Here is a 47774-nt window from a genome sequence, read left to right on the forward strand (position 1 = left end):
CTCTCTTCGGGTTTTCGGTCTGTACTGAAATCAAGGTATTATTGGGAATCCCAGCTTAAATCATAGATACCGTAAGGGATTTTATTCTTTATTTAAAACTTTGCAACAGAACCGTTTTGATCATTGGTTCGGGACCGATTGGCATCATGCATGCGATGCTGGCACTTGCAAGAGGGGCTAGTAAAGTCATGATGAATGATTTATCAGAAGCTCGTTTGGAGGATGCTAAGGAAATAATTCCCGACTTGGTTCCATTGACCTCTGATGGATTGCAGGAAAAAGTTTTTGCTGAAACCAATGGTCAAGGGGTAGACCTGTGTATTATTGCCGCGCCGGCACCACAGGCACAAGAAGCAAGTTTCAGTTATATGGCGACAAACGGTCGCTGTCTCTTCTTTGGCGGCTTGCCAAAGGAGAAAGAGGAAGTCAAATTGAACACGAACATTCTTCATTACAAACAATTACGCGTTTTTGGTTGTACTCGTGCCAGCTTGGCAGGCTATCGAACATCCGCACAGCTAGTTGCTAGTGGCAGAATTCCGTTGAAAAAATTGATTACAAAATGTTACACAATCAATGAGTTTCCTCAGGCGCTTGAAAATGCTGTCAATGCAGTAGGTTTGAAAAATGTCATTGTCTTTGACGAATCATTTTAGTTTGATTGCTTCCATTTTCAGTTTCTTTTATAATGAAACAAAACACAAAAAGGTGATAGAAGATGGATGATCAATTGTACGCAGAGGAAAGAAAACAATCAATCGTTAAAATAGTCAATGAGAAAAACCGGATGCAAGTTGCTGAGTTGGCGGAACTTTTCAATGTGACGGGTTCAACGATCCGCAATGATTTGCGAGAACTTGAGAATGAGGGGTTAGTCACTCGAACCCACGGTGGCGTGATTAAACGTGAATTTCAACGAAGTGTTGAGACGATCCCCAAAAATCGGGCCTTTACCAATGAAAAATACCGCATCGCTGAACGTGCGGTCCGATTGATCGAAGAAAATGATATTTTGGCGATTGATACAGGAACATCTTGCCGTGCGTTTGCAGAAAAATTGATCAACAGTCCACTGAAGCATTTGACGATTTTGACCTATGATTTGGAGATTGCCTTATTGATAAGTGAGAAAACCAATTATCAAGTGCAAGTCATTGGCGGTACCATTCGAAATGGCTATCCCTATGTTTCAGGCAGTTCTGTGGCATTGGGATTAGCGGGTTTTTCCGTGGATAAAGTGATTCTAGGCACCACTTCTTTTGACAAGAATTATGGGCATTCAACTCCTAATTATGAAACGGCTGAAATGAAGAAAAGCTTGACCAATATTAGTCGGATCAAAATTGTTCTATGTGAATCCAGCAAGATCAATCAGCGGAGCTTCAAGCAATTTGCTGCACCAGATGAATGTGATTATTTGATTACAGATTCTCATATCACACAAGAGCAGAAAGCTGAACTGGATGGCTTGCGTGTCAACTTGTTGATTGCTTAGGAAAACATATCTAGATATCTGGGTAACGAATTTTGTGAAAGAGCCATCTAAGAGACAGGCCTGAAAGGGAACGAAACATTCCGCTATTCCCTTGAGAGCACGTTTATGTCTTAGTGGCCTTTCCAAACAATTCGATGATTCATTCCAGCAAAAACCACGTCCGAGTGTTTCTAGGACGTGGTTTTCTTTTGATCGGATAATTTTTCTAAAATTGTTTCGGCAACGGCTTGCGGAATGCCCGCTTGCTGGATCTCTGCCACGGAAGCTGCTTGAATGTTTTTCAGCGATTTGAAGGTTTTCATTAGCTGTTGCTTACGTTTTGGTCCTAAACCAGGAATTTCATCCAATCTTGAAGAGAAACTGTTCTTGCTGCGCAATTGTCTGTGGAAAGTAATGGCAAACCGATGAACTTCATCTTGGATTCTTTGCAGCAAAAAGAATTCGACTGAATTTCGTTCGAGCTGAATCGGCTGCAGATCATCGCCAAACAGTAACTCACTGGTTTTATGTTTATTGTTTTTGACAAGACCAGCTACTGGAATATCTAATCCTAACTGGTTATGCAAGACATCTTGTGCGGCGCCTACTTGACCTTTCCCACCATCGATGACGATCAAGTCAGGAAATGGCAATTTCTCTTTCAAAACTCGCGAGTAGCGCCGGTAGATCACTTCCTGCATCGAACCATAATCATCACCGCCTTGTGCGGTTTTGATTTTGTATTTTCGGTAATCATCTTTTGAAGGCTTGCCGTCCACAAAGACGACCATTGCAGAAACTGGATCGGTTCCCATAATGTGAGAGTTGTCAAACGCCTCGATGCGATAAGGGGCCGAAATGCCCATGGCTTCACCTAATTTTTCCACCGCACCGATGGTCCGTTCTTCTGTCCGCTCGATGAGAGCAAACTTCTGATCCAATGCGATTTGCGCGTTTTTATTGGCTAAGTCGACCAATTTTTTCTTGTCACCTCGTTGTGGCTGCAAGACTTTCGTTTTTAGCAGCACTTCTAGAGGTTCCCGTTCAATCGTTTGGGGGACAAAAATTTCTTTTGGGATGAAGTGCTCGTTCTTTTGGTAGAATTGACCGATGAATGTCAAAAAGTCTTCTTCCGCTTCGTTGTAAAAAGGAAACAAGGAGACTTCCCGCTCAATCAATTTTCCTTGGCGGATAAAGAACACTTGGACACACATCCAGCCTTTGTCCACACTGTAACCGAAGACGTCGCGATCAAGCAGATCGGTCAAAGTCATCTTTTGACGCGTCATAACGGTATCGATGGCTTGGATTTGATCGCGCAGTTCCGCAGCACGTTCAAATTCAAGGGATTCAATCGCTTCGCCCATTTTTTCCTTTAGTTCTTTTTGGATCTCAACATGGCCACCGTGGAAAAAGTGTTTGACTTGATCAACGATTTTTCGGTATTCCTTGGGATCCATGTGATGAACGTAAGGACAGACGCACTGTCCCAAATGATAGTAGAGACAAGGGCGTTTTTGCGATGCACCACATTTGCGTAATGGAAACAAGCGGTCCAAGATCCGTTTTGTTTCATTCGCTGCTCGGGCATCCGGATAAGGGCCAAAGTAAAGCGCACCATCTTTCAACACTTTGCGGGTGATGATCAATTTAGGATAGCGTTCATTCGTAACTTTGATAAATGGATAGGACTTGTCGTCCTTCAACATAATATTGTATTTTGGTTTGTTTTTTTGAATGAGATTGATTTCTAACAAAAGCGCTTCAGTATTGGATTCAGTGACGACATATTCAAAGTCGGCGATCTCCTGAACTAAGCGTTCCGTTTTCGTGTCATGACTTCCTGTAAAATAGGAACGTACACGATTTTTTAAAATCTTCGCCTTACCTACATAGATGATCGTACCATTTTTGTCTTTCATCAAGTAACAACCAGGTTGATCGGGTAAGAGAGCTAATTTGTTTTTGATCTGTTCCTTCATTTCAGGGTCCTTTCTAGGTGGTCGTTCACATCTGTTTTACTTTATAGGGGAACGCCAGAGCCCCTATTATTCTATCACAAAATAATTAAGAAACAATGAATGAGTTTTTTTACCAAAAAAATCAGTTCAATCGTAAGAAAAGATTAAGAAGTTGCCTGATGGCATCAAGAGATACCGATTATTCCTCCTGCCATTGTCGGATAAAAGAAGCGCAAGCAGCAAATTCTTTATAGGAATCGCGGGTCCGTTTGATCAAATAAAATTGGCGGCGATAACGCTCGCCTAAATCTTCATGGGGGACATCTCTAGCAGCTCGTGCAGAAATGATTGAACAGCCGAAGCCTTTCTTCAACAATGCAACGATCATCTCATTATTGGCGATTTGTAAAATAGGCGTCTGGATATTTTGCTCTTCTAGATAGCGTTTCATATAATAATAAACCCCAGAACTTTGTTCTCGCACGAGCCACGGTCCGACTGCCGGATCGCCAGCCAATACTAGCTGGTCACTCATCAATGGGTATCGCTCCACGGTAGCAGCGGATAAGGGCTTTTCAATGATCCCTAGGTCAAGCTCGTGTTGCTCTACCGCATGCAGGACAGCGGCAGAGTTCATCATCTCTACTTGAAATTGGATGTGGGGAAAGCGAGTGTATAAGCGCATCAGCAAATCCGGCAGCAAATAGATCGCAAAAGTATGGGAAACACCGATCCGGCATGGAACCAACTGTTGCGTACCTTGTTGGATCTCTTGATAGAGATGCTGCCAATCGTCCAATAAATTCAGCCCTCTTTGATAAAGCAGGTGAGCTTGTGGGGTTGCTGAAATGTTCATGCGGCCATTTCGAATGAAAAGTTGGGTGCTCAATTCTTCTTCTAATTGTTTGATATGGGCGGAGACGGTAGGTTGAGACACGAACAGCAACTCAGCGGCTTTCGAGAAATTCTGTGTTTCGTAAACGATTTTGAACGTTTCTAGTTTTTCCAGCAGTGTAATCACTTCCATTATAAAATCCTATTAAAACTATTATATCAATAAATGTTATAGATGAAAAATGCTGTGTATAATATAAGGCAGTATGAAAGGATGGACAAGAATGAATGTTGAAAAAATCAAACCCGTCAATCTGCAGCCATTTTTACCTGGCTTGTTGTTATCATTTATTGTAGCGGCTGTAGCGAAAGTCTTGGCTCTTTGGCTGCCGCAATTAGGAGGAGCGACTTTGGCGATTTTATTAGGGATCGTTCTAGGCAATACGTTCTTCAATCAAAAACAGTATGCGCAAGGAACGAAATTTGCAGAAAGTCGGCTTTTAGAATATTCGGTTGTATTGCTAGGATTTACGGTTACCTTTCAAACGATCAGTGAGATGGGGATTCGTGGTTTTGTTTTCATCGTATTGATGATGACGATCGTTATTACTGCGGCTTACTTGATTGGCAAGAAGTTGGGATTCAATCAAAAAATGAGTTTGATGATGGCAGGAGGCAATGCGGTCTGCGGTTCTTCTGCGATTGGCGCGATTGCACCAGCCATCCAAGCCGATGATGAAGAAAAAGGGCAGATCATCACACTCGTCAATTTGTTAGGAACAGTGATGATGTTGACATTGCCGTTTCTTGGTCTGGCGTTGTTTGGTTCGGATGTTTTACAAAAAAGCGCACTGTTGGGAGGAACGCTACAATCCGTAGGGCAAGTCGTAGCGGGTGCCAGCTTACTTGATGCAGAGATTGTCAAATATGCCATGCTGTTTAAGATCGCTCGGATCATTTTATTGGTCGTGGTGGTTTTGATTTTCGAACGAATGGTGTCGCAACAAAATCAATCCGCATCCGTCGTAAAACAAAAACGATCGTTGCGTATTCCTTGGTATGTTTTAGGTTTTTTGCTGATTTGTATCTTGAACAGCTTTGTTGCATTGCCAAGTTGGTTGAATGATGCTGCACATTTCATCAGTACCTGGTTTGAGACCATCGCCCTTGCAGCGATCGGCTTGCGCTTAGACTTCCGTAAATTCATGAAAGAAGGACCTAAGTTCCTTTTCTATGGACTTTCAGTCGGTTTGGTTCAAACAATTGCAGCGCTCAGCTTGATCTGGTTGCTGAAAATCTAATACAGGATAAGAAAGAGGCTGGGACAGAAGTGTTAAACTCCGAGAAATAAGGAGGAATACACGGAAATTACTTTTCAAATTTGGGGGTATTTCGACTTATTTCCGAAGGAGTTGCTTCGCCTCTCACCGTTTAGACGTGTTTAGAGCGTGGAACAAAAGTGTTTTTTACTTTTGTTCCACGCTCTATTTTTGTTGAACGCTCTAAAGCATGGCTTGCAAACTTTTTTCAGCGATTTGTTCAATCGGTAGTAGACCGTACTCTTGGCTACTAAGCAAAAGAATCGGGGTGTGTGGTACGGCTTCTTGTAGTTCTTTTAATGCAAATTGAGCTTCAGGAGTCAGGAGGATCAAATCAGCAGCTGGCGCTTTTTCTGCGACTTTTGACAAGCTGTACATCTCTACCGCAATCGGCTGCCTTTGAACAGTAAAATATTTCTGTAATTTTAACTGCAGACGTTGTGTTTGCAGTTCTCCCTCGGTTATCCAGCTGCTGACACTAAAAATCATGATCTGTTTCTCAGATGAGGACAGCTTGTCTGTTTGGATAGTGGACGGAGTTGCTGGTACTTTTTCCATCGTTTTCCCTCTTTTCTTTTTTGAGAATAAGGAAGCAAAAAAAGTTGGTTTTGTATTGCCTAAAAGAGCATCGGTTGAAATATGGAACAACTGACTTAGCTTGACTAACATATCCAAATCCGGATAACTGATATTTCGCTCCCATTTAGAAATCGTTTGCGGCGTGACATTCAATTGATTAGCCACCTCTTTTTGGGTCATCCTTTTTGCTTTGCGCAACTTTTTGATATTTTCTCCAATCTCTACCATCAGAGTAGCCTCCTTTGATTGCTAGGTGCAAGAAATGAATCGTTGAATCAGGAAATAAAGAACGCAACGATTCGTTGAATTGCTGATATATTCGCATTTTTCGTCATTTGTAAGGGGAACTAGCTGATTAAAATGACATGAAAAATTTGTAGTCTAAACCGCTTTCTTCTGCTATGATAATCGAAAAAAGGAGAAAAGGAAATGGTGAGTTCTTGGGTTGAAGGCAAAGAAGGAGTAGCGGAGCATCTAGTCTATCTAAACAAAGAAGGCAAAGAGCTGCAGAAATTGTTGGCGGGAGAAAAGAACGCCATCATCCGTGGGGCAGCAGGGGGCAAATCTCCGTTAGGTGGACGCGCAAAAGTTGGCGACCGTGTCTACTTCGTGGAAACAGGTGGCGATCTTTTAGTTACTCATCGTGGCATGATTGAGAACGTGATTGAAACGGAGAAAATGACACCTGAAGAATCACAACAATTTGTTGAGCAGCACCAATCAGAATTAAATTTATCCAAAAAACAAATGGAGCGTTGGGCAGGAAAGAAATTTTTGGCCATTTATCGAATTGCTGAACTGGAAGCGATTGAACCTTTTACGTATCAACGAGGGAAGAACATGGATGACTGGGTAATCACTTCTAGTATAGAGGAAATCAAATAAGAAACCTTAATAAAGCGACCACCTGAAAGAACAGTCTTTTAGGTAATCGCTTTTACTTTTGGGATAGTAGCAAGACTTCTGTTAAAGTTCTTCACCGTTCGTAGCGATGACCCGTTGATACCAAGCAAAGGAATCTTTTTTCAAGCGTTGCAGACTTCCGTTGCCAGCATTGTCTTTATCAACATAGATCATGCCGTAGCGTTTCTCCATTTCTCCGCTGCCGAAACTGACGATATCGATGATTCCCCAAGGAGTATAACCTAAGACGGGTACACCATCTTCTATTACTGCTTTCTCCAGTTGTTCGATGTGCTGACGTAAATAAGAGATACGATAGGGATCATGGATCGTGTTTTCTTCTGTTAATTGATCATAGGCACCAAAGCCATTCTCTACGATAAAGAGCGGCAAGTCATAACGTTGATAGATCGTGTTTAAAACATAGCGAAGTCCTACGGGATCAATTGGCCATCCCCAATCCGTCGCGGTGATATAGGGATTACGGACGATTTTTGCGTGAGGGATATCGTCGGTCGGTTGGCCTTCGACAGTTTCCAATGTCGTGATCGTTCCTGACATATAATAGCTGAAACCAATATAATCAACAGTCCCTGCCTTTAGTAAAGCCTTCTCTTCCTCACTGATTTGGATTTTGATCCCTTTTTGCTGCCAGTAAGTTTGTGCATAGGTCGGAATCTTTCCTCTGACGTGGATGTCACTATAGAAGTAACGACGTTCATTGGCTTTGACCGAAGCCATCAAATCTTCTGGTGCACAGGAATAAGGATAGATTGGGACATAAGCCATCATACAGCCGATTTGAAAGTCTGGATTGATTTTTTTCCCCTCAATGACTGCCGCCGCACTAGCGATCAGTTCGTTGACACCCGCTTGAAAGACCAGTTCTTCTTTCTTGCTTTCTTCTTCGATGATCATGGCGGAGTTTGTCCAGACATGTAATGGTTCCTGTCCGTCTGCTTGATTATTGATTTCATTGAATGTCATCCAGTAGGTGACTTTATCTTTGTAGCGTTCAAAAACGCAGGTTGCGAATTTAACGAAGAGGGGAATCACGGCTTTATTGACAAAGCCACCGTAGGTTTCATAAATCGCATAAGGCATTTCAAAATGAGACAGTGTAATGATTGGTTCGATCCCATTGTTTAATAGTTCGTCAAAAAGGTCATCATAATATTGCAGGCCTGCTTCATTGGGCTCGTCCTCTTGGCCGGTTGGAAAAATACGGCTCCAGGAGATCGATGTACGCAGACACTTTAAGCCTAACGCTTTGAATAATTGAATATCTTCTTTGTAGCGGTGATAAAAGTCGATCGCTTCGTGATTAGGATAATACACATCTTCTTTGATGCCTCTCGTGATTTCACGAGGAATCCCGTTTCCTCCAGCAGTCATCACATCAGCAATACTCATGCCGCGTCCTGCGACATTCCAAGCCCCTTCTGCTTGATGGGCAGCAATTGCGCCACCCCATAGAAAATCTTTTGGCATTTTGCTGCTCATAATTCTTTCCTCCTAAAAAAGTTACGCTTCGATTTTTTGTGAACGGTTTGAAGCAATCACGAATGGCAAGTAGATCAATACGGAAATCGCCAGACAGACCACACCAACGATTGCAGCTACTGCATTTCCGCCAGTTCCTAGGAACAAGTTGATGATTCCCGGTGTGGTCCAAGGCACACCGATTGCTGGTGTCGGCATGATCGGCCAAATGACTGTTACAAAATAACCAACTAGAATATTGACCATTGGAGTCAATATAAAGGGAATGATCATAATCGGATTCAAGACGATCGGTAACCCGAAGATAATCGGTTCGTTGATCTGAAAGATTCCTGGAACAAGTGACATCTTAGCGATCTCCCGTTGTTCTGGTCGCTTCGAGGCGATGAAAATGGCAATGATCAGCCCTAACGTCATTCCCGTTCCGCCCATATTAGCAAACATGTCGTTCAAAACGCCCCACGTTTCTTTGTAAGGTACATCCCACAAGGAACCGCCTTGATTGATGAAATCCAAGTTGGCTAAATCTTGTTCTGTAAAAATTGCTGAACGAACGGCATTCAATGTATTTGGTCCGTGAATCCCGATGGAGAAGAGCAGTGTTTGTAAGAAAGCTAAAATCAAGACACCAACGACATTTCCTCCTAAATCACGCAACGGACTTTGGATCCCTTTGTAGATCAATTCATTGATGCCCTCTGGCGCAATCATCAGTACTAGGAAATTGATCAATGCGGTAACTGCTACGATGATCACGATAGGAATCATTCCAGAAAACGAACGGGAAACTGCCGGCGGTACCATATCGGGCATTTTGATCTGTAATCGTTTGACTTTGAATAGTTTCGGCAAGAATTCTCCTACCAGACAAGCAACGATCATGGCGACGAATAAGCCTTGTGCGCCTAAATATTGGGTGGAGATGGCATTGACACCGTCAACTGAGAAAGAAGTCGGATATAAAATCATAAACGCAGCTACACTTGTCAAACCAACTAGTGTCGCATCTGCATCAAAGTGTTTTGCTAGCAGTTGGGCAACCAGATAAGCAATGAATACGCTCATGATATTGATGGTTCCGTTAGCAACAGATGCCAGTACTTGCTGGGCACTTTCTAAATTGGGAAAGATTTTTGAGAGTTGAAATAATTGCACGATAAAACTATCGTTGGAAAATAAGATATTGTTGACCAAAATAACTAATGAAGAAGAAATCGTCAACGGGAAAATCAACATAAATGCATCACGAATCGCTGCGACGTGTCGCTGGTTATTCAATCTGGTGGCAATTGGTACCAAGGACCGGTCTAGTAGATCATTAAATTTTTGCATAACAGTAACACCTTTCTCTATTTGATGGACTTATTATAGCGAAAGGTTGCCTGAAAAAGTAAACGCATTCGTTTTTAGAATCAAATTCTGTGAGGAAGAAATTTATTCCACAGTCGGAACAAGTGGTTACAAAAAACAGAAAGCAGCAAGACAAACGCTTGATTGCAGCCACTAGTCAGAAAACTGCTGCTGTAAAGCGAGTGTTCTGGCTAGGGCGTTCTTCGTTGTCTGGTACTTTCTGTGCTCGTTCATCATTGAGGGGTAGGTTCATCTTGTAAATAACCAATCAGTGTTTCCACGATGGCGATGGCTGGAAGCTGGCTAGTCAGATCGAGGAAGATGTCTTTGCGCTCTTCTTTGACTGCGTATTCGATCGAGTAGTCACATAAATGGGCAAGAGAACTCTCTTTATTTCTCGTAATACAATATTTTTGGGCAATCGCTTTATTAGCTAATCCAGTAATGACTTCGATCAATTCTTTTGTTTCACCAGAAACACTCAAGAAAACCAGAACGTTTTTTTGATCGGCTCGTAAGAAGCTGCGGATCGGGTAAGTCAATTCATCGATGCTGATGCAGAAGTAGCCGATATTTGCGAGCTTGCGGGCGACATACTGTGCAATTGCGCCAGACGCCCCCATCCCCATAAATAAAATACAGTCCGCATCTCGCAGTGTTTGCGCCATCTTCTTGATTTGGTATTCGACATCGGGATGGAAAATCGTCATGTTCAATCCACGGATGCGTTCTTCAAGGGATAACTGTTTTTGATGTTCTTCATAATGGACTTTTTCTAAATGGGTCTTGATATAAAAGCGAAATTCAGGAAAGGAATCGAATCCCACTTTTTGAACAAAACGAAAGACAGAAGTGGAAGAAACATGGGCATCATCTGCAATATCCCGTACTCGCATATAAGGGATTTTTTCTAAATTATTGACAACAAAGCGATAGATCTCTTGTTCGACTGAAGACAATTTGTTTAAGTTCAAATGCTGAAAAACGGCCATAAATGTTCCTCGCTATCCCATAAGAGTATATGACGAGTATACCATGATTTAGCGAGTGAGTTGCTGATGAATCTGATAAACTGCACCAATTAATCCGGCGTCATTTTGCAATTTGGCAGGCAGCACAGGAGCAATCGTTTTTCCCCGCAAATAGTTGATGGCAGCGTGTTGTGTTTCGACAGTTGTTAATGTCTGTTGCAGTCGTTCAAAGAAATATGGGTTGGCACTGATACCACCGCCAATCAGAATGGCTTCTGGATCGAAACAGCTGATCAAATTGATCAACCCGACGGACAAATCTGTCAGGAACTGTTGGGTCACTGTTTCTGCTAATGTTTCTCCCATCTGTGCGCGCTGAAAAATTTCTCGAGCATCTGTCGTCGCTTGAAATCCTGCCAGCTGACCGCCTTTTTGATTGTAGATCCGAACGAGCCCATCAACGACAGCAGCTTTACGATTGATCGAAACTTCCTCACTATTACCTGTAGAAGGCAAGGCGTCTATCACCATCCAGCCAAATTCTCCTGCCATGCCGTGGGCACCGCGATACACTTGATCATTGATTACGATCCCTCCGCCTACACCAGTTCCTAAGACGAGGCAAAGGTAATTGGAGAAGGATTGGGCATTGCCGATCCATTTCTCTGCGATGGCGGCTGCATTGGCATCATTCTCGACAGAAACTGTTAAACCACAGCATTCTTCTAATGTGGTTTTGAAATTCTCGCCGTACAATGGTTTGATGGCGCCAGCTGTCAGCATCAAACCGTCTTTTTGCACGATGCCCGGCGCACTGATCCCAATCCCGGCGATCGGATAGCGACTTTTAGCTTCATTAATAATTGTGATTAAATTTTGATAGAAAGACTGGGGATCGTAGTTTGTCGGAAGCATATTTTTTTCCAGAATTGCTCCTGTTTCATCAAGAACCCCGTATTTGATCGTTGTGCCGCCAATATCAAATCCTACATACATCGTTATTCCTACTTTCTTCTTTTAATCAGTGTCTTTTCTGCATTGTAGCATGGCACTTGTTGGAATATTTTTCTTTTCGACGGCCAGAAACAAGGGTGGCGTTTGCGTGCTAAGAAAACTGTCAATCAATGATTTCGGCTTTTCCATCTTCTGTTAGTTGCTGCAGGTGGGATAACATCTGTTGAATCACTTCTTCCGAATGCCGTTCCCATGCCCCTAATTCTGCGACGACTTTCAGCGGAGAGGCAGAACGGTAGGAACGGGTCGGATTACCAGGGAATCGCTTATCGGTCAAGTTCGGGTCATTTTCAAAAGGCCCAGTCGGTTCAACCAAATAAATTCTTTCTTGCCCAGTTCCTTTGGCTAATTCGGCTCCCCATTGGCTGCATCCAATGTTGCGGTGAAGTAAATGTAGTTTGAGATCCGACCGGCTTCAAAGTTGGATTCTTTTTTTGGTTCCAGTAATTCGCCTAATTGTAATGATGCTTTTGTTCCGTGGAAAAAAGGTCCTCGGTCTAATGAATCGTTTGTGTGCTCCATTTGGTTCATCCTTTCTATCATTCATTGTTTTACTTAGCATACAAGAATCCCTCCAGATTGAAAAGCTGTTTGTCTAGTGGTGGAATGGTCACTATGTGATACAATTACCAGATTAATGTGGTAATCAGATATTATTTACTATTATGCGCTGATTCCCTAATATATAGTTAAGGAAGCGCTTCCTGGAGGTGGTCAAATGGATTTGAGTAAAAGAGAGAAAGTGTTGTTGCAATTGCTGCTGACACAAAAAGAGTTCAGACCAGCCGCTTTTTTTCAAGAACAGCTCTATGTTTCTTTAAAAACAGTCTATACAGATTTGGCGAGTCTGGAAGAAAAAATCAAGCCTTACGGGTTGACCATTGCTCGTTTGCCTAGAAGAGGGGTCAAGCTTGAAGGGAATCCCACTGCAAGGGAAAAAGGCTACAAACTCATCGTTACTGAAGGTAAAATCGTTGACGAATATTCTCCTGAATATCGTAAATTGTTTATCTTTGCAAATTATTTCTTCTCGAAAAAGCCAATGCATTACCAAGGATTTGCAGAATATTTCTACGTTAGTTATCAGTCGATCAAAAAAGATGTAGATGAATTATTCGCTTTTTGTCAGAAGAAAAAAGTTCGTGCGTCAATGTCTGCAAAAGGGTTGAAGCTAGAGGAGGAAGAATCTGTTCAACAAGCAACTTTCAAATCTTTTCTTGAAAAACATACAGATTCTGCAAGATTGGATCACTCTGCCATTCAGACATTGTTTGATCCGAAGATCGTTACCTTGACTACAGCACTGATTTCAGAAATATCCTTAACACTTGGTCGCCAACTCAATAGTTATTTTGTGGAATCCTTGACGGTATCGTTGGAAATTTTTCTTTCACGGATTTGTCTAGGAAGACATTTGGAACAGCAAGAGAATTTGGGATTTGAGAAATTAAAACAGATGAAACTGTATATGGTTGCTGTTTCCTTTGCAGAACGGATTGAAAGTGAACTAGCTGTTTCCCTAGCAGAGACAGATATCCAATACATTTGTTCATTGCTTTTAGCTCATGGAATTGAGCCGTATATGCAGATTACGGAAAAAAGAGAAGCCAACGTGATCGAAACAACGGAAGAAATGATCGAGAAGATGTCCCGTTTGCTAGATACTGATTTGACACAAGATAACTTATTGTTGCAAGCACTGCTTTCGCATATTGTCCCTATGATCCATCGTCTGAAAAATGGCATGTTAGTCAAAAATCCTTTGTTGCGATTGATCAAGAAGCAATACTCGACCATGTTTACATTAACGAAATATGCGATTGGCGGACTAGAAAAAAACTTTGCACTCTTCTTGACAGAAGATGAAGTGTCATTTCTAACGATTCATTTTCAACTCGCTTTTGAAAAAATCAAAGTCACAAAGCATGTGCTGATCGTTTGCAGCTCTGGATTAGCCACTTCTGAGCTGATCTTTAACCGGATCAAACAAACGATTTCTGCTACGACAGTTTTAGAGATCATCAGTGCAGAGAAATTAGCCAGTACATCACTAGAATTAGTGGATTTGATCATTTCAACTGTTCCGTTGGAGGAAGTGTCACCCCCTGTTCTCTATGTTTCACCATTACCGACAACTGAAGAAATTGCCATGATTTCGGCAAATCTTTCAAACCTGAATGAAAATGAAAAGAAACTGCATTCATCCAAATACCAATCATCAGAGCTATTGCAGAAATATCTAGATCCGGCATTTTTGTACATTAACCAACCGTTTAACACCAAAAAAGACGTCTTAGATTTTCTTGCAGAGAGTTATTTGAGCCATCATTTAGTCACCAACGATTTTAAGCAGTCACTTTATGCACGAGAAGAATTAGGCAGTACCGGATTAAAGACAGGCGTAGCGATTCCGCATGCCGATCCGCAGACTGTCAAAACAACAAAACTAGCATTTGTTACACTACCTAAAGCCATAAAATGGGGAGATACGGAAGTTCAATTAGTCGTTCTCTTGGCAATCGCTGAAAAAAATATGTCAGAAGCAAAAGAATTGATTGCATCTATTTACGATTTATTCAACTCTCCTGAAGAAATACGATGGGTGGTTAGCAGTAAAAATCGAGAAGAACTTTATCGTAAACTTGTAAAAGGAGGGACCCCGAATGTTTTTTGACCAGCAAATTGCTTTATTAAACAAAGAAGTAGAATCTAAAGAAGCAGCATTTCGGCTACTTACAGAGGAATTTTTAAAGAATGAATGTGTGACAGAGGCGTATCTTGACAACGTGATTAAAAGAGAGGCGGTTTTTCCAACCGGTCTGATGATCAATGGGATTGGCGTGGCGATTCCTCATACAGATAGTCAGTATGTCAAGAGATCGCAAGTTGGCTTTCTTTCATTGACAGATCCATTGCCATTCATTGAAATGGGAACAAGGGACAAAGAAATTTCAGTTTCATTAATCTTTATGTTGGCATTAAAGGAGCCGCACGAACAATTACAAATGCTGCAAAACTTGATCGAAATGTTTCAAAAAAATGGTGTGTTGGAAAAGTTAAGAGACATCCATGATGTTGAGGAATATCGGATGATTTTGCAACAGTATGGATTGGAATAAGGAGGGAATATCATGTTAAATGCGTTACAGTGGTTTGTTGATTTAGGGTCAATCGTTGTACTCCCGATTTTGATATTTATTTTTGGTCTTATTCTGGGAACGAAACCAGGCAAGGCTTTCACATCTGCTTTAACAGTTGGTGTCGGTTTTGTGGGCTTGAATCTAGTGATCGACCTGTTAAGCAATAGCTTAGGACCAGCAGCGCAACAGATGGTTGAGCGATTTGGCTTGAATCTGACGACGATTGATGTTGGCTGGCCGGCAGCAGCTGCGATTTCCTATGGGACGATTCTAGGAAGTCTGGCAATTCCGATCGGTGTTGTGTTAAATGTTGTTTTGATTATTTTTGGCCTGACGAAAACATTGAATGTCGATATCTGGAATATTTGGCATGCGGCGTTCATTTCTTCGTTGGTCTATGCTTTGACTGGCAACTTTGCCATGGGGATCGCTGCAACCGTCATCTATCTAATGATGATTCTTTTGATGGGAGATATTTTAGGACCGATCATTAATAAATTCTATGGTTTCCCGAATATCACTTTCCCACACGGGACCGCTGCTCCAGGATTTGTTTTCGCTTTACCGATGAACTGGTTATTCGATCGTATTCCGGGATTGCGAGACTGGAAAGCTGACCCGGAATCGATTCAAAAACGTTTTGGTGTCTTTGGGGACTCGACAGTTATGGGCTTTCTGATTGGTTTGATCATCGGAATTCTCGCTGGCTATGATGTGGCAGGCACTGGCCAATTAGCAGTTAAAACCGGCGCAGTGATGGTCATTATGCCAAAAATGGTTGCTCTATTAATGGAAGGGCTTACACCTATATCTGAGTCTGCCAATGACTTTGTGAAGAAACGTTTCCCTGGAAGAGAGCTTTACATTGGGATGGATGCGGCGCTTTCTGTCGGACATCCAGCAGTATTGTCTTCGTCATTATTACTCGTACCAATTACGATACTTTTAGCGGTTGTTTTGCCAGGAAATACGACATTGCCTTTTGGAGATTTAGCAACGATTCCGTTTCTTGTCTGTTTGATGGCAGCAGTATTTGGCGGAAATATTATCCGGACGGTTATCGCAGGGACAATTTATATGACCAGTATTTTGTATATCACTTCTTGGGTCGCACCATTAGTAACAACAGCTGCTAAGTCTGCCAATTTTGACTTACAAGGAAATTCAACGATCACAGCTCTAGCTGAAGGCGGACTATGGACTACCTGGCTTTATGTCGGTTTGACAAAAGTATTGAGCTGGGGCGGATTAGCGATCATCGGTGCGATTGTTGTCATCGGTTTGATCTATGTTAACAAGGTGTTACCTAAAAAACAAAGCGTCATGTAGGAGGAAGAACAATGAAAAAATTATTGATCATGTGTGGAACCGGAGTAGCGACATCAACGATCGTAACCAATAAAGTCAAAGAATGGCTAAAAGAAAAAGAACTGACGAATGAAGTCAAATTGTATCAATCCAAAGTCGCGGATGAAATGAACAAGATCGACGATTACGACATTGTTGTGAGTACCACGGTAGTCCCTGATTCCATCAAAGACAAAGTCATCATGGGATTGCCTTTATTGACAGGGATCGGTACCGAAGAAATGTATGCAGAAATCGAAAAGAAAATCAGAGAATAAAGGAGTCTTGCAAAATGCTTGTTACCACAAAAGAAATGTTTGACCATGCAGAGGAATTCAACTATGCCATTCCCGCAGCCAACTTTTTTGATCTAGACAGTGCCCGCACCTATGTTGAAACGGCTGCTAGGCTAGGGTGTCCATTGATCTTGGCTTTTGCCCAATCACATATGGATATGCTGAGTTTGGAAGAAGCAGCCCTGATTGGGAAGTATTTGGCTGAAAAAAGCGCCTTCCCCGTAGCGTTGCATTTGGATCATGGTCAAGATGAGGAAGTCATCAAGGAAGCGATTCGTTTAGGCTTCACTTCTGTCATGATCGATGCGTCAGAAGACCCGCTTGAAGAAAATATCCGCCGCTCCAAAGCGATCGCCGATTATGCCCATCAATATGGGGTGGTCGTAGAGGCAGAAATTGGGCATGTCGGCTCTGGCGGCAGTTTGGAAGCAACGGGGCTTTCTGATTCGATTTATACCGACTTCCATGAAGCAGTAAGATTTGCTGAACAAACGAATGTTGATTCGTTAGCCGTTTCGATCGGCACAGCCCATGGGCATTACCGAGGAACGCCTAAAATCAACTTTGATGTACTAAGTGAGATCCATCAAGCCATTACTATTCCGTTAGTCTTACATGGCGGTTCTTCTTCTGGTGATGAAAATCTTGAAAAATGTGCACAAGGCGGGATCCGAAAAATCAACATCTTTACAGATTTCGTTACAGCCGCAATGACCAAGATTCAAGAACAGCAGCCTGCTGACTACTTTGAACTAAAGAAAGCAGCGAATCAAGGAATGGCAGATACGCTAGCACATTACTATCACGTTTTTCATACAAAAACTTGTTAGGAGGATAAGCATGAGGAAAAAGCAGTTACGAGCACCCTTTTTTGTAGTCAATCCCAAAGCCTATTTATACGGAAAAGAATCCTTGGCACTGGCAAAAGCCGCCGATCAATTAGCGGAAAAATATGACGTTGATATCTTGTTCACGGTGCAGCACGCAGATGCCGCAACGATCAAACAAGCTACGAATCATTTGTTCATTACGGTTCAACACATCGATGGCATGACTGTTGGACGGGGAATGGGCTACGTCTTACCTGAATCAGTAGCAAATGTCGGCGTAGCAGCGACATTTCTCAATCATGCAGAACACCCAATGACATTAGATGAACTCGCAAAAGCGATTAATCGGGCAGATGAGTTGGGGCTCATCACGATTGCTTGCGCGAATTCACTGCAAGAAGCTAAAGCAGTGGCAGCTCTGCAGCCTGACATTATGGTTTGTGAACCAACTGAATTGATTGGTACCGGTCAAACGAGTGACGTTTCTTATATGGAAGAAACCAATCAAGCCATCCGTGCCATCAACAAAGAAATCAAGATTTTACAAGCGGCTGGTATTTCGACCGCAGACGATGTGGCAAAAGCACTGCAATCAGGAGCCGACGGAACGGGTGGCACCAGTGGTATCGTCTGCGCGCCAGATCCGCAGAACGTTTTGACAGAAATGATCAAAAAAGTTGCTGAGCTAAGAGATGAGGGGATTAAAAGATGAAATTCGCGAAAGAACAGCTAACATTGACATCAAATGGCAATCGGGTATCTTATCATAATATTACGCAAGAAGTGAAGGACTTTGTAGAGAGAAGCCAAATCAAAAACGGCATCTGTTTAGTCCAATCCCCACACACAACTTGTTCCGTCATTTTCGAGGAATTCATGCATGATACGGATTTTAATGGGGATGAATTTTTACAAGTTGATCTGAATCGCATTTTGGATAAACTAGTGCCTAGAGAACTCTCGGAAAATACAAATTATCGTTACCCTGGACCGAAACATTTGGAATTTCTGATGAGCCTAGATGATCCTAACTATCCGACAGATCCAGCAACGATTTTAAATGGCGATGCCCATATCCGTTCTTCGTTTTTCGGGGCGAGTGAAAGTTTTATTTTACATGAAGGAAAGCTTGAAATTGGTTCTGTAGGGTATATTTATTTCGTGGATTTTGACCAAAACCGAGTTAGGAATCGAACCTGCCATCTTATGTTGATGGGTGAATAAAGCAACTGCTAGTGGCAACTGGGGCAGCAGTATTCTGCAAGGACATGGGAAAAGTCGAACGCTTGAGCCGAAATGCGTTATAATCAATGAGACAATGAAATTTATGGAGGGATCAATTTGATTATTCGCCCAATGACAGCTAGTGATTGTCGATCAATCGATCAAGCGTTTCTTGCACAACAATGGCCTAGTCGTCAAGCTACATTAGAGAGATATCTTCAAGAACAGAGCCGCGGACTGCGACAGGTCTTTGTCGCGGAAGACTCGGGACAGATTGCAGGCTATGCGACATTGATTCCCCACGCAAAAGCCGGTCCTTTTAAAAAGAATGGCTATCCGGAGATCACCGATCTAAATGTCTTTCAAAACTTTCAGCGGCAAGGAATCGGCGCTAAGCTGCTCCAAGCTGCAGAAGAACAAGCCAAAACATTTTCGTCTGTGATCACCATTGGTGTGGGGCTTCATTCTGGTTATGGCACTGCACAGCGACTGTATTTAAAAAATGGCTACTTACCTGACGGATCAGGGGTCTGGTTTGAGAATCAAGTCTTGGCAATGGGTGCTGCTTGTTACAATAATGACGATCTTGTGCTTTATCTTTCTAAGTCCTTTTGACAAGCAACCAGCGTGTTATTTCTATCTAACAGGTATAATCTACAGAAAATACGATGAACGTCAATGCTAGGAGCATACTAGCCTTGACGTTTTTTTCTACGACCAAACAAGCTTCGACGTATCTCGGTCCTGCTAGATATTTTAGGAAGAATGGTATGACCCGCATATTTGTTCGCCAAAAACAGCGTTCTTTTCTTTGATTAGAAAGGAAGAACGCTGTCTAGATTCTGTTCCATATTCAAAAAAATCAGTAACACTTCTCGCAGGGGGTCAATCCTTTGCTTAAAGCTTCGGACAACGTAGCTGGGAAATAAGTACCATTGCCGCATTTATGGGTGTGATACTTCTTCCCTGTACGGGTGATCATGACATATTCTTCTGCTTGATTGCTTGTGGTTTGATTTGACTGGCTGGCTTGGTTTGCCTGCTGTTTCGCAGCGGCGGCTGCTTGCCGTTCTTGTTCGGCTTTAGCAAGCTGCCGTTCTTGTTCTTCACGAATCGATTGGCGAACAGCTTCAGCTCGCTGCGTCAATCCATCATCTGCTGAGGGAAGCTTGGCAATCGCAGAAGTTGCACTAGCTAAGTTTGCTTCAGTCGGCTCTGCTTCGGCTTTTTCAACAGCTTTGGTCGCTTGTGCTTGCAATTTCGCTTGTGTTTCTTTCTCTTCAACTTTTGTTTGTAAAGAAGCCAGTCGATCTTCAAATTCAGTTTTCGTCGAACTTGTTGCTGCAACAAGCTTGGCAGCTGCCTCAAGGTCTGTTCTGCTTAGACTTTGTTCCGCTTTTTCTAACGCGCTGGCGATCTGCAGATGATCTTGGAGGACGGCCAAACGTTGATCATAATCGTCATATGTTTTGCTGAGAGAATGAACCAATGTTGCTGCTTCATCATAATTTTTTTGTGTTGGTTTAGATTCTGCCAACGCTAGTGCAGTTTCGACCTGTTTAATCAGTTCTTTCTCCGCTTTTTCTGCTTCTAAATAAGCCACAAATTCTTTGGAAGGTTTGATCAAGACTTCCTGTTCTTTTTTCTGATCATTTAAGGCAGCTTTTACCACAACTTGTTGCTCAGTGGCATCATTCAGGTGAACTGTGTAGCTAAAAGAACCTTTACTGTTTTTGACCGTTTCCCCATTGATCGTTAGGACAGCATCGGCCGTGGCTTCCCCTTCGATAGTCGCTTTTCCTGTTTCATCCGTTTGTATTTCAGGTGAAATAACAGATAGTGTCAAATTGCTCGGAGATAAAATTGCACCAGCAAAAAATAGAATAACGCTTCCGCATAAAATAAATCCCAATCTTTTTTTCGGTCGCTTCTTGATGGCAGCGATAATCAACAAAATACCGCTTACAATTACTGCTAAGAAACTGACCAAACTAATCCACATACCCATAACTTTTCTAGTTCCTTTCACTTTTTGATGTCTTTATTATAACATGATTTATATTAAAAACATGAAAAAAATAAGAAAATAAAACTAGATAATAACAATTTGTTTTTACGAATCGTTCTTATTTATAGAATCCTTTTTAGGGAGCGCTAGAAAACGGTTCCTTTTAATTGCTATTTTTTTAATACAGATGAAAATAGTGTATTATTCTTGATAAATAAAAGAAAAGTGCTATTATTAGTCGTGAGATTAATACAGATTTCGAAAAGAGGTAGTACAGTGAGTAAAAAAGGTTCAGAAATTATTGTTGAAAGTTTAGAAAATCATCACGTCCCCTATATTTTTGGGATTCCAGGAGCAAAAATCGATGGTGTCTTCGATACATTAGAAGACCATGGACCACAATTGATCTTAGCCCGGCATGAACAGAATGCTGCATTTATGGCACAAGCCATTGGCCGTTTGACTGGAGAGCCAGGAGTAGTCATTGCTACCAGTGGTCCAGGTGCCAGTAATTTAGCAACGGGATTAGTGACAGCGACAGCTGAAGGAGATCCAGTTCTGGCATTGGCTGGGCAAGTGAAACGTTCTGATTTATCGAAACTGACCCATCAAAGTATGAACAACGCTGCTCTCTTTAGTCCAATAACCAAATACAGCACGGAGATCCAAGATCCCGAAACATTATCTGAAAATATCGCAAATGCATTTCGAATCGCTAAAACCGCAAAAAAAGGTGCCAGTTTTCTGTCGATACCACAAGATGTAACGGATGGCCAAGTCGAAGGAAGTGCCATCAAGCCATTATCAGCGCCAAAATTAGGACAAGCGAATCCAGAGGATATCGAGGATCTCGTTGAACGCATCAAGGAAGCAAAACTACCGGTTTTATTACTAGGCATGCGGGCTTCTGCTGAAAGCGAGACGGAAGCCATTCGTCATTTGATAGCGAAAACGGGATTACCAGTCGTGGAAACTTTTCAAGGAGCAGGAATCATTTCTCGTGCTTTGGAAGACCATTTCTTTGGCCGTGTGGGCTTGTTCCGTAATCAGCCAGGAGACATGCTGCTAAAACGAAGTGATTTAGTGATCGCTGTGGGGTATGATCCGATTGAATATGAAGCGCGCAATTGGAATGCAGAGAAAGACGCACGGATTATTGTGATTGATGAAGTACCGATGGAAATCGATCCATACATGCAGCCTGAAGTAGAGCTGTTAGGCAGCATTGCCAAAATCATTGAGCAAGTGACACAAGCCATCGATCAATATACGTTATCAGCAGATGCACAGAACTATTTAGCTACGTTGCAAGAAAAATTAACCGAAAAGCAAATAGAGGCCCGTGGAACAGAACAAACATTGCATCCATTGGAGATCATTGATACATTGCAGCAAAAAGTGACGGATGAGATGACCGTGACTGTTGATGTCGGCAGTCACTACATTTGGATGGCGCGTCATTTCCGCAGTTATGAACCTCGCCATCTATTGTTTAGTAATGGGATGCAGACATTAGGTGTGGCATTGCCATGGGGAATTGCGGCAGCATTAGTGCGGCCGAATACGCAAATTATTTCCGTATCTGGTGATGGTGGTTTCTTATTCTCTTCACAAGAATTAGAAACGGCTGTTCGCTTAAAACAGAACATCATTCATCTTATCTGGAATGATGGCACCTACAATATGGTGAAATTTCAGGAAGAAATGAAATATGATCGTGCTTCAGGTGTTCAATTTGGTCCTGTAGACTTTGTCAAATACGCGGAAGCCTTTGGGGCAAAAGGATTACGTGCCACAACAAAACAAGAATTGACAGCCGCGATCGAAGAAGGGTTTGCAACTGATGGACCAGTCGTCATTGATATCCCGGTCGATTATTCCGATAATGCCGAATTAGGCAAGACGATTTTGCCGGATCAATTTTACTAAGAGTATTTATTTTACTAATAGAAGGAGCTTCATGATGAACGTGAAAAGCAAAAGTTATTTATATCAACACGGAACTTTAGGCGGGTTGATGGAAGATTTGATGGATGGTACCGAACAAATCGGCAAGATGTTAGCCTATGGTGATACAGGAATCGGTACATTAGCTGGTTCAAATGGTGAGATTATTTTCTTGGAGGGCGTGATTTATCATGTTGACGAAACAGGACAGGTGAAGCAGCTGACAGGGACCGAGACGACGCCGTATGCAGCTGTCGTTGATTTTGAAGCCACGGATGAACTTGCTTTTGACACAGAAGCTACGGATGAAGAAGTCAAGGGAAGATTATTAGCGACCATCAGTCCCAATTTGTTTGCGGCCATCAAGCTTCATGGAATGTTTGATACGATGCACGTGCGGGTAGCGCCTAAACAAGAAAAGCCCTATCCAAAATTCGTTGAAATCATTCAAAATCAACCTGAATTTACGGCGACAGAAATAGCAGGAACTATCGTAGGCTTCTTTACCCCGAAACTTTTCCATGGTGCTGCAGCAGCAGGCTTCCATCTGCACTTTATTAGTGACGATCATCAGTTTGCTGGTCATGTACTGGATTTTAGCTTAATCAGTGGTGAAGCAGAAGTAATGGAAGTAGCCGAGTTTCGTCAACATTTTCCCATAGAGAATGCTGAGTTCTTGCAGCGGGAAATCGACGTGAAAAAAATTGCCCGGGATATCGAAGAAGCGGAATGATTTTTTACTATAGTTAGGTAGATTTTGCGTTGCATTTGATTCTTCACTGATGGATTATTTTCTGAAAAAAAGTATCTGAAATACAGATTAGAAGGTTAGGAAGTAAATAGGAGAAAAGTGCAGATTTCATTGCTGATTTCCGACTTCACTCTGTATCAGATGCTTTTTTAGTATTGAATAGATTTCCTGCAGCTGTACATTCGCCCAAGGGGAAGAATTGTAGTTCTCGGATGGATCAAAAAGATGTGCGCCATAGAATGCAAAAATAAATTTCAGATAAGTCGAACAATTTGGCCTGTTTTTCCTATACAATAGAAAGTGAAAGGGATTTTTTTGAGAAGGTAATTCCATTAAGGGCCGCTGTCCACGAAACGAATGAGAAAGAGGGAAGACACATGAAAGTTATCATCACGGAAGATTATCAAGAGATGAGCCAAGTAGCCGTACAGCACCTTTTAGGCGTAATGCACAGCCAGCATCGAAAGAATATTTCAATCACCGCTGGATCAACACCAAAAGGGGTGTATGAAATGCTGGTACCACTAGTAAAAAATAAAAAATATTTTGAGCACGTTCACTTTTATAACTTTGATGAGATTCCATTCAAAGGGGAAGAAGACCGCTATGGTGTCACGATGACGAACTTGCACAACCTGTTTTTTGGACCAGCGGAAATCGATCGTGAAAGAATCCATGTCTTGGACTGGACGAATTATGAAACACAAGATGAACGAATCAAAGCCGATGGTGGATTGGATATGGTGTTGCTGGGGGTTGGATCAGATGGCCATTTCTGTGGGAATTTACCGAACACGACAAAATTTGGAGATTTAACGAGTCGCATGAATGCGAATGCGACACCCGAGATGGCTGACGTTTTGTTAAGTGAGGTTGGTGGAGACAAAGAAAAACAACCTGATTTCTATGTAACAATGGGACCAAAAAGCATCATGCAGGTGAAGAAATTGGTAATGATCGCCAATGGCAAGAAAAAAGCAGGCATCGTCAAACAATTAGTAGATGGAACAGTAATGGAGGACGTTCCGGCAACGCTATTGACGACCCATCCAGATATGACATTGATCGTTGATAAAGAGGCTGCCTCGCTGCTTTCATACTAACCAGCGGAATTTGATTTTTCTCTATATCTTAATGAAGTAGTTCCTAGTAGATTGGACAATAAACACCTGCTACAAATAGAAGTCAATCCCCCTCTTACCATTAGATCCTTTTTGCTTAAAAGGATTCTAATGGTAAGGGGGTTTTTGTTGTACGTTGACAAAGCTTGTTTCAGAAGGAAAGCAGATTGTTTTACAACTTACAAAAAGTAAGTTATTGTTATCTCGAATTCGAAATAAATCGAGCGAGGTGAGGAAATGGATCATCAAGAGGAAGCATTGAAGGTCTATATTGGTTTATTACGCAGCAGCAGTCACTTAGAGCAGGTGGCTAAACAAGATGTCCGCTGTTATGGCTTGAATCTGACAGAGTTTTCCGTTCTGGAACTGCTTTATCATAAAGGTACACACACCACCCAAGCCATCAAAGAAAAAATCTTGATTGCCAGCAGCAGCACGACGTACGTCATCGATCAACTCGTAAAAAAAGGCTGCGTTCGTCGAGAAACAAGTCAAACGGATCAGCGAATCACCTATGTCAGTCTGACAGATAAAGGGGCAGAATTGATGGATCAGATCTTTCCAACTCATGCCACAAAAATTGCGGCAAGTTTTGCCTCGCTTAGTATTGACGAGTTGCAAACATTAAAAACATTATTACGAAAAATAACTTATAACGAGAAATGAGGAAGAAAAAATGAGAAAACAAGACCAATTACTAGGGGTACACCATGTAACAGCCATGACCAGTGATGTCGAAAGAAACTATCACTTCTTTACAGAGATTTTGGGGATGCGTTTAGTGAAGAAAACCGTCAATCAAGATGATATTTATACCTACCACACATATTTTGCGGATGATCTAGGTTCCCCAGGAACCACGATGACATTCTTTGATTTTCCCAATACCGATCGTGGCAGTAAAGGAACAAATTCAATTACCCGTACAGGCTTTCGCGTACCATCCGATGCTGCATTAGACTATTATAAAAAGCGTTTTGAGACATTTGATGTGAAACATGAAGCGATCACAACAGAATTTGGCAAAAAAGTGTTGCGCTTCTGGGATTTTGATCAGCAATCTTACCAATTGATTTCTGATGAACACAATCAAGGCGTCAAAGCAGGTATTCCATGGAAACAAGGGCCAGTTCCAGAAGAATTCGCTATTTATGGTTTAGGCCCAGTCGAAATCTCCGTTTCTTATTTTGCCGATTTCAAGGGATTACTGGAAAATGTCTTTGGATTCAAAGCCATCGATCAAGAAGGAAATCGCACGCTATTAGAAGTTGGCGAGGGGGGCAATGGGGCAGAAATCGTCTTAGTCGAAGATACCACAAGCCCACAAGCACAACAAGGAGACGGGGAAGTGCATCACGTCGCCTTTCGTTTAGCCGATCGCCAATCTTTAGCCGTATGGCAAGAAGTTTTTGAAAATTTGGGTCTCGCGAATTCCAGCTATGTGGACCGCTACTATTTTGAATCGCTGTATGTACGTGTAGGACATATTCTTTTTGAATTAGCGACAGATGAACCTGGCTTCATGGGTGACGAGCCTTACGAAACATTGGGCGAAAAATTATCACTGGCTCCGTTTTTGGAAGACCAACGTGCAATGATCGAAAAAGCGATCAAGCCGTTTGATACCACTCGCAGCCATAACTAAGGAGGTAAAAATGATGCAACCCATTCAACAAATCCACCATATATCCGCAATCGTCGGTGACCCGCAAGAAAATGTAGACTTCTACCGCGAAGTATTAGGCTTGCGTTTAGTCAAACAAACCGTCAACTTTGATGATCCTTATACGTATCATCTCTACTACAGCAATCTGTCCATTGAAAATGGCACGATCATTACCTTTTTCCCATGGGCCAACGCGCATCCTGGTCGTGTCGGTAGCGGACAGGTGGGCACGATTACCTTTCGCATTCCTAAAGGCAGCAGCGACTATTGGAAACAACAATTGGCCCATCATCAAGTCACTGTTCATGAGAGCCATCTATTTGGGCAACCAACATTGGAACTTCAAGATCCTCATGAACTGTCTTTAGCGCTAGTGGAAGGGGAAGCAGCGGAAACAAACGCGATTCTTGGGTTCCATGGAGCGGTCTTACTTTCCGCTAAGCCAGAGGAAACATTCAAGACGTTGACCCATGATCTAGGGCTGCAAGTTGTAGCGGAGACAGAATCAAACCGACGATTGGTGACTGCCGGACCAGTGAAACACGAGATTCTCCTACCAACAGAGCCACTGAGACCTGGTCGTTGGGGTGTCGGTACCGTCCATCATATTGCCTGGTCGGTACCGAATGAGGAAAGCCAAATCAACTGGCAAGATGACCTTTATACAAAAGGGTATGGTGTTACAGAAATCAAAGATCGTAACTACTTCAAAGCCGTCTATTTTAAAGAGCCTGGTACGATCCTTTTTGAGATTGCAACGGAATCTCCGGGATTTCTCATCGATGAACCATTGGAAACCCTGGGGACAGCACTCAAATTGCCCCCTCACTTTGAAGAGCGCCGCGGAGAAATCACAGCTCATTTACCCAAATTGACTGTTTAATTTACAAGTAGGAAGTCATCAATCATACACAAAAAAGAGAAAGCGGTGTTGCATGATTTATTTGGATCCCCAAAATCTGACGCAAAGAGAAAATTATAAATTATTGATCGGCTCGATCATTCCGCGGCCGGTTGCCATCGTAACGACACGATCGGCAGAAGGGACCGTAAACATTGCCCCCTTCAGTTTCTTTTCGATCGTCAGTTCAGAACCCGCCATCGTTTCGATCGCTGTTCAGCGAAAAAAGGGCACGATGAAAGATACGGCTCGTAACTTACTCACGACCAAGGAAGCAGTGATCCATATCTTGGATCGCAGCAATGTGGAAGCAGCCAATCAGGCAGCGGCACTGTTACCTGCAGAACAAAGTGAATTGACCGTCGCAAATTTTACGCCAGTCCCTTCTCAAACGGTTGGCGTACCCGGATTGCAAGAGGCGAAAATTCGCTTTGAAACCACCCTTTACCAACATGTACCGATTAACGAGGAAGAAACCAAGGAAAAAAACAAAGAAGAGATAAAAGTGGATCTGCTCTTACTTAAAATCACTGGGTATCAAATAAATGAACAGGTCTATGAAGAAGGAAAAATCAATCCCAAAAAATTGGCGGCAGTTAGCCGACTTGCGGGAAATTCGTATGCTGAGATCGGCGAGATCTTCGATTTGGCACGACCAAACGAGAAGGAGGACAAATGAACTTTATCTTTCACCAAGGAAAACCAGCTGCTCCCGTACTTGTCTTGTTACATGGAACCGGCGGCGATGAACGCTCTTTGCTTGATCTAGGTCACGACCTAGATCCCCAAGCATCATTGCTAGGTATTCGAGGCAATGTTTTAGAGAATGGCATGCCCCGCTATTTCAAACGATTAGCAGAAGGCATCTATGATGAAGAAGATTTAATGTTCCGGGGGCAAGAACTGGCAGCATTCATTCAAGAAGTCGCTAAAGAAAAAGGTTTCTCAATCGAACAAGTTGTCTTGGTTGGTTACTCTAATGGAGCCAATATTGCGCTCAATCTATTGCTGGAATTCAGTGCTCTTTTTCAAAAAGCGATTTTGTACCATCCAATGTATCCAGTATCGAAATTACCCAATCACCTACTGGCACAAACAAACGTATTTATGAGTTTGGGTCTGAAGGACCCTATCGTTTCTGTGGAAGACAGCAAGTATGTGCAAGCGATTTTTGAGTCTCGAGGTGCACAAATAGAATATGTTTGGACCCCAAGTCATCAACTGACCTATCAAGAGGTTGAAAAATCACGAAAGTGGTTAGAAAAGGCAGATTAACTGGTTGTGAAACAGGGTTTAACACTATATATACTGTAAAAAAACACAACTGAAGACAACAATTTAAAAAAACAGCAACCAAAGGGGCAGACAAGATCCAGTGGCTGCTGTTTTTTTATAGAAAAAGTTTAGAAATTCAGGTAGCGTTTACTGCTGCTTATTTTTATGCCATACTATTGATTAATAGGCAAACCAATTTATTAAATAGACTTTCTATTGAGGTCATAGAAGAAGTGAGAATGCTCTGCAAAAGTATCTGAAATAATCGAACGAGGTTCTTCTTGGATGTGCCCTCGTGAGAGAGACAACTGATAAAAATAAAGGAGAAAAGAATTGGCAATTTCATTAAGAAAAGCAACAATAGATGATAGCCCACTGATCCAGAAATGGTGGCAAGACGGAAAGGTGATGGCAGCGGTCGGTTTCCCTCAAGGGTTAGCAGTGAGCATTGAGGAAGTACAGCAATCGCTTCATTACTACGAGGAGGTTTCTGGTGAGTTTTTATTGATTATAGACGAAAAAGGCCACCCCATTGGAGAATTTGCCTACAAGCCTATCGAAGCTAAAGGAGCAACGTTTGATATAAAGATTGGTGAACTGTCAAGGCAAAGGCAAGGCTATGGGAAAGCGGCTTTAGAAAAAGGCATGCAAAGGATTGCTGCCCAAAATCGCTTTAATCGAATCGAAATCACTGTCAATTCTACAAATGAGCCGGCACTGAAATTATACGAAAAAGTAGGGTTCAAACAAAGCGGTTTTTTGAAAGATCATTGGGTGAATCAAGTCGGTGAGCGTTGTTCGACAGTCGTGATGGTATATGAATTAGCAGATGCTGACAATGGCCTGAATAAAAGTAATTAAGGCACTAAATCATATTGCTTATTAAAGAGGTCTATCTGGATAAAAATCGCAGATAGCGCAAAAATAGATTTCCAGCAGGATACTGATTAAAGTCATCGGTTACAAGAGTCTTTCATAATCAATATCTTGATGATATCCATCGTTTTAGTTCATTCTCCTCTTTTTTTGAACTGGCTAGTTAGAGCAATGCTCTAACTATTAGGACATTTGTTTGAGCGAAGTCAAGGCATATGAATAAATTCGCTGTTGTAGAGATAACAACCTATGTGCGAAAGGTATTGGTCAACTCCTAAGTTAAAACGTATAATAAAGAAAAACAATATAGGAGCGTATATCATGAATTTAATAGGAATTGATTTGGATGGAACACTACTAAACTCGGAGCAAAAGATCAGTCATAAAAATGCCGCTTCTTTAAAGTCGCTTTCCAGTGATTGATTCCCTTTATTTGTTCGGGTCGAGAAGTAGGAGATATTCAGGCGATCCTCAAAGAAGCTGATTTAGCGATCCCGGCGGTCGGATTGAATGGTGCCATTGGGTACGATCAAGACAAGCTGATTTTTGATTTTCCATTTGATCCCCAAGCTGTAAAAGAAGTGAGCCAGATCGTTTCAGCGTTTCCAACAAAAATATATACCAATCAAGGCAGCTATGAATCGCAAAACTATCAAGAAGAGATGAAAAACATTTTCTATGCGATTGGTCAAGAATTTCCTGTAGAAGAACTGAATTATGAACTTGATTATGAAAATACCATTCAGTCGACAGCTTACGATGCGATTGAAGAAATCATCAATCAAAAAAATATTAATGTTTATAAACTGTTTGTTTTCGTCCCTAATCGTGAGATAAAAAAAGAGCTATTTCCGCAGATAGAAAATATACCAAATGTCTCTGTTACTGAATCAGCGGCCGTCAATCTTGAAATCGTTCCTCGCTCCGTATCCAAGGGCTTTGTTTTTGATCATCTTAGCCGCATTTATGAATTAGACCAGCCAACAAAATTCGCTATTGGAGATAGTTTAAATGACTTAGAAATGTTTAAGAACGCGGATATAAGTTTTGCCATGGCAAACGGTCATCCAGCAATCAAAGAATTAGCAGATCATGTGACCGTTTCAAATGACGAAGATGGTGTTTCGCAAGCGTTAGCAATGATTAAAGGTACAAGATAAGCATGCTGTTTGGAGAAGGCACAGCCTGCATTTCGCCCTAAAAGTCCCTGCCACTATGTTGTCGCTTGAGAGACAACATAGTGGCAGGGACTGCTTGTTAACGAAAGGGGACTATTTCATCAGATGGTTTTATAATTCGTGAATGGCCTCAGCAATTGGTGTTTCTCCGCTGATGACTTCAAATTCTTTGCCAATACTGTTTTCATTTTCCAAAACAGCGATCAATGTGGCAGCAACATCTGCCCGCGGAATCGAGCCGAACTCATTGCGTTTGCCTGCTTTGACGTTGCCTGTTCCCGGATCGTCTGTCAAACCGCCGGGATGGACGATGGTCCAGTCCAAGTTGGTGCGGCTTCTCAACCATTCATCCGCATAATATTTGGCGATCGTGTAAGGCTGCAAACTATTTTGTTTCAACAGTTCTTCCCGATCATTTCTGAAAGTGCTGACCATGACGAAACGTTTGACGCCCGCTTTCTTTGCCGCTTCCATGGCTTTGACGGCACCATCTAGATCGACTGCTATCGTTTTTTCTAGTCCTTTGCCGCCGGCACCAGCACTGAAAACAATAGCGTCAACTTCGTTTGCTGCTTCTGCGATCGTTTCAATCGAGCTGGAAGCCAAATCCAGTAGTACCGTCTCGATCCCTTTCTCTTCAAAGAAAGGAACTTGTTCAGGATTTCGGATCAAGGCTTTTTCCTTGATCTGTGGATGATTCTTCAGTTGCTCGGCGAAATGCTGACCGACTTTGCCATATGCACCAATAAATAAGACTTTCATAGAGATTCTCCTTTTCAGAAAAGGGATGACTGTAAGTATTTTAATAAACGGAAGATCTGAATACTAAGAGACAGGCTTCTGTGATCTCATAGATTCTGATCACAGCTTTATGAAAAGTATTCGACCGCTCCTCCAACTCAGATCATTTCGTTGGATGTTTACTTAGGTCATAGCCCTTTGTTATTGGTTTTCTCTTCAGAGATTGAAGGGAATTTTTTTAGCTAAACTTATATCGATAGATGATTGATCAAAAATCTTTCTAGATTAAGCATAGCATCCCTCCTACTATTCGACAAACAATGACAACTAGTTCTTTGTCCTCCAAAACAATAATGACTGACTATCCAGTTGCCTGTACCAACTAGTACTGGCTAAACCATTTCCTTAAGCTAGCTAGTGACCTGTCATTCCTCTTTAGTGTTATAATCAAGCCATCAAATAATCATTATTTAGCTAGTATTGGTGATTGATCAAATAAACGTAAGGAGAAAAGAAATGGCTTACGAAGTGGATTTTAAAAATGTAGTGACGGATGGATTAGAGAGCTCTCCTGTTGCAGAAAAATTAGCCGGTCTGCGGGCAAATGAAGCGCGTTACTTTTGGAACAAATACAAATATGTGTATACCACCTATCCAGCTGCTGAGAAGCCTGATTTGGTGGCACTGATCAAGCAGATCTTAAAAGAAGAACGGGATCTAGTTTTTGAATCACCCATTCTTGAAGTAGCACTTTACGAAGATGACGATCTTTTTTGGCCTGAATTCTATTATGAGAGTGGCATGGTTCTTAATTTACTCTATGAAAAACATGGAACCAGTGAAGGAAAGCCTCCGAAACGTGCAGTTGGTATCAAACTGTCGGAAGGGATGCCGGTTCCTGCTGAGCTAGAAGGGAAATTTAAATTCGCTCGTCAGCGTTCGAAACTTGCTGGCGAGATTCGCGGCTCATTTTTTGTTGTAAAGCAAGAATGGCTGTAAACTGTTGAAAGGCGTTAAAACCTGCTGCATTCTTTTTTTGAAGGATGTAATGTGTTTTAACGTCTTTTCTTTGCTTATCTTCCAGTGTAGAAGTTCAGACTTATGGTGGACAATATTTTTTCTCTGCTGTGATATATTTAGGCTGAAAAAATAAGTGGCTACCAGTTTATGGAGGATAGGATGGGAAAAAGAGTGAGTTATCCAGCATTGGATAGAATGAAATATGCAGGGGCTATCATGGTTATTATGATTCATTGTGATACCCTTATTCCTCAAGCGGAGACCAATTTTTTTATCAAAAATATTATTTGTCGTATTGCGGTGCCTTTCTTTTTTGTTAGCAGTTCATTTTTCATCCGTAAGGGGATGCAGATGAGACCGGAATATTTAAAAGAATATTTCCTGCATTTAATCAACTCTTACGTCGTATGGAGCATTCTTTTCCTTCCGATGGGGCTAGACTGGATTCATCAAAATCAAGAAGTGCCAATAGAACTACTTCCTGCGGCTTTGTTTGTGGGATTTGTCCATATCGGCACCTATTATCATTTATGGTACATCCCTGCATTTATCCTTTCGGTCATTTTTATAGTAAATTTGTTGAAACGTTTTTCGTATCAAAAAGTGTTTGTCATTTCACTAGTTCTTTATTTATTTGGAAGTTTGGAGACCTACTATGGTCTTCTACCATCTGGTTGGTTTAAAGATTTTTTTGATCTGGTTATTAGGCTAACATTTACGACTAGAAATGGTCTGTTCTTTGGCATGATTTTCACGCTTATTGGCTTTTTCATCTATGATCATCAGGAAAAGCTATCCCGAATGGGAAAACATAGTTCTAGTTTTCTTTTGTTATTTGGAAGTTTGTTCGTGTTGGAAGGTCTGTTCCTTTCTCACATTCACAGATTGGACATGAATTTTATCTTGATGCTTGTGCCGTTGAGTTTTTTCTTATTTCTTTGGCTGCTCTCAAAAAATCCAACGCAGAACTCCTGCTTAAAAAAATAACGAGAACTGTCACAATATTATTATTTTATCCATCCTATTTGCATTGTTCTGGTGGAAGAGACTGGTAAAGCATTGAAGCTAAGCATGCTCTCTTCCGGAATATTGAGCTTCCTAACCATTCTATTCCTAACCCATGTATTTGCTAAGGTCATTATCCACATTCGCAGCAAACCGTTAAGACCTGCTTTGTTGTTAAAAACTCTGTTTGCCAGTATCGGACTAACCCTTATTTTAGCTGGATCCTTGTATCAGTTCAAAGTGAGCAGCGCTGTGATTAAGTTTGAATTAGTTCCCTGTATATGGGTCATTTCTAGTTTCTTTTCACTCTTCTTTTTTATGAATTGGCGAATGGTTCTTCCTGCAGTCAAGAACTAAGGGTGTTGTCTTGTCTGCTCCTCGGATCATTCCTTATTGAGAGAAAGAGCCGACAGGAGAAACTTTATGAGCTATTTAGCAGATACAGCTTGATGGGGTATTACTTAGTCTCACGCCCGAGAGTAAGTTGTCTGCAGCTTTTTGAAAGCCAACTTTTTATTCAAGCGCCAAAACATGTGTCGGTCTTTTTTTTAGAAAAAAATTATGAAAAAAAATTCGAGAAATCTGGGAATCTATCATAGACTTTTCATATTTGACAGGTTAACTTTTTCGGACTGCGACTCCTCTTTTGAGATAGAATCACGGGTCATTCTTTTGTTAATAGGTTAAGTGAGAAATACGAGAGAAAAATCTCTCATTTTTATCACTGCTTCATAGAATGAGAACGGTTGAAAAAGCCCGGTTTGCTTGCTATTCTATTTTGTAAATCGATAGAGGAGGGCTGACAATGACGTCGTTACAAGAGAATCCTTTTTTGACTCGTCAGGATTACCAAGCGGCACTTGAACAAATCATGCAACCGTTGCGGGCAGCTATTTTGTCCACTGATCGTCCAGGATTGAATTTAGGTAGCAGCGGTGCTGTATATGATCAGAAGCGTGCAGAGATGGAAGCGCTTGTACGTCCGCTATGGGGGATCGCACCTTATTGGACAGCATGCCAAGATGATCCGTTGCGAGATGCCTATGTTGCTAAATTAATGACAGGAACCGACCCTGGCAGCGAAAATTATTGGGGAGAGATCACGGACTATGACCAATATATTGTTGAAGCAGCGGCATTGGCATTAACACTTTTACTACATAAAGAATATGTTTGGGAGCAATTGCCTGAAAGGAATCAACAAGCACTGAAAAAGTGGTTGTCACACGCATTAACCTGTAAGATTCCCAAAAACAATTGGACATTCTTTAAAGTGTTGATCCGGGTGGCATTGTATCAGTGTGGGGATCCATTGGCAAAAAACGAACTTACACAAGAATTAGCGTTGATCGATTCGATGTATATTGGTGATGGATGGTACGTAGATGGAAAAGTAACGCAACGCGATTATTATGTTGCTTTTGCCTTTCATTATTACGGTTTGATCTATGCTACTTTTATGAAAGAAGAAGATCCAGAATGGTCAGAGCGATTTATTGAGCGGGCTACTTTATTTGCGCAAGATTTTATTTACTACTTTGATGAAGATGGTGAAGCTTTGCCTTATGGGCGGAGTCAGATTTATCGTTTTGCTCAAAAGAACCCTCCTTTCTTCTGAAAATTGCTAAAAAACATATTAGCTCTTTTGATTTTCTTTCATTTTATTAAGAATAGTATACAAAATTAATTTTTATTTAAAAAGCAGAAGTTGAACATGTAAAGTAATACGACTAATCTCAGACGATGATATGATAACTGTTTCTCTATAGTATCTTTTCTTCAGTAAAAGAACTTCAAAAGCAAAAAAGAACCGTGAATCCCTTTAGTATCAAAGGATTCACGGTTTCTTTTATTATTCCCACTCCACAGTTGCAGGTGGCTTACTCGTAATATCATACACGATTCGATTGACGTGTGCGACTTCGTTCACGATACGGACGCTGATTTTTTGTAAGACTTCCCATGGGATGCGGGCAAAGTCAGCGGTCATGCCATCGATGGAAGTGACTGCACGGATGCCAACAGTGTAATCGTACGTACGGCCATCACCCATTACACCTACAGAGCGGATACCTGGTAGGACAGTGAAGTATTGCCAAATGTCGCGATCCAATCCAGCATTGGCGATTTCTTCTCGCAAGATGGCATCTGAATCACGGACGATCTCTAATTTTTCTTCAGTCAATTCGCCAAGAACACGGATACCTAGACCTGGTCCTGGGAATGGTTGACGCCATACGATGCTGTCGGGCATGCCTAATTGGGTTCCTAATTCACGAACTTCGTCTTTGAACAATGTGTTCAATGGTTCGATCAATTTGAATTGCATATCTTCAGGCAGACCGCCTACGTTGTGGTGAGATTTGATCGTTTGTGCTGTTTCTGTTCCTGATTCGATCACATCGGTATAAAGGGTCCCTTGTGCAAGGAAAGACACGCCTTCTTCACCGGCCAGCTTGGTTGCTTCGTCATCAAAGACATAAACGAATTCATTCCCAATGATCTTGCGTTTTTCTTCTGGATCAGAAACACCAGCCAATTTGGATAGGAAACGCTCTTTGGCATCAACTTTGATAATATTCAAGCCGAATTTTCCGCCAAGACTTTCCATGACTTGTTCGGCTTCTCCTTTACGCAATAGACCATGATCAACAAAGATACACGTTAATTGGTCACCAATCGCTTTTTGTAAGAGAACACCAACGACAGAAGAATCAACACCGCCGGATAGACCTAATAAGACTTTCTTATCACCCACTTGTTCGCGGATCTTAGCGATCTCCATATCAATGAAGTTGTCCATTGTCCAGTCGCCTGTACATTGGCAAACATCGATTGCAAAGTGACGCAACAAATCATTGCCATATTCGGAATGACGAACTTCGGCATGGAATTGGATACCATACATTTTGCGCTCTGCATGTTGGATAGAAGCAATTGGACAGTCTTTGCTGGTGGCAACGACGTCAAAACCTGCTGGCGCTTGGGTAACTAAATCGCCATGACTCATCCAAACTGTTTGTTTCACAGGTGTATTTTGGAAAAGAGCAGCATCGGCAGAAGTGACTTCCAATTCTGCTTTACCGTATTCGCGGTTTTTGGCTGGTTCAACTTTTCCGCCTAATTTATAAGTAATCAACTGCATACCGTAACAGATTCCTAACACGGGGATCCCCAAATCAAAAATCTTTTCATCAATACCAAATGCCTTCTCATCATACACACTGTTTGGACCGCCAGAAAGGATGATCCCTTTAGGATTCATTGCCTTTACTTCTTCAGCAGTAATGCGGTGGCTCAATAACTCTGAGAAAACACCGAACTCACGAATACGTCGGGTGATCAGTTGATTGTACTGACTACCGTAATCGAGTACGATAATTTTTTCAACGTTTGGCATGTTGTCAACGTTTGTCACAATAAATTACCTCTATTCTTTTAGTTTTATTGAAAAAAGGAAGATTCCTTTTCAACAGCATAAGGGTGAATAATGAAGCAGTCAATATTTTCGCAAGAATACTTCATCGATTGAATGGTGCTTTGTTTTATGGAGAATTATATCGGCTCTGCTGCGTGTAGGCAAGATATACTCGTGTAAATTCTTTAAATTCACATTTTTCCATACTTCTTTTGCCATTTTGATTGCTTCACCGCGGTCGCCAATCGCATACTGATAGTAATAATTGTTTGGTTTTTGAAAAGCCGTATCCAAAAGAGATTCAAAACGCTCTAAATACCACTTTTCGATCAGATCGGGCTGCGCATCCACGAAAATCGAAAAGTCGAAGAAATCACTGACATAAATCTGCTGGTTTGCGGGCAGCTGTAATGTATTGATTCCTTCAACGATCAAAATATCTGGCTGATTGATGATTTCAAACGTATCCGGAATAATATTATAAACTTCATGAGAGTAAACGGGGATCTTGATTTCAGATTCTCCAGACTTCACCGCGTTCAAAAAATTGATCAATGCTTCCATGTCATAACTTTCAGGGAATCCTTTTCGATCCAAGATCCCTCGTGCTTCTAGAACCTCGTTTGGGTACAAAAAGCCATCAGTAGTAATCAGTTGCACGGTGCGCCGAGGGAAAAGCCGGCTCAACAGGTTTTGAACCAAACGCGCCGTTGTGCTTTTACCAACAGCGACACTGCCGGCAATGCCAATAATGAATGGCGGCATTTTGACATAACGATGCAAGAAAAGTCCTTTACTTAACGTGAGAGATTCAAATTCTTTCATATAAAGGTGGATCAGATGGCACAGTGGCACGTAAACATCTTCGACATCTTGGACCGAGATGCGGTCATTCAAACTTTTGATATTGTCTAATTCTTCTTGAGTGAAAGGCATCATGCCATTGGTGTAAAAGCCTTGCCATTGCTCCCGAGGAATTTGATAAAAATTCATGGTTTCTTGCATGTTCGACTCCTTCATATAGAACCTGTCTATCTTTGCAGACCGGTACTTGGCCTTCAGAAAAGGCTGATTTTCTGTATCTGGTTGCTGCTCGGAAATATTTTACCATAGAAATGGCAGGAACTTATAAAAAAACCAGGAAAAATCGTTGGCAAAGAAACGAAAATTATCTAAGATTCATTGAGGAAACGATTATCGGGAGTTTACTTCTGCAGGAATTTCGGTATCATGGAAAAGAGTCAGCAAATGAAATGCTTTTGATTGTCAAACAGATAAAGCGAGAACTATCGCTAGTTAAAAGAAAAAAGGGTGAACAAAGATGGGAAATCACTATTATACAGAAAATCCGGAAACAGCACATGATTTTGAACAATGGTCTTTTGAGTTAAAAGGAAAGAAATTTCAGTTTGTGACAGATAGTGGGGTATTTTCCCGGGAGACCGTCGATTATGGCTCTCGCGTACTGATTGATGCCTTTGAATGGGCGGATTTACCAGAGGGAACGATTTTGGATGTGGGGTGTGGCTATGGACCGATCGGGTTGTCATTGGCTTATGCATCCCAGCGTCCAGTGGAAATGATCGATATCAACCAGCGGGCGGTTGATCTTGCCCAAGGCAATGCGAAACGAAATGGCATCGAGAATGCCGACATTCATGCCTCAAACATTTACGAAACCTTGCATCAAGGCGAATACGCAGCAATTCTTAGCAATCCACCTATTCGGGCAGGCAAAGAGGTTGTTCATGAGATCTTGACAGGGGCTCTGCCGCTATTGAAAACGGGCGGCACATTAACGATCGTGATTCAAAAGAAACAAGGTGCCCCCAGTGCCCAAAAGAAAATGCAACAAACCTTTGGTAATGCCGAAATCATCAAAAAAGACAAAGGGTATTATATTATTCAAAGCTACAAAGAATAAGCGCGCAAAGCAGACGTTTTTCACGTTCACAACAGGTTTACCTGTTTTTTAAAGACCACGATCATTTGCTAGGAGCTGCCTAGAATCGCTGGTCTTTTATTTTTTGTTTTCTTTTGTCGATTTTTTTAAGGAATGGAGCTGTTTTTTAACCCTTGTAAAAAGAAAATTTTGGAAGAAAGCAAGGGGTGCTATTTTTTTTAGAAAAAATTTGCTACACTTTAGGCAAGAAAGAGGTGAGAAGTAAATGAAACTGACAATCAAGCAGATTGCTGAAATGGCAGGGGTATCTGTAACTACTGTTTCGCAAATTCTGAACAATAAAGGTAGCCGTTTCAGTGAAGAAACCCGCAAACGGGTACTGGATATCGTTAATAAGCACCATTATAAGCCAGATTTTTTTGCTTCGAATCTAATCAATCGCCACTCAAAAACGATCGGTATGATTGTCCCTGACGTTACGGATTTTTTCTTTTCTAAAATCATTGAAGGAGCAGAAAGTTATTTCAATCCATTGGGGTATATGCTGGTATTGTGTAACTCCCGACATAGCCAAGAAAAAGAAATACAATATTTGAGAGAGCTGTCTCATCGATCAGTGGATGGTATTCTTTTGGCAACACCGCATCAGCTGCCTGACGAGTATTCATTGAAGAGCGGTTTTTTTGATGACCGACCAATTATTCTCGTCGATCGGGGAATCAATCAAAGAGACAATGGCCGTTTGATTGTGAAAGAATACGAAGGCGCTTATCAAGCAGTCAGCTATCTGATCAATAATGGCCATCAAAACATCGGTATGCTAAAAGAAAGTACTGGTTATTATCAATTGGAAGAACGTTTCAATGGTTATCGTCATGCGTTGAAAGATCATCAGATCCCGTTTAAAGGGCGTTACGTGGAGTCGGCTGAGTTAACAGTGACCGGCGGATACGATGCCTGCAAGAAATTATTGAAATACCGCGAGCTTACGGCTATTTTTTGTGGGAATGATGCTATGGCGATCGGCTGTTATCAAGCAATCTATGAAGCAGGGAAAAAAGTGCCCGAGGATATTTCTGTGATTGGTTTTGACGCATTGAAGCTAACGGAATACATCACACCACCATTGACCACGGTGATGCAGCCAACCTTTGAGATTGGCTTTACGGCAGCGAAATTTTTGGTAGACGCCATCGAGTTTCCTTCTCGAAGAATTCCAAATAAGATTTTTGATACAAAATTAATTCTTCGTGAGAGCGTGAAGGCATTGACAATTGCGAAATAGTGCGGTATATTTCCAATTGTAAGTGTTTTCATAGTTTTGTTTTATATAGTAAACCGTTTTACTAAAGTGGTTTACCTACAAGAAAAATATTGTATAATGTCAGAGGAAGCGAGGGTCATTTTGATGCGAATGGTGGATTTAATTGAAAAAAAGCGTGACGGTAAGTCATTGACAAAGGAAGAGATCGACTACATTGTAACTGCGTATACTGAAGGAAGTATTCCAGATTATCAGATGAGTGCTTTGTTGATGGCTATTTTTTATGTGGATATGTCCGATGAAGAAATCACAAACCTAACTTTAGCTATGGCAAATTCTGGTGAAGTCATTGATCTTTCTTCAATCGAAGGCATCAAAGTAGATAAACATTCAACAGGGGGTGTCGGTGATACTACCACGTTGATTCTAGCACCACTAGTAGCAAGTGTTGGTGTGCCAGTTGCCAAGATGTCTGGTCGTGGACTTGGTTACACAGGCGGTACGCTGGATAAATTAGAATCAATTCCCGGGTTTCAGATTGAGATTGCAGAAGAAGAGTTTATTCGCCTCGTAAACGAAAGCAAAGTGGCGGTTATCGGTCAGTCGGGGGATTTGGCCCCTGCAGACAAAAAATTATATGCGTTGCGGGATGTCACAGCGACCGTAAGCTCGATTCCATTGATCGCTAGCTCGATCATGAGTAAGAAAATCGCAGCAGGTGCGGATGCCATCGTGTTAGATGTGACGACTGGTGACGGTGCTTTCATGAAGAAAATTGAGGATGCCAAACGCTTAGCACAAACGATGGTTCGGATTGGCAAATTAGCGAACCGTCAGACAATGGCTGTGATCTCAGATATGTCACAGCCATTAGGCGAAGCCATTGGAAATAGTTTGGAAGTAGTGGAAGCTATTGAAACATTGCAAGGAAACGGTCCAGCTGATTTAGAAGAAATGTGCTATGCATTAGGCAGCCAAATGGTTGTTTTAGCCCAAAAAGCAGAATCGTTGGAAGAAGCACGCGCATTATTGGAAGAGGCACTGCACTCTGGTAAAGCGTTGGCTAAATTTCGTGAAATGATCCGTAATCAAGGTGGCGATGATTCAGTGATCGATGATCCAAGCCAAATCTTGACTGCCAATTATCAAAGAGCATTACCAGCAAAAACTTCTGGCGTCGTAACTAAGATCGTTGCCAATGAACTAGGCATCGCAGCTATGATGTTAGGTGCCGGCCGCAAAACCAAAGAAGAAGACATCGATCACGCAGTAGGAATCAAACTGCATAAAAAAGTGGGAGAGTCTGTTGAGCAAGGTGAAGCACTGTTAACGATCTACAGCAACACAGAAGCCATCGATGATGTCATCGAATTGATCTATCAAAATATTGAAATCGGAGAAAGCGGCGGTGAGCCACCGTTGATCCATGAAATCATTACAGAATAAGGAGCGAGTGGAATGGAATTAAATCGCATGATCGACCACACTATTTTAAAGGCAGATGCAACAAAAGAAGATGTCTTGCGCATCATTGAAGAGGCAAAAACCTATCACTTTTATTCTGTCTGTATCAATCCTACTTGGGTAGCTTTGGCAGCAGAAGAATTAAAAGGTGAACCGACGGCTGTTTGTACCGTGATCGGCTTTCCTTTAGGTGCCAATACATCAGAAGTCAAAGCTTATGAAACGGCAGATGCCATCAAGAATGGTGCCGATGAAGTGGATATGGTCATTAATATTGGTGCCTTGAAATCAAAACAGTTCAAAAAAGTTCAAGCGGATATCGAAGCGGTTGTTGCAGCAGCTAAAGACAAAGCATTAGTGAAAGTCATTATTGAAACAGCACTTTTAGACAATGAAGAAATCGTAAAGGCCTGTGAATTAGCGAAAGCAGCAGGAGCTGATTTTGTCAAAACATCGACAGGATTCTCTACTGGCGGAGCGGTTGTTGCTGATGTCAAACTGATGCGTGAAACAGTGGGCCCTGAAATGGGTGTGAAAGCATCTGGCGGCATCCATAACGAAGCAGAAGCAGCAGCAATGGTCGAAGCAGGAGCAAATCGTTTAGGAACCAGTGCAAGTGTAGCAATCGTTACAGGGTCAACGGGGGCTGGCTACTAATTCAATAAAGTGAGGTTCATCATGACAAAAGCGAAAAAAGAGTGGATCGAAACGGCAGTTGCCGCATTAGACAAAGCTTACGTTCCTTATTCTAAATTTCCAGTTGGGGCCTGCTTGGTCACCAAAAAAGGAACCATCTATCAAGGCATCAATATCGAAAATGCTTCGTTTGGCTTAACGAATTGCGCGGAACGCACCGCATTTTTCAAAGCAATTTCAGAAGGCGAAAAAGACTTTCAACACTTAGTTGTTGCTGGTCATACGCCAGAGCCTATCTCACCTTGTGGCGCCTGCCGCCAAGTAATGGTTGAGTTCTGTCAGCCGGATATGCCAGTCACTCTTGTGGGAGACGATGGTATAATCAAAGAGACAACTGTCGAAGGGTTGCTGCCATATTATTTTACGAACAAAGATCTATAAACCATGTTCATTCAGTCGAAGCGGCTGTTGAAAAATAAAAACTATTTTATAGGGGGCTTTACAGCAATGAAAAAAGCAAAATTATTTAGTTTAGGAATTGTTGCAGTGGCTGGGTTGACACTACTTGGTGCATGTGGCAATGGAGGAAAGTCAGGTTCGACTGATTCAACAGGCGGCGGTTCTGCAGACGGTAAAACAGATGCAGCACACAGTGTAGCAATCGTTACCGATATCGGTGGTGTAGATGACCGTTCATTCAACCAATCTGCTTGGGAAGGTTTGGAAGCTTGGGGGAAAGAACATAACATCGCTCGCGGTGTTGGTGGATATGACTACGTTCAATCAAATGAAGCTTCAGAATATACAACAAACGTAAATGGTGCTGTCCAAAACGGATTCAAAACGATTTTTGGTGTCGGTTACCTATTGAAAGATTCAATTGAAGCAGCTGCAGCACAAAACCCTGATACTCAATTTGGGATTATCGATGATGTCATCGAAGGCAAAGACAATGTTGTTTCTGCAACCTTCAAAGACAACGAAGCAGCTTACTTAGCTGGTTTTGCAGCAGCTTATACAACAAAAACAAACAAAGTTGGCTTTATCGGCGGTGAAGAAGGTGTCGTAATCGACCGTTTTGAAGCTGGTTTTATCAAAGGTGTCGAAGATGCTTCTAAAGCATTAGGCAAAGAGATTAAAATTGATTCTCAATATGCAGCATCATTTGGTGACCCTGCAAAAGGGAAAGCCCTAGCAGCTTCAATGTACCAAGGCGGCGTTGACGTAATCTTCCATGCTTCAGGTGGTACTGGTGCTGGTGTCTTCCAAGAAGCAAAAGCAATCAATGAACAATTGAACGAAGCTGACCTTGCAGACAAAAAAGTTTGGGTTATCGGTGTAGATAGCGACCAACAAGACGAAGGTGCATACAAAACAAAAGACGGCAAAGAAGACAACTTCACATTGGCTTCAACACTTAAAGGTGTAGGCGCAGCCGTACAAGATATTTCAACACGTGCATTAGAAGATAACTTCCCTGGCGGCGAACACATCGTTTATGGTTTGAAAGACGGCGGTGTAGATATCACTGAAGGTTTCTTATCAGATGATGCAAAAGCAGCGATCGAAACAGCAAAACAAGATGTGATCGATGGCAAAGTTGAAGTGCCAGAAAAACCAGAAAAATAAGCAAGTTTTTTTAAACAATGAAAAAAAAAGACAAGAAATTCTGAACGATAGTAGAGTTGAGCGATTCGCTATCGTTCAGATGCTCGTCTTGCTAATACATCTTTAGTGGTTAATGTCTTGATGAAAGCTGTTGAGTTTTCATGAGGATAATAACCATCCTAAGCAATAGCATTTATTTGTATTAAAAATTGTTGTGTCACTGAGTGTGAGAGCGAATTAGAAAGTAAGGATGTGAGAAACTTGGCTGAAGAAAAATATGTTGTAGAAATGCGCCATATCACCAAAGAGTTTGGAACCTTCAAAGCCAATGACGATGTCAACTTACAAGTAAGGCCGGGAGAAATCCACGCATTGCTTGGGGAAAACGGAGCTGGCAAGTCGACCTTGATGAATATGCTGTCAGGTTTGTTAGAACCGACATCAGGCGATATCTTGATGAATGGGGAGAAAGTGAATATTACTAGCCCTACAGCAGCTAATAAACTTGGCATTGGTATGGTCCATCAGCATTTTATGCTGGTTGACGCGTTTACTGTCACGGAAAATATCATTTTAGGAAGCGAACCAAATAAATTGGGTGTGTTGGACCGTAAAAAAGCCCGCAAAGAAATCAAACGGGTTTCTGAGCAATATGGCTTATCGGTTGACCCAGATGCTTATGTGCGAGACATCTCAGTCGGGATGGAACAGCGTGTGGAGATTCTAAAAACATTATACCGGGGTGCAGATGTACTGATTTTTGATGAACCAACTGCAGTACTGACACCACAAGAAATCGAAGAATTGATTGTCATTATGAGAGGACTTGTTCGGGAAGGAAAATCCATCATTTTGATTACTCATAAGTTGGATGAAATCAAAGCAGTAGCGGACCGTTGTACAGTGATTCGCCGAGGCAAAGGAATAGGTACAGTCAATGTCAAAGACGTAACGTCACAGCAATTGGCAGATATGATGGTTGGTCGTTCTGTTTCCTTCAAAACACCGAAAAAACCTGCAGAACCAAAAGAAGTCGTCCTGTCTATCGAAAACTTAGTTGTAAAAGAAAATCGCGGCCTAGAGGCTGTTAAAGGCTTAAGTTTGGAAGTGCGGGCTGGGGAAGTTCTGGGGATTGCCGGAATCGATGGCAACGGACAGTCGGAATTGCTACAGGCAATCACAGGATTAAGAAAATCCGAAAGCGGCAAAGTCTTATTGAATGGTGACGACATTACAAATTTCAAACCTCGTAAAGTAACGGAGGCAGGTGTCGGGCATGTGCCGGAAGACCGTCATAAATATGGATTGGTTCTAGACATGATGCTTTCAGAAAACATTGCTTTACAAACGTATTATCAAAAACCGCTGAGCAATTATGGCGTGCTGGACTACGGGGAAATGAATGAATTTGCCCGTGGATTGATCCAAGAGTTTGATGTCCGTACAGTCAATGAGATTGTTCCTGCTCGTGCCCTCTCTGGCGGGAATCAGCAAAAGGCGATTATTGCACGGGAAATCAGCCGTGATCCGGATCTTTTGATCGTAGCGAACCCAACACGGGGCTTAGACGTAGGCGCAATTGAGTTTATCCATAAACGTTTGATCGAACAGCGGGACAAATTCAAAGCTGTCTTGTTAGTCAGCTTCGAATTAGATGAGATTTTGAACGTATCAGACCGAATCGCCGTTATCCATGCTGGTGAGATTGTTGGCGTCGTTGATCCGAAAGAGACATCAGAAAAAGAACTCGGATTACTAATGGCGGGTTATTCATTAGAAGAAGCCCGACGCGAGCTACAAATGGAGGAAGTAGGTGGTTCTGTTGAATAACCGCAAAGAAAAAATTCGGAACCTGCTTGTGCCGATCATTGCTGTTCTGCTTGGTTTTATCCTTGGTGGAATCATCATGGCGGCATTTGGCTACAGCCCAATCGATGGGTATCTTCAAATGTTCCGTACCGTATTTATCAATGGTCAAAACGGCGGATTGAATGCTAGAAATATTGGTGAGATTTTCGTTACAGCTGGTCCACTGATTTTTACAGCTTTGGGATTCGCAGTAGCGAATTCTGCAGGATTCTTTAATATCGGTCTTTCTGGACAAGCATTAGCAGGATGGGTAGCAAGTATCTGGGTCGCATTGTCTATGCCAGATGCTCCTCGAATCATCGTGTTGCCTACCGCTATTCTTGTAGGGGCAGCCTGTGGTGCAATTGCTGCAGCTATTCCAGGTATCTTACGTGCCTTCTTTGGTACGAGTGAAGTTATCGTAACTATTATGATGAATTATATTTTATTGTATACAGGAAATCATATCGTCAATAACGTCATGAATGAATCCATGATCACAACAAAAGGTGTGACCAAAATGGTAGGCGACAATGCCTCTTTACAAACACCTTTCTTAGCAAATTTGACCAACAATTCCCGGTTAAACATTGGTATTTTCATGGCACTGATCTTCCTCGTGTTGATTTGGTTCATGATGAAGAAAACAACGTTAGGTTATGAGATTCGAGCAGTTGGTTTGAATCCAACCGCATCTGAGTATGCTGGGATGAGCAGCAAACGGACAATCATTATTTCAATGATCATCTCTGGAACATTAGCTGGATTAGGTGGCGTCGTTCAAGGTTTGGGAACTTTTGAAAACTTCTTCGTTCAAGGTTCGTCATTGAGTATTGGTTTTGATGGGATGGCAGTCTCATTATTAGGCAGCGGGTCTTCGATTGGGATTTTACTTTCTGCATTGCTGTTCAGTGTTCTTAAACTGGGCGGACAAGGAATGCAGTTTGCAGGGATTCCTTCAGAACTTGTTGATGTCGACATTGCGATCATCATCTTCTTCGTTGCGATCAGCTACGTGATTCGTTTTGTATTAGCTAAAATCTTTGATGGCAAAAAGGAAGTCGCTGTTGTCCAAGAAATTGAAGCAAAGCCAAATAATCAAGATCAGGAAGGAGGAACCATCTAATGAATATCAGTTTAATTTCTTCGATCGTCACACAAACGTTGATTTATGCTGCACCATTGATCCTGACTGCACTGGGCGGCGTTTTCTCAGAGCGAAGCGGGATCGTTAACGTAGGTCTTGAAGGAATCATGGTGATGGGTGCCTTCAGTTCGATCGTTTTCAATATTGAATTTGCGTCACAATTTGGTGCATGGACACCTTGGTTAGGAATGCTAGTCGGCGGGTTAGTAGGAATGGCCTTCTCACTGCTGCATGCTGTAGCCACCATCAACTTTAGAGCAGATCACATTATCAGTGGTACCGTAATGAATTTGATGGCGCCAGCGCTGGCTGTCTTCTTAGTTAAAGCCATCTACAACAAAGGGCAAACAGACAATATTCAACAAACATTAGGGTATTTCAATTTTCCTGTGTTGCGTGATATTCCTGTGATTGGTCCAGTCTTCTTTAACCAAACGTTTTTACCTGCTTACTTTGCGATCTTGATTTCTGTGATTGCTTGGTTTGTCATCTTTAAAACACGATTTGGCTTACGGCTACGTTCCGTGGGTGAACACCCTCAGGCAGCAGATACCTTAGGAATCAATGTCTATGTGATGCGCTATTCTGGCGTGTTGATCTCCGGTTTCCTAGGCGGAATGGGTGGCGCGTTATTTGCCCAATCAATCGCTGGACGTTTTGCTGTAACAACGATTGCCGGTCAAGGGTTTATCTCAATGGCAGCAATGATCTTTGGTAAATGGAATCCGTTAGGTGCGATGGGCGCTGCAATTTTCTTCGGCTTTGCGCAAAACATCAGTATCGTTGGCGGACAATTGCCAATCATTTCCTCCATTCCAGCGGTTTATCTACAAGCAGCACCATATGCGTTAACAATTATTGTTCTAGTGCTGTTCCTTGGGAAAGCGGCAGGACCTAAAGCTAACGGTAAGAACTACATCAAATCTAAATAATTTTTTCTGTATGAAAGGGTGGGGCTATGGGACATGTTTGTGTTGCTGTGCCCTGCCCTTTTTTTTGTGTAGCAGCAAGAAACCCAATATCTCAAACATCCTTAAAGGCAAATCTTTCTTATTTCTAGTATGATAAGAAAAGAATAACAATAAAAGAAAGTAGGGAAAAGAATGTTTAAACGTGTACATTTGATCGTAATGGATTCTGTAGGTATCGGTGAAGCGCCCGATGCAGAAAAATTTGGTGACGTTGGTTCTGATACATTAGGACATATCGCCAAAGAAGCTGGATTGACGATTCCTCATTTGGAACAGTTAGG

44 protein-coding genes and 4 pseudogenes are annotated in these 47774 nt (G+C 41.9%); 36 read left to right on the forward strand and 12 right to left on the reverse strand.

Annotated elements, in window-relative coordinates:
* Nucleotides 1–116: 116 nt before the first annotated feature.
* Both DVW06_RS14695 and DVW06_RS14700 read left to right on the forward strand, forming a co-directional pair.
* Nucleotides 117–656: a zinc-binding dehydrogenase gene (locus tag DVW06_RS14695; RefSeq protein WP_231130286.1), complete on the forward strand. Its 540-nt coding sequence runs from the start codon at nt 117–119 to the stop codon at nt 654–656.
* A 62-nt stretch (nt 657–718) separates the two neighbouring features.
* Nucleotides 719–1495 (forward strand): DeoR/GlpR family DNA-binding transcription regulator, encoded by a 777-nt coding sequence (locus DVW06_RS14700; RefSeq protein WP_137264816.1) that lies wholly within the window; start codon nt 719–721, stop codon nt 1493–1495.
* A gap of 170 nt (nt 1496–1665) precedes the next feature.
* Here DVW06_RS14700 and uvrC read toward each other — a convergent pair whose 3' ends face one another.
* Complete coding sequence (uvrC, locus tag DVW06_RS14705; RefSeq protein WP_003127892.1) at nt 1666–3456, reverse strand: excinuclease ABC subunit UvrC; 1791 nt, start codon at nt 3454–3456, stop codon at nt 1666–1668.
* Nucleotides 3457–3634: 178 nt separating this feature from the next.
* A complete protein-coding gene (locus tag DVW06_RS14710; protein WP_021150668.1) occupies nt 3635–4462 on the reverse strand; it encodes a LysR family transcriptional regulator in 828 nt (275 codons plus the stop codon).
* Between the two features lie 91 nt (nt 4463–4553).
* Here DVW06_RS14710 and DVW06_RS14715 point away from each other — a divergent pair, with 91 nt between their 5' ends.
* Nucleotides 4554–5570: a YeiH family protein gene (locus tag DVW06_RS14715; protein WP_005469953.1), complete on the forward strand. Its 1017-nt coding sequence runs from the start codon at nt 4554–4556 to the stop codon at nt 5568–5570.
* Nucleotides 5571–5771: 201 nt separating this feature from the next.
* Here the strand turns inward: DVW06_RS14715 and DVW06_RS14720 are convergent, their stop codons facing one another.
* On the reverse strand, nt 5772–6395 hold the full coding sequence (locus DVW06_RS14720; RefSeq protein WP_003127896.1) for a helix-turn-helix domain-containing protein: 624 nt from the start codon (nt 6393–6395) through the stop codon (nt 5772–5774).
* Nucleotides 6396–6596: 201 nt separating this feature from the next.
* Between DVW06_RS14720 and DVW06_RS14725 the strand changes: the two genes are divergently transcribed.
* Nucleotides 6597–7052: a hypothetical protein gene (locus DVW06_RS14725; protein ID WP_137264817.1), complete on the forward strand. Its 456-nt coding sequence runs from the start codon at nt 6597–6599 to the stop codon at nt 7050–7052.
* Between the two features lie 81 nt (nt 7053–7133).
* On the opposite strand, the gene DVW06_RS14730 is transcribed toward DVW06_RS14725, so the two are convergent.
* The 5 genes and pseudogenes from DVW06_RS14730 to arr all read right to left on the reverse strand — a co-directional run bounded on the left by DVW06_RS14730 (nt 7134) and on the right by arr (nt 12430).
* The gene (locus DVW06_RS14730; RefSeq protein ID WP_003127898.1) at nt 7134–8573 is read right to left on the reverse strand and encodes a 6-phospho-beta-glucosidase; all 1440 of its coding nucleotides are present in this window, start codon (nt 8571–8573) and stop codon (nt 7134–7136) included.
* A 21-nt stretch (nt 8574–8594) separates the two neighbouring features.
* A complete protein-coding gene (locus tag DVW06_RS14735; protein WP_003127899.1) occupies nt 8595–9905 on the reverse strand; it encodes a PTS sugar transporter subunit IIC in 1311 nt (436 codons plus the stop codon).
* Between the two features lie 251 nt (nt 9906–10156).
* Nucleotides 10157–10915 carry a MurR/RpiR family transcriptional regulator gene (locus tag DVW06_RS14740; RefSeq protein WP_137264818.1) on the reverse strand — a complete coding sequence of 253 codons (759 nt, stop codon included), beginning with the start codon at nt 10913–10915 and terminating at the stop codon, nt 10157–10159.
* Between the two features lie 48 nt (nt 10916–10963).
* Entirely contained in the window at nt 10964–11890 is a 927-nt protein-coding gene (locus tag DVW06_RS14745) for an ROK family protein (protein ID WP_005469958.1), read from the reverse strand.
* A 121-nt stretch (nt 11891–12011) separates the two neighbouring features.
* Nucleotides 12012–12430: pseudogene (arr, locus tag DVW06_RS14750) on the reverse strand (NAD(+)--rifampin ADP-ribosyltransferase).
* Between the two features lie 196 nt (nt 12431–12626).
* Between arr and DVW06_RS14755 the strand changes: the two are divergent.
* From DVW06_RS14755 to DVW06_RS14790, 8 genes are all read left to right on the forward strand, one after another.
* Complete coding sequence (locus DVW06_RS14755) at nt 12627–14582, forward strand: BglG family transcription antiterminator (RefSeq protein WP_003127903.1); 1956 nt, start codon at nt 12627–12629, stop codon at nt 14580–14582.
* Complete coding sequence (locus tag DVW06_RS14760; protein ID WP_003127904.1) at nt 14572–15027, forward strand: PTS sugar transporter subunit IIA; 456 nt, start codon at nt 14572–14574, stop codon at nt 15025–15027. Before DVW06_RS14755 ends, DVW06_RS14760 begins: the two co-directional genes overlap by 11 nt.
* A 12-nt stretch (nt 15028–15039) precedes the next feature.
* Complete coding sequence (locus DVW06_RS14765) at nt 15040–16377, forward strand: PTS galactitol transporter subunit IIC (protein WP_003127905.1); 1338 nt, start codon at nt 15040–15042, stop codon at nt 16375–16377.
* Between the two features lie 11 nt (nt 16378–16388).
* The gene (locus DVW06_RS14770; RefSeq protein WP_003127907.1) at nt 16389–16673 is read left to right on the forward strand and encodes a PTS sugar transporter subunit IIB; all 285 of its coding nucleotides are present in this window, start codon (nt 16389–16391) and stop codon (nt 16671–16673) included.
* A 14-nt stretch (nt 16674–16687) separates the two neighbouring features.
* On the forward strand, nt 16688–17521 hold the full coding sequence (locus DVW06_RS14775; protein WP_003127908.1) for a class II fructose-bisphosphate aldolase: 834 nt from the start codon (nt 16688–16690) through the stop codon (nt 17519–17521).
* A 10-nt stretch (nt 17522–17531) separates the two neighbouring features.
* Nucleotides 17532–18233: a triose-phosphate isomerase gene (locus DVW06_RS14780; protein ID WP_003127909.1), complete on the forward strand. Its 702-nt coding sequence runs from the start codon at nt 17532–17534 to the stop codon at nt 18231–18233.
* Nucleotides 18230–18745, forward strand: coding sequence for a YjbQ family protein (locus tag DVW06_RS14785; RefSeq protein ID WP_003127911.1), 516 nt, complete (start codon nt 18230–18232; stop codon nt 18743–18745). Before DVW06_RS14780 ends, DVW06_RS14785 begins: the two co-directional genes overlap by 4 nt.
* 111 nt (nt 18746–18856) lie before the next feature.
* Nucleotides 18857–19360, forward strand: a complete 504-nt coding sequence (locus tag DVW06_RS14790) for a GNAT family N-acetyltransferase (protein WP_029486246.1) — start codon at nt 18857–18859, stop codon at nt 19358–19360.
* A gap of 247 nt (nt 19361–19607) precedes the next feature.
* Here DVW06_RS14790 and DVW06_RS14795 read toward each other — a convergent pair whose 3' ends face one another.
* Complete coding sequence (locus DVW06_RS14795; RefSeq protein ID WP_034705059.1) at nt 19608–20753, reverse strand: hypothetical protein; 1146 nt, start codon at nt 20751–20753, stop codon at nt 19608–19610.
* Between the two features lie 276 nt (nt 20754–21029).
* Here DVW06_RS14795 and alsS point away from each other — a divergent pair, with 276 nt between their 5' ends.
* From alsS to DVW06_RS14850, 10 genes and pseudogenes are all read left to right on the forward strand, one after another.
* Nucleotides 21030–22682 (forward strand): acetolactate synthase AlsS, encoded by a 1653-nt coding sequence (alsS, locus tag DVW06_RS14800; protein WP_005469970.1) that lies wholly within the window; start codon nt 21030–21032, stop codon nt 22680–22682.
* Nucleotides 22683–22716: 34 nt separating this feature from the next.
* A complete protein-coding gene (gene budA / locus DVW06_RS14805; RefSeq protein ID WP_137264819.1) occupies nt 22717–23433 on the forward strand; it encodes an acetolactate decarboxylase in 717 nt (238 codons plus the stop codon).
* A 395-nt stretch (nt 23434–23828) separates the two neighbouring features.
* Nucleotides 23829–24554, forward strand: coding sequence for a glucosamine-6-phosphate deaminase (locus tag DVW06_RS14810; RefSeq protein ID WP_029486252.1), 726 nt, complete (start codon nt 23829–23831; stop codon nt 24552–24554).
* A 255-nt stretch (nt 24555–24809) separates the two neighbouring features.
* The gene (locus DVW06_RS14815) at nt 24810–25238 is read left to right on the forward strand and encodes a MarR family winged helix-turn-helix transcriptional regulator (protein ID WP_003127917.1); all 429 of its coding nucleotides are present in this window, start codon (nt 24810–24812) and stop codon (nt 25236–25238) included.
* Between the two features lie 10 nt (nt 25239–25248).
* Entirely contained in the window at nt 25249–26217 is a 969-nt protein-coding gene (locus tag DVW06_RS14820; protein WP_137264820.1) for a ring-cleaving dioxygenase, read from the forward strand.
* A 13-nt stretch (nt 26218–26230) separates the two neighbouring features.
* Nucleotides 26231–27121 (forward strand): ring-cleaving dioxygenase, encoded by an 891-nt coding sequence (locus DVW06_RS14825; protein ID WP_021150654.1) that lies wholly within the window; start codon nt 26231–26233, stop codon nt 27119–27121.
* Between the two features lie 52 nt (nt 27122–27173).
* Entirely contained in the window at nt 27174–27818 is a 645-nt protein-coding gene (locus tag DVW06_RS14830) for a flavin reductase family protein (RefSeq protein WP_003127920.1), read from the forward strand.
* Complete coding sequence (locus tag DVW06_RS14835; protein WP_003127922.1) at nt 27815–28414, forward strand: alpha/beta hydrolase; 600 nt, start codon at nt 27815–27817, stop codon at nt 28412–28414. The genes DVW06_RS14830 and DVW06_RS14835 overlap by 4 nt, the downstream gene beginning before the upstream one ends.
* A 333-nt stretch (nt 28415–28747) precedes the next feature.
* Nucleotides 28748–29275, forward strand: a complete 528-nt coding sequence (locus DVW06_RS14840) for a GNAT family N-acetyltransferase (RefSeq protein ID WP_081131070.1) — start codon at nt 28748–28750, stop codon at nt 29273–29275.
* A gap of 336 nt (nt 29276–29611) precedes the next feature.
* Nucleotides 29612–30450 (forward strand): annotated as a pseudogene (locus tag DVW06_RS14850) (Cof-type HAD-IIB family hydrolase).
* A gap of 129 nt (nt 30451–30579) precedes the next feature.
* On the opposite strand, the gene DVW06_RS14855 reads toward DVW06_RS14850, so the two are convergent.
* Nucleotides 30580–31230 carry an SDR family oxidoreductase gene (locus DVW06_RS14855; protein ID WP_003127925.1) on the reverse strand — a complete coding sequence of 217 codons (651 nt, stop codon included), beginning with the start codon at nt 31228–31230 and terminating at the stop codon, nt 30580–30582.
* A gap of 495 nt (nt 31231–31725) precedes the next feature.
* Here DVW06_RS14855 and DVW06_RS14860 point away from each other — a divergent pair, with 495 nt between their 5' ends.
* The 4 genes and pseudogenes from DVW06_RS14860 to DVW06_RS14870 form a co-directional block, all read left to right on the forward strand.
* Entirely contained in the window at nt 31726–32208 is a 483-nt protein-coding gene (locus DVW06_RS14860; protein WP_003127927.1) for a hypothetical protein, read from the forward strand.
* Between the two features lie 180 nt (nt 32209–32388).
* Complete coding sequence (locus DVW06_RS14865; RefSeq protein WP_041120031.1) at nt 32389–33216, forward strand: acyltransferase family protein; 828 nt, start codon at nt 32389–32391, stop codon at nt 33214–33216.
* Between the two features lie 51 nt (nt 33217–33267).
* A complete protein-coding gene (locus tag DVW06_RS17565) occupies nt 33268–33591 on the forward strand; it encodes a hypothetical protein (protein ID WP_238696192.1) in 324 nt (107 codons plus the stop codon).
* Nucleotides 33592–34039: 448 nt separating this feature from the next.
* Nucleotides 34040–34831, forward strand: a pseudogene (locus DVW06_RS14870) (DUF2264 domain-containing protein); the annotation flags it as partial.
* 255 nt (nt 34832–35086) lie between these two features.
* Here DVW06_RS14870 and guaA read toward each other — a convergent pair.
* Together guaA and coaA are read right to left on the reverse strand one after the other, a co-directional pair.
* Nucleotides 35087–36652, reverse strand: coding sequence for a glutamine-hydrolyzing GMP synthase (gene guaA / locus DVW06_RS14875; protein ID WP_003127931.1), 1566 nt, complete (start codon nt 36650–36652; stop codon nt 35087–35089).
* Between the two features lie 81 nt (nt 36653–36733).
* On the reverse strand, nt 36734–37657 hold the full coding sequence (gene coaA / locus DVW06_RS14880) for a type I pantothenate kinase (protein WP_003127932.1): 924 nt from the start codon (nt 37655–37657) through the stop codon (nt 36734–36736).
* 316 nt (nt 37658–37973) lie between these two features.
* Between coaA and DVW06_RS14885 the strand changes: the two genes are divergently transcribed.
* The 10 genes and pseudogenes from DVW06_RS14885 to DVW06_RS14930 all read left to right on the forward strand — a co-directional run.
* Complete coding sequence (locus DVW06_RS14885) at nt 37974–38576, forward strand: class I SAM-dependent methyltransferase (RefSeq protein WP_003127934.1); 603 nt, start codon at nt 37974–37976, stop codon at nt 38574–38576.
* A 244-nt stretch (nt 38577–38820) separates the two neighbouring features.
* Nucleotides 38821–39840, forward strand: a complete 1020-nt coding sequence (locus tag DVW06_RS14890) for a LacI family DNA-binding transcriptional regulator (protein WP_003127935.1) — start codon at nt 38821–38823, stop codon at nt 39838–39840.
* Nucleotides 39841–39963: 123 nt separating this feature from the next.
* Nucleotides 39964–41265: a pyrimidine-nucleoside phosphorylase gene (locus DVW06_RS14895; protein ID WP_003127936.1), complete on the forward strand. Its 1302-nt coding sequence runs from the start codon at nt 39964–39966 to the stop codon at nt 41263–41265.
* A gap of 12 nt (nt 41266–41277) precedes the next feature.
* Nucleotides 41278–41940: a deoxyribose-phosphate aldolase gene (gene deoC, locus DVW06_RS14900; protein ID WP_005470021.1), complete on the forward strand. Its 663-nt coding sequence runs from the start codon at nt 41278–41280 to the stop codon at nt 41938–41940.
* 21 nt (nt 41941–41961) lie between these two features.
* Nucleotides 41962–42360 carry a cytidine deaminase gene (locus DVW06_RS14905; protein WP_003127939.1) on the forward strand — a complete coding sequence of 133 codons (399 nt, stop codon included), beginning with the start codon at nt 41962–41964 and terminating at the stop codon, nt 42358–42360.
* A 66-nt stretch (nt 42361–42426) separates the two neighbouring features.
* Nucleotides 42427–43548 (forward strand): BMP family lipoprotein, encoded by a 1122-nt coding sequence (locus DVW06_RS14910; RefSeq protein ID WP_003127940.1) that lies wholly within the window; start codon nt 42427–42429, stop codon nt 43546–43548.
* Nucleotides 43549–43815: 267 nt separating this feature from the next.
* On the forward strand, nt 43816–45357 hold the full coding sequence (locus tag DVW06_RS14915) for an ABC transporter ATP-binding protein (RefSeq protein ID WP_369915288.1): 1542 nt from the start codon (nt 43816–43818) through the stop codon (nt 45355–45357).
* On the forward strand, nt 45350–46501 hold the full coding sequence (locus DVW06_RS14920; RefSeq protein WP_021150638.1) for an ABC transporter permease: 1152 nt from the start codon (nt 45350–45352) through the stop codon (nt 46499–46501). Before DVW06_RS14915 ends, DVW06_RS14920 begins: the two co-directional genes overlap by 8 nt.
* On the forward strand, nt 46501–47454 hold the full coding sequence (locus DVW06_RS14925; protein ID WP_003127943.1) for an ABC transporter permease: 954 nt from the start codon (nt 46501–46503) through the stop codon (nt 47452–47454). The genes DVW06_RS14920 and DVW06_RS14925 overlap by 1 nt, the downstream gene beginning before the upstream one ends.
* A 171-nt stretch (nt 47455–47625) precedes the next feature.
* Nucleotides 47626–47774: pseudogene (locus DVW06_RS14930) on the forward strand (phosphopentomutase); the annotation flags it as partial.

The sequence above is a fragment of the Enterococcus sp. ARL09-542 genome (assembly GCF_005234805.1).
Taxonomy (GTDB): Bacteria; Bacillota; Bacilli; order Lactobacillales; family Enterococcaceae; genus Enterococcus_D; species Enterococcus_D gallinarum.

What these genes read in the sequence shown, in the direction of transcription:
- DVW06_RS14700 (WP_137264816.1), top strand. Translation starts at nt 719, where the DNA reads ATGGATGATCAATTGTACGCAGAGGAAAGAAAACAATCAATCGTTAAA.
- uvrC (WP_003127892.1), bottom strand. Translation starts at nt 3,456, where the DNA reads ATGAAGGAACAGATCAAAAACAAATTAGCTCTCTTACCCGATCAACCT.
- DVW06_RS14710 (WP_021150668.1), bottom strand. Translation starts at nt 4,462, where the DNA reads ATGGAAGTGATTACACTGCTGGAAAAACTAGAAACGTTCAAAATCGTT.
- DVW06_RS14715 (WP_005469953.1), top strand. Translation starts at nt 4,554, where the DNA reads ATGAATGTTGAAAAAATCAAACCCGTCAATCTGCAGCCATTTTTACCT.
- DVW06_RS14720 (WP_003127896.1), bottom strand. Translation starts at nt 6,395, where the DNA reads ATGGTAGAGATTGGAGAAAATATCAAAAAGTTGCGCAAAGCAAAAAGG.
- DVW06_RS14725 (WP_137264817.1), top strand. Translation starts at nt 6,597, where the DNA reads ATGGTGAGTTCTTGGGTTGAAGGCAAAGAAGGAGTAGCGGAGCATCTA.
- DVW06_RS14730 (WP_003127898.1), bottom strand. Translation starts at nt 8,573, where the DNA reads ATGAGCAGCAAAATGCCAAAAGATTTTCTATGGGGTGGCGCAATTGCT.
- DVW06_RS14735 (WP_003127899.1), bottom strand. Translation starts at nt 9,905, where the DNA reads ATGCAAAAATTTAATGATCTACTAGACCGGTCCTTGGTACCAATTGCC.
- DVW06_RS14740 (WP_137264818.1), bottom strand. Translation starts at nt 10,915, where the DNA reads ATGGCCGTTTTTCAGCATTTGAACTTAAACAAATTGTCTTCAGTCGAA.
- DVW06_RS14745 (WP_005469958.1), bottom strand. Translation starts at nt 11,890, where the DNA reads ATGTATGTAGGATTTGATATTGGCGGCACAACGATCAAATACGGGGTT.
- DVW06_RS14755 (WP_003127903.1), top strand. Translation starts at nt 12,627, where the DNA reads ATGGATTTGAGTAAAAGAGAGAAAGTGTTGTTGCAATTGCTGCTGACA.
- DVW06_RS14760 (WP_003127904.1), top strand. Translation starts at nt 14,572, where the DNA reads ATGTTTTTTGACCAGCAAATTGCTTTATTAAACAAAGAAGTAGAATCT.
- DVW06_RS14765 (WP_003127905.1), top strand. Translation starts at nt 15,040, where the DNA reads ATGTTAAATGCGTTACAGTGGTTTGTTGATTTAGGGTCAATCGTTGTA.
- DVW06_RS14770 (WP_003127907.1), top strand. Translation starts at nt 16,389, where the DNA reads ATGAAAAAATTATTGATCATGTGTGGAACCGGAGTAGCGACATCAACG.
- DVW06_RS14775 (WP_003127908.1), top strand. Translation starts at nt 16,688, where the DNA reads ATGCTTGTTACCACAAAAGAAATGTTTGACCATGCAGAGGAATTCAAC.
- DVW06_RS14780 (WP_003127909.1), top strand. Translation starts at nt 17,532, where the DNA reads ATGAGGAAAAAGCAGTTACGAGCACCCTTTTTTGTAGTCAATCCCAAA.
- DVW06_RS14785 (WP_003127911.1), top strand. Translation starts at nt 18,230, where the DNA reads ATGAAATTCGCGAAAGAACAGCTAACATTGACATCAAATGGCAATCGG.
- DVW06_RS14795 (WP_034705059.1), bottom strand. Translation starts at nt 20,753, where the DNA reads ATGGGTATGTGGATTAGTTTGGTCAGTTTCTTAGCAGTAATTGTAAGC.
- budA (WP_137264819.1), top strand. Translation starts at nt 22,717, where the DNA reads ATGAACGTGAAAAGCAAAAGTTATTTATATCAACACGGAACTTTAGGC.
- DVW06_RS14810 (WP_029486252.1), top strand. Translation starts at nt 23,829, where the DNA reads ATGAAAGTTATCATCACGGAAGATTATCAAGAGATGAGCCAAGTAGCC.
- DVW06_RS14815 (WP_003127917.1), top strand. Translation starts at nt 24,810, where the DNA reads ATGGATCATCAAGAGGAAGCATTGAAGGTCTATATTGGTTTATTACGC.
- DVW06_RS14820 (WP_137264820.1), top strand. Translation starts at nt 25,249, where the DNA reads ATGAGAAAACAAGACCAATTACTAGGGGTACACCATGTAACAGCCATG.
- DVW06_RS14825 (WP_021150654.1), top strand. Translation starts at nt 26,231, where the DNA reads ATGCAACCCATTCAACAAATCCACCATATATCCGCAATCGTCGGTGAC.
- DVW06_RS14830 (WP_003127920.1), top strand. Translation starts at nt 27,174, where the DNA reads ATGATTTATTTGGATCCCCAAAATCTGACGCAAAGAGAAAATTATAAA.
- DVW06_RS14835 (WP_003127922.1), top strand. Translation starts at nt 27,815, where the DNA reads ATGAACTTTATCTTTCACCAAGGAAAACCAGCTGCTCCCGTACTTGTC.
- DVW06_RS14855 (WP_003127925.1), bottom strand. Translation starts at nt 31,230, where the DNA reads ATGAAAGTCTTATTTATTGGTGCATATGGCAAAGTCGGTCAGCATTTC.
- DVW06_RS14860 (WP_003127927.1), top strand. Translation starts at nt 31,726, where the DNA reads ATGGCTTACGAAGTGGATTTTAAAAATGTAGTGACGGATGGATTAGAG.
- DVW06_RS14865 (WP_041120031.1), top strand. Translation starts at nt 32,389, where the DNA reads ATGGGAAAAAGAGTGAGTTATCCAGCATTGGATAGAATGAAATATGCA.
- coaA (WP_003127932.1), bottom strand. Translation starts at nt 37,657, where the DNA reads ATGCAAGAAACCATGAATTTTTATCAAATTCCTCGGGAGCAATGGCAA.
- DVW06_RS14885 (WP_003127934.1), top strand. Translation starts at nt 37,974, where the DNA reads ATGGGAAATCACTATTATACAGAAAATCCGGAAACAGCACATGATTTT.
- DVW06_RS14890 (WP_003127935.1), top strand. Translation starts at nt 38,821, where the DNA reads ATGAAACTGACAATCAAGCAGATTGCTGAAATGGCAGGGGTATCTGTA.
- DVW06_RS14895 (WP_003127936.1), top strand. Translation starts at nt 39,964, where the DNA reads ATGCGAATGGTGGATTTAATTGAAAAAAAGCGTGACGGTAAGTCATTG.
- deoC (WP_005470021.1), top strand. Translation starts at nt 41,278, where the DNA reads ATGGAATTAAATCGCATGATCGACCACACTATTTTAAAGGCAGATGCA.
- DVW06_RS14905 (WP_003127939.1), top strand. Translation starts at nt 41,962, where the DNA reads ATGACAAAAGCGAAAAAAGAGTGGATCGAAACGGCAGTTGCCGCATTA.
- DVW06_RS14910 (WP_003127940.1), top strand. Translation starts at nt 42,427, where the DNA reads ATGAAAAAAGCAAAATTATTTAGTTTAGGAATTGTTGCAGTGGCTGGG.
- DVW06_RS14915 (WP_369915288.1), top strand. Translation starts at nt 43,816, where the DNA reads ATGCGCCATATCACCAAAGAGTTTGGAACCTTCAAAGCCAATGACGAT.
- DVW06_RS14925 (WP_003127943.1), top strand. Translation starts at nt 46,501, where the DNA reads ATGAATATCAGTTTAATTTCTTCGATCGTCACACAAACGTTGATTTAT.